The sequence below is a fragment of the Paenibacillus massiliensis 2301065 = DSM 16942 genome (genome assembly GCF_000377505.1).
GTDB lineage: Bacteria > Bacillota > Bacilli > Paenibacillales > Paenibacillaceae > Paenibacillus > Paenibacillus massiliensis.
The window spans coordinates 1-57,671 of the sequence record NZ_KB898206.1 but is presented as its reverse complement, the minus strand read 5'-3'; the positions used below and the strand labels follow the sequence as shown (position 1 = coordinate 57,671).

Here is a 57,671-nt window from a genome sequence, read left to right as displayed (position 1 = left end):
GAGCCGAGCAGGAGAAAGCAGGTTCATTATGAAAATTAATCCGGGCTATCGCCCATTACAAAGCGGTATCGCTCCAAGTGATACGAATACCAAGCCCGTTCAAAGCAAGAGCTTCTCAGATATGATGAAGCACAGTGGAGAGCGAGCTTCACAAGAAGAATTAAGTCGACAATTCAAGGAAATTCAGATGCAAGGAGATCGGCTCGCCCGCTCCATGACTGTGCGTGAATTGAAGGCCTACAAAGTATTGGTCAAGAGATTTCTGGAGGAGACTGTACGCCGAGGGGTATCCATGAAGGATACCAAGGGCTGGGATCGTCGCGGTCGCAGCAAGCGTTATAAGCTCATTGATGAAGTAGACTCTATTCTGCTACGGATGGCAGAGGAGCTGCTAGATACAGAGCAGGGGAAGATTGAGCTCCTTCATGGTGTTGGGGAAATTCGTGGTATGCTGATTAATCTGACTTTTTGAGTAAAGCAACAGACCTCAAGTGCATAATAACCTAAGCAAATAGCGACCCAAAATATAATCTGTCGACTTTACAGTCGGCAGATTGTTTTTTAAGATAATTGAGTTATAGGTCTTCACAGGTAAAATCATAACGACTCGTGGTTTGGAAAGTGAGGCAATATGTCTTTTCAGGATATAATAGGTCAGGAGTTGCCGAAGAGTATGCTGCAGCACGCGCTTCGCAAAGGAGCGGTTAGTCATGCTTATCTGTTCCATGGTCCAGCAGGCAGCGGACAGTTGCAGATGGCCATGGCCTTCGCCAAAGCGTTGTTCTGCGAGCGATTAAGCGATGATGCTTGTGGTGAGTGTCTGGAATGTAGAAAGGTCGAGCATGGCAATCACCCCGACCTGCACATCATTGCTCCAGATGGCAACAGCATCAAGATTGATCAGGTTCGGGAGCTGCAGCGTTCGTTTTCGTATCGCTCGGAAAGTAAGCACCCGAAGGTGTATATCATTCAGCAGGCGGATCTGTTAACGACACAGGCAGCAAACAGTCTGCTGAAATTTCTGGAGGAGCCACAGCTGCCTACGGTGGGGATTTTGCTGACCGATAATGGACAAGCCGTACTCCCTACGCTACATTCACGGACTCAGCATGTACCGTTCTCTGCTCTGAATCCGGAGCTTATGCAGCAAATACTTACAGGGGAGGGCTATTCAGCAAGTCTTGTCAGATGTGCGGTTCATATTGCTTCTGGATTGGAAACAAGTAGAGAAATTCTCCAGCAGAATTGGTTTGCAGAAATTAGAAATGTAATGTTACAATTAGTAAAGGAGTCGTTGAGTAGAGGGAGTTCCTCCGTCATTTTGGCTCAACAGAAGGTGTTTAAGGCCGGACTCGGCGAGCATCTTGATATCCTGTTTCATTTGTTTCACCTGCAGTTCAAGGATATGCTGCACTTCCAGTATGGAAGGCACGATAGCATTGTGTTCATAGATCAATTGGAGATGATCTCCAAATTGGCAATCACCCGCAGTACCGAACAATGGGTCTCTTATATGGATTTGGCCGCGGAGTGCAGAAGAAAGCTCCGTTTCAATGTAAACGGTCAGCTTTGTGTAGAGCAGCTGATGATCGGTCTGTCCCCATCATGAGACAGATCCAGCGCCGATGGTCCGAGACTGCGCTACGGACAGGTTACGCATGAGTAAGGCCTGTCCCTCGCATACCGAATATGGGAGATTGTGCCCGTGGCACGTTCAGCTAAGATGTCCCCAAGCAAGGTTCTAGTGGCACACAAGGGGGTTTATTTTTGTACAGTGTAGTGGGTGTTCGCTTCAAAAAAGCGGGCAAAACGTATTATTTCGATCCGCTCGAGCTTCCGCTGGAGAAAGATAACTGTGTAATTGTTGAGACGGCGCGCGGTATCGAATATGGTAAGGTTGTTGTAGGCAAGAAGGAAGTGAATGATTCCGATGTCGTGCTTCCCCTGAAGAAGGTCATTCGGCTAGCTGGCGAAGCGGATGCACGGATTGTAGAGGAGAATAGACAGGCTGCCAAGGAAGCCTTCGGAACTTGTCTTCATAAGATCAAGGATCATGGACTCAAAATGAAGCTCGTGGACGTGGAATTCACCTTTGACCGCAACAAGATTATTTTCTACTTTACGGCTGAGGGGCGTGTTGACTTTCGGGAGCTGGTCAAGGACTTGGCTAGCATTTTCCGGACACGGATCGAGCTGAGACAGATTGGTGTGCGGGATGAAGCTAAGATGCTGGGCGGGATTGGGCCTTGCGGACGTATTTTGTGCTGCTCCTCCTGGCTTGGCGACTTTGAGCCTGTGTCCATCAAGATGGCGAAGGATCAGAGCTTGTCCTTGAATCCAACCAAAATATCCGGTCTTTGTGGAAGGCTGATGTGTTGCCTCAAGTTTGAGCATGATAATTATGAGAGTGCGAAGGAAGAACTTCCTCAAGTCGGCAAGCTCGTCGTAACTTCCATGGGAGAAGGTAAAGTAGTAGGTATTAATGCAGGTCATCGAACTGTTCACGTACAGCTTTTTGAGATTAGTAAAGTCAAGGAACTTCCAATGGATGATGTAGTCATCAAGTAAACCATTAGGTGGCTTCGGGGTGGAATCTTGGAAAAAATAAATGTTTTCGAGCGTATTCTCGAGTTGGAGACGCAAATGGGGCAAATGTACAGTGATCTTGGTGAATTGAAGCTGGCTGTAAAAGAGCTGCTTGAAGAGAACCAGCGACTGACGATTGAAAACGAACAGCTGCGTAAGATGCTGAGAGACCATACACATGCAGAGGAACCAGAACGTATAACAACATCAGACCATCCGGCACATCTGATCAAAACAGAGGAAGTGCAAGGAGAAGTCGTTGGTGAGGGGTACGATAATCTGGCGAGACTGTATCATGAAGGCTTTCATATATGCAATGTTTATTACGGACATTTACGAACCGAGGGCGACTGCCTATTTTGTCTGTCATTTTTGAATAAATAACATCAAGCCGTAGGACACGTGCCTACGGTTTTTTTGTAAGGAAACAGAACAATTGCACTAGACATATCGCGTGAGGGCTGCAGAAAAGGAAGGGAACGTTCGATGATAAATGAACCGCTTAACGACTCTGAACGAATTGATGATTTGCTGACACACGATCTTCGAATCATACAGAGTGAGGAAGTATTCAGCTTCTCTATGGACGCTGTACTACTAGCGAGATTTGCAGGTATTCCGAAAAGAGGGAAGATTCTCGACCTGTGTACAGGCAACGGGGTTGTGCCGCTCTTATTAACGACTCGGACACAGGCACAGATTGAAGGCATCGAGATTCAACCACGACTTGCAGATATGGCTCGTCGGAGTGTAGCTCTGAACGGACTAGAGAATGTAATTACGATTCGTGAAGGAGATCTGCGTCAGCTAGTCGAGGTTACCGGACATGGTGTGTATGATGCGATTACGGTGAATCCGCCTTATATGCCTTTGAATGGTAGCGATCTCAAGGTTAATATCCATGAAGCCATCGCACGCCATGAGCTGCACTGCACCCTAGAGGAGGTTATTCAGGCCTGTACAAGGCTGATTCGTACGGGTGGAAAGGTAACGATGGTGCATCGGCCACAGCGGCTGGGGGAGATTATCTCCTTAATGCGTGAGTATCGTCTGGAGCCCAAACGAATTCGATTCGTCCATCCACGGCCTCAGGCAGAGGCGAATATCGTCTTGATCGAGGCACTACGGGATGGCAAGCCAGATGTGCGGCTGCTCCCACCGCTCATTGCGTATGAAGGTGAGGGCAGAAATCAGTACACACCAGAGATGCTGGAGATCTATACAGGGCAGAAGGAGGAATAAGCATGGCTGCTACGGTGCAAAAAAGCTTTTTGGATGGGAAGCAGGGACAGGGCATACTGTATCTTGTGGCCACTCCGATCGGCAATCTGGATGATATGACATTTCGAGCGGTGAAGGTGTTGAAAGAATGTCATATTATTGCGGCGGAGGACACGAGGCAGACGAGAAAGCTGCTTACACATTTTGACATATCACCAGAGATGCTATTCAGCTATCACGAGCATAATAAGGCAGCAAGTGGGCCTGAACTAATCAGATATATAATAGAAGGAAAAAATTTGGCCCTTGTGAGTGATGCCGGGCTACCAGCGATTTCTGATCCAGGAGCGGATCTGGTGAAGTTGGCCTTGGATGCTGGAATCTCGGTCGTACCGATCCCCGGAGCGAATGCGGCATTGTCTGCATTGATTGCCTCAGGGCTTGATACCGATCGGTTTACTTTTGCTGGATTCCCCCCTCGCGAACGCAAGGAGCTTCAGGAGCTGCTGCAATCCTTTGGAGCTTCCCATGGCACGGTCCTCTTTTACGAATCCCCGCATCGAATTGCCAAGACACTTGGAGTTATTCAGGAGACGCTTGGTGCAAGAAAAGTCGTATTAGCACGTGAACTTACGAAAAGACATGAGGAATGGCTGCGCGGAACAGCCGACGAATGTCTACAGTGGCTGGAAGAGCATCCACCACTGGGCGAATATTGCCTGGTGCTGGAGGGGAAGAGTGAGGAAGCCGAGGAGCAAGAGCGTCAGGCCTGGTGGCAGGAGCTGAGCTTGGCTGAACATGTGACGCAATATGAGCAGCAAGGGCTGAACCGGAAAGAGGCCATGAAGCGTACAGCTTCAGACCGATCGATCTCCAAGCGAGACGTATACAATGCACTACTGTAATCCTGTGATAGGAATGTGTGAAATGAAGAGTTCTACACTGAGGGCACTCTATCGTGAACGAGGGGAATTTGTACGATTGCTATGATTCAGGGCAGTTATCCAACCCCCAAATGCTCCTTAGACAAAAAAAAGGCCTTCCACGAGTGGGTTCTTACCCGTGGAAGGCAACAAGGAGATATGAAAAGGTTAGAATTAACAATAGGTATAATTTAATTATATACTATAAATCTTATTTTGTCACAGGTGTTGGAATTTCAGAAATACATTCATTACATACGATTTTACCCTTGAAATATGTAACGTTCTCGGCATTGCCGCAGAAGATACATGCAGGCTCGTATTTTTTGAGCATAATGCGCTCTCCATCTACATAGATTTCCAGAGCGTCCTTCTCCCCAATACCCAACGTACGACGCAACTCGATTGGAATTACAACGCGTCCAAGCTCATCAACTTTTCTCACAATACCCGTAGATTTCATCATAGATCATCAGGCTCCTCTCGCCGTATCAAAAGTATAAGTGTCAAGTTTCGACATTATTTTATCTTTTATGATATACACTATACCAACCATTCCCAAAACAGTCAACCTATAAAATAACGACAAAGGTTAAAATTTCTAATAAATCAACTGAAAATTCGCTGAATACGCAGAAAAAACAGTTAAAATCGCAGTTTGCTGAATTTGTCGATTTGGAAACTGGAAAAATCTATAATTCGACACTATTCGACATTCTATGTCGAAACCAACAAGAAAATAGTGATAAAACAGGTGAATGTTGTGTAATCAAGTTTTTGGAATAAAATAGAGTTAAAGGAGTGGATACCTCATGAGTGGATTCCAAAACCCTCTGACAGAAGAAAAAGTATTCAAGGACCCTGTACATAATTACATTTACGTTCAGGAAGTGGCCATATGGAGGCTTATTAACACACCTGAATTCCAAAGGCTTCGCCGTGTAAGACAGCTAGGAACCTCCTACCTGACCTTCCACGGTGCCGAGCATAGCCGATTCTCACACTCTTTAGGGGTATATGAGATTACACGGCGGATTATCTCCCAATTTGAACGCGGTGATTATCCGGACTGGCCCAAGGAAGAGAAGTTGGTAGCTCTGTGTGCCGCATTGCTCCATGATGTGGGACATGGTCCATTCTCGCATTCTATAGAAGAAGCTTTTCAGATGCATCATGAGGATTGGACATGTCGGATTGTACTCGGCGATACAGAGATCAATAAAGTTCTGAAGGATATAGCTCCTGATTTCCCCGAGAAGGTAGCAGCCGTCATTGCCAAGGATTACGATAAGCCCATCGTAGTCAACCTTGTTACGAGTCCGCTGGATGCGGATCGGATGGATTATCTGCTGCGAGACGCCCATATGACAGGTGTCAATTATGGAACGATCGATCTGGATCGTATCCTGAGGCTTCTTCGTCCTCATCAGGGCAGGATTGTTGTCAAGGAGTCAGGAATGCATGCGGTTGAGGATTATCTCATGTCCAGATACCAGATGTACTGGCAGATCTATTTTCATCCAGTGACCCGTAGCTCTGAAATACTATTGCGTCAAATCTTCAGAAGACTTAAGGAGCTACGCTATCAGGACTACCGCTTCAAGTTCATGCTGGAGCCGATTCCGCAGCTCATTGATGGTCATGTGACCGTGCAGCAATATTTAATGCTCGATGAGGCGTTGATCCAGACGACCTTTAACCAATGGAGATTCGAGGATGACCCGATTCTCAGTGATCTGTGCAGCCGGTTCCTGGATCGCAGACTGTATAAATATATACAGCTGGAATGTCTGGATATGGATAAGGTCGATCATATTCGTGAAGCATTACGCGATGTGGGGCTGAACCCCGATTATGACTTGGAAATTGATTTTCCGACCGATCTTCCTTATGATGTGTTCAGAAAGAATGGCTCGACCGAGAATCAAATTCTGCTGCTGGGCAGTAAAGACACCGTAAGAGAAATATCGGAGGTGTCTGATATTGTGCGCTCCATCAGCGGCATTCATCGCGGCAAGTACCATCTGTATTACCCGCATATGAAGCTGGAAGCCGTCAAAGATCGGTTACCGCATGATATTCAAAAGCTATTTGTTAAATGATCACCCATTTGTCTATAAATTGTAAACGGCCATGCCTAAAACTGATTATTGCAAATTATTGAAAAAAAGAAAAAATACGATGAGTCTTGTCTGAATATTTGAGCGCTTTGCTGTAAGTCTGTGCTGTAATATGGAAAGGAGTCAGTCATGCAATTATTCGACACACATACACATTTAGATGCATCCCAATTTAAAGAGGATCAAGAGCAAGTCATTGCACGGGCTGTCGAGGCTGGTGTCACCCGAATGGTTAATGTCGGTTTTAATCGTGAGACGATCCCAACGACTATGGAGCTTGTCGAAAAGTACGATTTCATTTACGCCGCTATTGGATGGCATCCTGTCGATGCTATTGATATGAAGGATGGCGATCTGGAATGGATTGCGGAGCTGTGCAAGCATGATAAAGTAGTGGCTATCGGGGAGATTGGGCTGGATTACTACTGGGATACATCTCCGAAGGACATCCAGCACCAGGTGCTTCGTCGGCAGATTGGACTGGCTCGTGAGCTCAGCATGCCGATTGTCATTCATAATCGGGATGCACATGAGGATATTGTCAAAATTCTTCGCGAAGAGAAGGCAGGAGATGTCGGCGGAATCATGCACTCCTTCTCTGGTAGCTGGGAGACCGCGAAATTGTGCCTCGACATGGGCTTTCATCTCTCCTTCGGGGGACCGATTACATTCAAGAATGCACGTCAACCAAAGGAAGTGTTAGAAAAGGTACCACTGGATCGCCTACTGATCGAGACGGATGCTCCATACCTGACTCCACATCCGTTCCGAGGAAAGCGAAACGAAAGTGCTTATGTAAAATATGTGGCTGAAGCAGCAGCTGACATTAAGGGGATTTCACTGGAGGAATTGGCCGAAATTACTACCAAAAACGGACTGGAACGATTTGGCATTGTGAGCAAGGAAGAGAAAATAAGCTGAAAAAAAGAGATAGACGAAGACAATCATGAATTTGTTGCAGTAAAATCGAGAATATTACAATATTTTAACCGATTATTTAGAAAAACACACTTGAAAGCCGCTTTACAACATGGTTACAAACAGGATATCATTTCAACAGTGAATTGTTGTTCGCGATTTAGGTCCTAAGTCGTGATCGAAGCAACTCACTTCGTGAACCAGTCTCGCTGAGTCTCCAACCTGGAGAACGGGGGAACCGAATCGCACGCTGTCTGTCAGCTGTGCATCGATTTCTTTTTTGGGTCTTCGGGGTGAATGTGAAGGTGTCCGCCATGAGCGGATAACTGGAACTAGGGCGATCTCTACGTCCGAACCCGACAGCTAACCCCGTAAGCGTAACAAGAGAGAAGCAACCTCGTGCATGAATTTCCGCATCAGTCATCAGTGGAAGCCACGAAAGAGCTCTCTTGCTCTTTTTTTGGCTTTTTTTGCTTGTGGCCTATGTTCGGGAGTGATGTCCAATCTACAGTCTTGAAGTTGATGTAGATGGCGCATGCTGCGAAGACGGGAACATGATGCAGGACATCGGGAAGTTCCGAGGTGGTCCTGTAGAAAATCTGGTATAGTCGCGTCTATTTCAAGTTTGCATCATTCCAGACGGCGAGGCTATGTAAGGAGGGACGGAGAAGTGGGCATTTTCCAAAAAGGGGAGACCCATGAGTCACGCTCATCCAGCATGTCTTACGCGTTGCGATGGAAGTATGGAAAAATCAATCGGACTACGCTGGTTGCACTTTTTCTAGTCGCATTAATTACCATGATCTCTATTCTGGTGTACATTCAAGACAAGAAGCAGGTGTCTCTCGTAATTGATGGTGAGGCTGTCACCTTGGAGACACGCGAAGCGCTGCTGCATGAATTGCTGCAGAAAGAAAATATTACTCTCGAACCGCATGACATGATCTCCATGCCACTGAATGGGGCAATTCAGGATGGGGACGAAGTGGTGATCAAGCGTGCTGCACCTGTGCAAATCACGGCTGATCATCAGAGCAAGACACTATACACCACTGAGAAGACAGTTGGGGACGCAGTGAAGTCTCTGGGGTATAAAGTGTCCTCCAAGGACATTGTCACTCCGGCACTCGATACCCAAGTTTCGTCTAACATGGATATAAAAATCGTTCGGGTAACGACGCAATCGCTTGAGCAGGAAGCCGAGATTCCGTTTCAGGTCATTAAGACAGCCGACCCAAGCTTGTTCAAGGGGGATAATCGCGTCCTTCGTAGCGGCAAGGCTGGAGTTATGATTCAGAATATTGAGAAGGAGTACCATGACGGTGTACTCATCTCCAAACGGATGGTCAGCAAAGAGGTAGCCACGAACCGGGTCGACAGAGTGGTTGCAGTCGGCACGAAGAAGCCAGTGGTGCTCGCAGCCTCCACGGGACCAGCTAATGCCAAGACGGTAAGTGCTAGCGTAGCAAGCACGGGCAATAATGTCGTAAGTAAAGCTGGAATTGATTTTAAATATAAAAAGGTACTCAACAATGTATCCATGACAGCATACTCCTCTCAGGAGCCTGGCATTGGTACACGTACGGCTTCCGGTACACGCGTAACCGAGGGCCGCACGATTGCAGTAGACCCGAATGTAGTACCGATCGGCTGGTGGGTCTATATTGAGGGATTAGGCTTCCGTCGTGCAGAGGATACAGGCGGAGCCATTAAAGGCAACAAAATTGACGTGTACTACGATAATCTGAATCATGCGCTTAACTTCGGGCGTAAGTCAGGGATTACCGTATATGTCATCGGACCCGTGAAGCCAGAGCTGAACTAGTGTCTTCTGGACATAGCTTGTATTACAGGTGTCCATTAGGATAGTATAAGATCAAGATTATGTATACTTAAGAAGAGGGTGAATACTCTCTTCTTATTTTTTGTTTGTTCATATGTACGTAGGAGCCCATACGAATACATGTCGTGTCGTGGCGCGGCGCCTATATAGGAAGGAAGACACGAGATGATTAAGGAAGTTATCGTGGTGGAGGGACGGGACGATACAGTAGCCATCAAACGCGCTGTAGAGGCGGATACGATCGAGACCGGAGGCTCTGCCATCAATGCGATGACCATACGAAAAATAGCCCTTGCCCAGCAACGCAGAGGCGTTATTGTGCTGACGGACCCGGATCATGCGGGAGAACGTATCCGCAAGATTATTACCTCCAAGGTGCCTGGCTGTAAGCAGGCGTTCATCCCCGAGTCCGAGGCGACGCACAAGGGAGATATCGGAGTGGAGAATGCCTCTCCCGAGGCCATTCGTCACGCGCTGGAGCGTGTGCGCACGACGGTGGACGAGGCGGAGCCGACGATCGCTTGGAGTGATCTGATTGAGGCAGGCTTGATCACCCATCCCCGGGCCTCAGCCAGACGGATGGCGCTGGGTAACGAATTAGGGATCGGATATTGTAACGGAAAGCAGCTCCATAAGCGGCTAACGGTATTTCAGATTAGCCGGGAGGAGTTTCTGGACGCATTAAATAAAATTGAAGGTGAAGGACTGTGATGGCATGAAAGGATTCGAAGATATCGCAACACCCCGGCGTACGAAGGAGATCATTCAGCGCCATGGCTTTTCCTTCAAGAAAAGTCTGGGGCAGAACTTTCTGATTGACCAGAATATTCTGAGAAATATTGTCGCGGCCGCCGAACTGGATGATACTAAGGGAGCCTTGGAGATTGGTCCAGGCATTGGGGCGCTCACCGAGAAGCTGGCACAGACCGCCAAGCGTGTCACGGCTGTTGAGATTGACCAGCGACTGCTACCGATTCTGTCTGAGGTATTGGAGCCTTATAGCCACGTGAAGGTTCGTCATGGAGATGTGCTACAGCTTGATCTGAAGATGGTGTTTGCTGAGGATTTTGCCGAGGTAGAGCGGGTTAGTGTTGTGGCTAATTTGCCTTATTACGTAACAACGCCAATCCTGATGAAGCTGCTGGAGGAGAAGCTCCCGCTGGAGAACATTGTAGTCATGATTCAGAAGGAAGTGGCACAGCGGATGGCCGCTTCACCAGGGACGAAGGACTATGGTAGCCTGAGCATAGCTGTACAATATTACAGCATCCCGGAAATGGTATGTATTGTGCCCCATACGGTGTTCATCCCGCAGCCTAATGTAGAGTCTGCCGTCATTCGTCTACGTGTGCGTGAGAAGCCGCCAGTTGAGGTTATGGATGAGCAGCATTTCTTCGAGGTTATTCATGCTTGCTTCGCCCAGCGTCGCAAGACGATTGCGAACAACCTGAAGAGCAAGTTCTTCACGAAGGAGAACAGGGACGAGCTTGAGCCGCTACTTGGGAAGGCGGATATTGACCCTACAAGACGTGGTGAGACGCTCAGCATAGCAGAATTTGCCCGTCTGAGCGATGTCTTGCTGGAAGCAGGCATTCGCTAATAATAATCCTCCGGATGGTAACCAATCGGGCAACTGCCCCATACCATGAAGGAGGGGTGATACAGTGTGATGACATTAGGAGACTTGGTCGTTCGGAGATCGTATGGCGGAGATGTGACATTTCGCGTAGAGGGTATCCGGCAAGATAAGGCCATTATCAAGGGGACAGAATTTCGATTGCTTGCCGATTCCCCCGTGAACGACCTGGTCAAGGTCCCGGCTGCATCTATGAGCGACAAAACGAGAAAGGCATACATCAAGGCGAATCAATCACTGTCCCATCTGCAGCAGGATCGACAGCACCAGATGGAGAGAAGTCGTTCGATATTGTCGGAGCAAAGTCAAGATTCGCATATATCCTACTTCGAGCTGCCGGGGAAGGTGCTGCATCTAGATGGCGATGCGAACTATCTGAATAAAAGCCTGAATCTGTATAAGCAGCTGCGTGTGCCCGCAGAGGGATATCATGTGCATGAGTCGGCCATGGCCGATACCCTGTATCGTCTGCTTCCACGCTCAAGGCCCAGCATCGTAGTCATAACCGGACACGACGGCGTGCTGAAGCAAAGAGTTCCTTATGATCTTAGCAGTCTGTCCAGCTATAAAAATTCGCAGAATTTCGTAGCTGCCATCCAGGTAGCGCGGCAGTATGAGAAGAATCTGGATGGGCTTACGATCGTAGCAGGGGCATGTCAGTCTCATTTTGAGGCGCTTATTCGCTCTGGAGCTAATTTTGCCAGTTCCCCCGGTCGGGTGCTCATTCATGCGCTAGACCCGGTCTATATTGCAGCTAAGGCGTCATTTACCTCGATTCGGGAGACGGTCAGCATGTCGGATATTTTCCATCATACGATTAGTGGTAGCCAGGGTGTCGGTGGAATCGAGACAAGAGGTAGTTATCGTGTCGGTCTGCCAAGGCTTGAGGATCTATCTACCTTGAAGGTTACGCCGTCAGCCATCTGAGCATTTTGCCATACATGCAAATGGAGTTCAACTAGAGAATCAGGACAGCACAGAACGAATGATTAAGCCTGTTATTTGCTCTGTACTCAAACGAAAGTCTAATCGAATAATAGGCAAAATGGTGACGATAAAAGCTCCATATGGGGGCTTTTATTTTTTGTGCAAAAAAAACAATTGACAATATATTTTTGTAGTTGTTATAATTATTGTTTTGATTTGACATCGGTTATCTTCTTTGTTATAATGGACAAGGAAAGAGGTGGTCGTTAGCAATGGCAAAAAACTCGCTATTGGATATCAAACGCAGTCTCGATGCACATGTTGGGCAAAAGATTTTGCTACGGGCTAACGGCGGACGCCGTAAGACCGTTGAACGAACTGGTGTCTTGGAAGAAACGTACCCTTCTGTATTTATTGTAAAGCTGGATCAGGAGCAGCAGACCTTCAAGCGTGTGTCCTACAGCTATGCCGATATCCTGACGGAATCGGTGGAAGTAAGCATTTATGATCCTGAAGGCGAGATCGCCATTGAATATTCTCAAGCATAACCTTTGTTGGTTGTGTATCGTATAGAGAGAACTGCATCCCTAAGGGGTGCAGTTTTTTCTTTCCTCGATTATGGATGAGCATGTATTTTGTATTTGTCACAGCTGCTCCTCTTAGGTATCCTACGCTGCACTTCATAATCAGCTTTGGTCTGTATAGCTCCGTTCATGAGCAGGCATACTAACGTCGGTAAGATCCCGTACTCTTGATTTTCATATTACTGAGGGAGGTGCCTTCATGAGCCGGAGAAGACGCAGCGTGATGTCTGAGGAGCTAAAGTATGAGTTAGCGAAGGATCTGGGCTTCTATGAGACAGTACAGCAAGAAGGTTGGGGTGGCATTAAGGCGAAGGATGCTGGCAATATGGTCAAGCGTGCGATTCAACTGGCAGAGCAGGCTGCTGCCCGTAAGCCTTAAAGTGTTGCTGGGAAGGCTCCGGTGAAGTGACCGGAGTCTTCTTCCGTTGTAATAAATGCATAAGTGAGGCTTAGATTGAGAACTTGAAGTGTGATAGAAGAAAAGGTATTTATTATAATGTAAGCGATTACTTAATGCCATGCTGCCTCTTCTATGCTTGACAGCTATGTTCTGATATAATATGTTAAGTTGTCTTGATGGAAAGGTGAGGACGGGTGAACGCCTTGAAAATATACGAAAAAGCTCCAGCTAAAATTAACTTGATGCTTGATGTACTGCGTAAAAGGGATGACGGATATCATGAAGTTGAGATGATCATGACAATGGTTGATCTGGCAGACCGATTGGAAATGCATGAGCTTCCACGAGATACGATCATGATCTCCAGCCAAGCTGGCTATATTCCGCTGGATGAGAAGAACCTGGCATTCCAAGCAGCAAGGTTAATCAAGGAACGTTATGATGTGAAAACTGGGGTATACATACATTTGGATAAAAAGATTCCGGTGGCAGCAGGCCTGGCAGGTGGCAGCAGTGATGCTGCAGCTACGTTGCGGGGTCTGAATCGGTTATGGAAGCTCGGCATACCGGATCAGGAGCTGAGAGAGCTGGGAGCACAGCTGGGCTCTGATGTACCGTTCTGCATTACGGGAGGCACGGCCCTTGCGACAGGTCGCGGGGAGCTATTGACGCCTCTGCCGAACCCTCCTCAGTGCTGGATTGTCCTCGCCAAGCCACCAATTAATGTGTCTACTGCGGAGGTATATGGACGCGTGCGTGCGGACCGGATACAGCATCATCCTTCTGCAGCACGGATGGAAGCTGCCCTGCGCACAGGCTCATTTCATGACATATGTAACGAGCTTGGCAATGTACTGGAGGATGTAACGCTGAACCTGCACCCGGAGGTAAGGCACCTGAAGGAAGCTATGGTTCGCCTGGGAGCAGATGGGGTGCTGATGTCGGGCAGCGGACCAACCGTATTTGGTCTCGTATCGAAGGAAGCGAAGATTCCGAGGATCTATAATGGGCTACGCGGCTTCTGTAAAGAGGTTCATGCGGTCAGATTGTTGACCTGATTAGAGTGAAGTGTGTATTGATCAGCAGAGGCTTGTACAAGATTTTGCAGATTAACTTGTGTATACACGTACGAAAATGTTATATTTTAATATAAATATTCGGATTTTAATGAAAACCAGCAACATTTATGCCTGTGAAGGGGTTCGTCATACGGGATATGTGACCCTGACCCAGCAAGGATGATAAGATAGCGAGGAATCTCACGTGAAAAAATTAAAAAGAAGCGCACGCTTAGTTGAGATGACCCAGTTCCTGCTTGCTAGACCGCACACACTTGTGCCCCTCACTTATTTCGCGGATCGTTATGGAGCTGCGAAGTCATCGATTAGCGAGGACTTGGCGATTATCAAGGAAGTATTTGAGGATGATGGCACGGGAGAGCTGCTGACATTGGCTGGAGCTGCGGGTGGAGTGAAGCTGATTCCAAGGCTGTCCACGGAGCATGCCCTGACCTTTGCAGAGGAGCTGTGTAAGCAATTGGAGCAGCCTGACCGGATTCTGCCTGGGGGCTATCTGTATATGTCCGACTTGTTGGGTCAGCCCGCGATGATGAATGAAGCTGGCAAGATCTTTGCCACAGCCTTCGCAGAGAAGAGTATTGATGTAGTCATGACTGTCGAGACGAAGGGGATCCCACTGGCATATGCTACAGGTGCGCAGCTGAATCTACCGGTAGTCCTTGTAAGAAGGGATCATCAGGTGACAGAAGGTTCAGCGGTAAGTATCAACTATGTATCCGGCTCTCAGAAGAGTCTACATACGATGTCTCTATCCCGTCGAGCCCTCCGCGAGAAATCGCGTGTACTGATCGTGGATGATTTCATGAAGGCAGGCGGCACGATCCAGGGTATGGTTGACCTGCTGCAAGAATTCAATGCTACGGTAGCAGGTGTTGGCGTGCTGGTCGAGTCTGGTGAGGTGCATAGTGAGGAACGGCTGTTGCACGATTATGTATCATTGGCCCGTCTGACGGCGGTGGATGCACGTAGCAAGCAAATTAACGTGCAGCTTGGTAATTACTTCAGCTGACATTAAATTGTCATATTCCATAAAAATGCCCTTGTAACAGGCAAAAATTGAGGGTATTGAAAAATTTTCCTGATTTCAGGATACAAATTGTACAAAAAAAGAAGGAATTTGCTCCGGCGTGTGGAATTATACACCAAGTCCTTATTGGAAAAAGGTGGTGAATACAACACATGCAAATTACGGATGTAAGACTTCGCCGCGTGAACTCGGAAGGGAGAATGAAGGCGATTGCTTCCATTACGATCGATGGAGAGTTTGTCGTGCATGACATTCGTGTCATTGATGGTAACAATGGAATGTTCGTGGCTATGCCAAGCAAGCGCACCCCGGACGGGGAGTTCCGCGATATTGCCCACCCAATCTCCTCTGGTACCCGTGAGAAAATCCAGGCTGCAGTCCTGGCAGAGTACGAGCGGGCAGCTGTGGAGGAAGAAGAAGTAATCGAAGAAGGCGCCTAAGATACAACTTGGACGCGATTGGGGTTTTGAAGAAAAGAGAGCCACGAACTGTGGCTCTCTTTTCTTTTTGGCTAATATAAAATATAATCTTTATGGTATTGACTATAGGCAACAGCATGAAGGGCTAATCTTGAGGCAGCATATCTTGAGCAAATTCGATGAAGCAACCATCAAGAATTGGATTCCTGTAATGTGAAATATAGCTGAATGCAGCAAAAGGTTGAGCTAAAGGATTGGAGGATAAGCACTTGAAAAGGATGGCTGTGATTCTTGCCGCAGGGCAAGGAAAGCGTATGAAGTCCAAGCTCTACAAAGTGCTGCATCCCGTATGCGGCAAGCCAATGGTCGGCCACGTTCATGATACAATTCGTGAAGCTGGCGTGACACGCACAGTCGTGATTGTAGGCCACGGTGCAGAAGCCGTACAGGGATATTTGGGAGACAAGGCGGAGTATGCTCTGCAGCAGGAGCAACTGGGTACTGGTCATGCAGTCAAGCAAGCTAAGGCCCTCTTGGGTGAAGAAAAGGGCACTACCATCATTATCTGCGGAGATACGCCACTCGTTACACCGGAGACGGTAGAGGGGCTTATTGCTCATCACGAGAGCAAGGGTGCTGCAGCTACTGTACTGACAGCTGAATTGCCAGATCCACATGGTTATGGGCGTGTCGTACGCGATAAGGCAGGTTCTGTCATCAAGATCGTAGAGCAGAAGGATTGCTCGGCAGAAGAAAATGCTATTAGCGAAATCAACACGGGTACGTACTGCTTTGATAATGCCAAGTTGTTCAAGGCGCTCGAACAGGTCACGAATCAAAATGCGCAGCAAGAGTACTACCTGACGGATGTAATCGGCATTTTGCGCGGTGAAGGTGAAGCCGTCGAGGGGTATTTGGCTCATGATCCGGCCGAGTCCATCGGTGTGAATGACCGGGTAGCCCTCTCAGAAGCTGAGCGTTACATGAAGGAGCGCATCGTTCGTCGCCATATGCTAGGCGGAGTAACAGTCATTGATCCGGCTTCCACGTATATTGGTAGTGAGGTGGAGATTGGAGCAGATACCGTACTTCATCCAGGGACGATTCTCACAGGCACCACTCGTATCGGTGAGTTCTGCGTCGTTGGACCGAATGCGAATCTGACAAATACGATTGTGCATGATCATGTGGAAATTCGCTATTCCGTTCTGGATGATGCAGAGGTGGGACAGCGTACATCTGTCGGTCCATTTGCATATTTGCGTCCTGGCTCTCGTTTGGGCGAGCACGTCAAGGTTGGCGATTTCGTAGAGGTCAAGAATGCAACAATTGATGACAACTCTAAAGTGTCGCATCTTAGCTATATAGGGGATGCGAAAGTGGGTAAGAATGTAAATATAGGGTGCGGTGCAATAACGGTGAATTACGATGGATATAATAAATCCATTACAGAGATTGAAGACGATGCATTCATTGGCAGCAACGTGAATCTGATCGCTCCAGTCCACATCGGTAAGGGCGCATATGTCGTGGCAGGCTCCACAATCACCTCGGACGTTCCTGACAACGACCTAGCGATTGCTCGCAGCCGTCAAGAGAACAAGTCTGGCTACGCGGACAGAATTCGCAATCAGGCGAAAGCCAAAAAGGAACGCGGCAATTCATCTAAATAGACAGTTATACACTAGTTGATTCAGTGATAGTAGGCATCATTTCCCGGTTGTTATTTGAAAATCAGCAGATGAATACAGTGTGTATCAGATTCCAATGAATGAACCAGCACGGAGGGTTTATATTAATGACTTATTGTGATTCCAAATTAAAGATTTTCACCTGTAACTCTAATCCTAAGCTAGCCCATCAGATCGCAGATTATATCGGGATTCCAATGGGCGAGTCCCACACCACCTCATTTAGTGATGGGGAGATTCAAGTCAAATTGTCCGAGAGTGTACGTGGATGTCACGTCTACATCGTGCAATCCACCTGTAATCCAGTCAACGATAACCTGATGGAATTGCTGGTTATGGTAGATGCGCTTAAGCGTGCCTCTGCCAAGAGCATCAACGTTGTTATTCCTTACTATGGTTATGCCCGACAAGACCGTAAGGCACGTTCACGTGATCCGATTACGGCCAAGCTGGTGGCCAACCTGATTGAGAAAGCCGGTGCACACCGTGTCATAACAATGGATTTGCATGCCATGCAGATTCAAGGCTTCTTCGATATTCCGGTTGACCATATGCTGGGGGTACCTATTCTGGCTCAATATTTCCGCTCTAAGCAGATTGAGAATCCCATTGTCGTATCTCCTGACCACGGTGGCGTAGTCCGGGCGCGCAAGCTGGCTGATTTCCTGAATGCCCCGCTCGCGATCATCGACAAACGTCGTCCAGAGCCCAATGTAAGTGAAGTGATGAATATCATCGGTAACATTGAGGGCAAGACAGCCATCCTGATCGATGACATTATTGATACGGCTGGTACAATTGTTCTTGGTGCGAATGCACTCAAGGAAGGCGGCGTGAAGGAAGTCTACGCGTGCTGTACCCATCCCGTGCTATCGGGTCCAGCTATGGAACGTCTTGAGAATGCTCCACTCAAAGAAGTGGTGGTAACCGATACGATTCCTATCATTCATCCGAATCCGACGAGTAAGTTAAAGGTCCTCTCCGTGGCGCCGTTAATGGGTGAAGCCATTATCCGTGTTCATGAAGAACTGTCCATTAGTAAGCTGTTTGAAATCGAATAAGAAGACCGGGGTATGACGTAGGGGTTACTTTTCCATTCAGGAAAAAGTAACCCCTATCGGCGTGTCTCATAGGATTGCAGGGAATACATGGATAGTGCGGCTGGCATGGTAAATATATGATGCTGGATTATCCGCTTGATCAAAAGCCAGGACGTGAGATAAAGGTGAATCGTTTGCGGTGATAGAGAGTACCACCAATCTCTACGAAATATTCATTGAACCGGGCTATGAGCCCAAGTTCAATGTGCTTACCTGTGTCATCATATACCTGGACAGGAACGGCGTTCTTCAGATGATACAGAAAATGGCTGTCATATGATAGTGTATCTGACGGGTCTCGAATGTGCTGTCACCTTCCTATTCAGAGCTGGAATATGCAATATATTCAATATACAGATTACAGACTATTGTATCAAAAAAATAAGAACTGCAAAGAGAGGCGAAGCCGCAATGAAATGGATTGTTGGATTAGGGAACCCAGGTCCACAATACGAGAAAACTAGACACAATGTCGGCTTCATGGCATTGGACAGGCTGGCTGCACGCCACGGCATTGCTGTTAATCAGAGTAAATGCAAGGCCTTGGTGGGTGAAGGAATGATTGGCGGGGTGAAGACGGTCATCATCAAGCCGATGACCTACATGAATCTGTCTGGAGAGTCCATTAGAGCCTATATGGATTATTATAAGGCTTCGCTTGAGGATTTAATCGTCGTATACGATGATCTGGACACCGAAATCGGCAAGATTCGTCTTCGCTACCAAGGCAGTGCAGGCGGACATAACGGAATCAAGTCGATTATTCAGCACACAGGTACTCAACAGTTCAACCGCATTCGGATGGGGATCTCGCGCCCAGAGCCTGGCTATGCCATTGTGGATTATGTGCTCTCCACCTTCCCCAAGAAGGAGAAGGAGCAGCTCGATTCCATGATTGAAGAGACCTGTGATGCACTGGAATTCAGTCTGAATGAGACGTTTGAAAGAACGATGGCCAAATTCAACAAGTAAATGCTCAACAAATAGGACGATTAACAGAGAGTAAGAATGAGAAGGATCATCACAACGATCGGGTAGGGCTAAATTGGCATTTTCCGGGCATACTGAGAGTATGGACATGGCTACATCATTCATGAATGTGGCATGTTCAGTATAAAAGACTTTCAGGAGGCATATAGATGTATGGCAGTTAATTATGTATGCAGACATTGCCGGACGTTCATTGGACGAATTGATGCTCCCGATATATCAGAGGAACGGCTCGGCTTCCATTTCTTGACCCCGTCCGAGCGGCGAGATATAATAGCCTATAATTCAAGCGGCGAGATTACGGTTCGTATCACTTGCGATTACTGTAGGGAGAATCTCGAAGATCATCCGGAGCTGAGTCTCCTGGCCAACCCGCTACAATAAGAACCAGATGGCACAATGATGGCCCCGTCTTCCTGACCATGGCAAGATGAGCTTGGCCTTGTGGAGCCTTGGCAGCGCTGCCGAGGCTTCTTTTGAGTTTTATATGTTCTGGCGTATACATATGCCTCCAAGTGATATTGATGAGTATGAATGAAATGAATGTAAAAAGGGGTGCCTTTTTTGTTACAAGCACTTATTCAGGATTTTTCCAATGATAGCGATTTTGGATCAGTTGCTGCCGGACTTTCATCCGGGATGAAGGAGCAGCTTATTTCTGGTCTATCCGGGTCTGCTCGTCAGCTGCTCATTGCAGCACTAGCTTATGAGACGAAGCGGCCAGTACTTATTATGACGCATAATATGTTCGCCGCACAAAAAATCATGGATGATTTGCAGGAAGCGCTTTCATCCGATCAAGTGCTGTTATACCCAGCCAATGAGCTGGTAGCTGCTGAAGCTGCCGTATCCAGTCCTGAGACGTTGTCCCAGCGGATCGATGTGCTGACCAAATGTGCTCAGGGCTTTCGCGGCGTAGTTGTCGCTCCTTATTCAGGCATTCGCCGTTATCTTGCTGTGCCAGAGGTTATGGCGGGGGCTAGAATTGAGCTGAAAGAGGGAGAGAGTGTACAACTGGATTCGTTCTTGCTACGTATGGTGGAGTTAGGCTATCAACGGGTAGAACGGGTGGAATCCCGAGGCGAGATGAGTGTGCGTGGAGGAATTATTGACTTCTATCCTATGACGACTTCGTTAGCCTATCGGGTCGAGCTGTTCGATGACGAGATTGATTCGATTCGTACCTTTGATCCAGGAGACCAACGATCCATAGAGCGTGTCCAGACCATTATAGTAACTCCATGCAGAGAGCTCATTGCCGATCCGGCCCGAATGAGCCGTGCAGCGGACCAGGCTGCGATGCTGCTGGGAGAACAGATCGAGAAGACGACAGATCGGCAGGCGAAGCAGCGTCTGAAGGAGGAAATCCAGAAGGAGATTGAGCTGCTGCGGGAACAGGTATACTTTGATGAAATATATAAATATGCCTCACTCCTCTATCCAGAGCACAAGACACTGCTGGATTACATGCCGGAGGATACGATTCTAATCATTGACGAGCCAGCACGGATGCTGGAGACAGCCAAGCAGCTGGAACGTGATGAGTCAGAATGGAATCTGCATCTATTGCAGAACGGCAAGACGTTACCCCAATTTGAATTAGGGGCATCTAGCGATACCATATTGTATCAACGACGCTTCCAGACGTTATTCATGTCTCTGTTCCTGCGCCAAGTACCACATACACAGCCGCAGAATATTCTGAACTTTATCAGCCGTGCCATGCAGGATTTTCATGGACAGATGAATGTTCTGAAATCGGAAATGGAGCGCTGGATCAAGGCGGGTACCAAGGTTATTATGCTGGCTAACGGAGAGGATCGACTTGATCGGATTCGCCGTGTGCTGCAGGATTATGATATTCCAGAGCCAACGATGCTGATTGGCAATCTGCAGAGCGGCTTTGAAATGCCGTCTATTCATCTAGCCGTCATAACCGAGGGCGAGATGTTCTCGCAGAAGCAACGCAAGGCACGTAAGCAAGGACGCCATGTAGACAATGCAGAGCGGATCAAGAGCTATAGCGAGCTGAAGATCGGCGACTATGTCGTTCACCAGAATCACGGGATTGGTAAATATCTTGGTATTGGCACCCTTGAGGTCGGAGGCATACACAAGGATTACATGCACATTCTGTATGCTGGCGGTGACAAGCTATCTGTACCAATTGAGCAGATTGATTTGATTCAGAAGTATGTGGGCTCGGAGGAGAAGGAGCCCAAGATCTATAAACTGGGTGGCAACGAGTGGACGAGAGTCAAGAATAAAGTGCGTAGCTCCGTTCAGGATATTGCTGATGATCTCATTAAGCTCTATGCCGATCGCCAGTCCTCACCTGGCTATGGCTTCGAGAAGGATACACCAGAGCAGCAAGAATTCGAGGCCATGTTCCCTTATGATGAGACTCGTGATCAGATTCGTGCAATTGAAGAGATCAAGAAGGATATGGAAATGAGTCGTCCCATGGATCGTCTGCTCTGCGGTGATGTTGGTTATGGCAAGACAGAGGTCGCCATTCGGGCAGCCTTCAAGTCGGCTATCGAGGGCAAGCAGGTCGCTGTGCTTGTACCGACTACTATTCTGGCTCAGCAGCATCATGAGACATTCGTAGAGCGGTTCGCTGGGTATCCATTCAATATCCAGGTGCTCAGCCGCTTCCGCTCACGCAAGGAGCAGAATGAGACGATCAAAGGTGTGAAGCAGGGTACCGTTGATATTGTTATCGGTACGCATCGCCTGCTGTCGCAGGACCTGATCTTCAAGGATCTAGGTCTGTTGATTGTGGATGAGGAGCAACGCTTCGGTGTAACTCATAAGGAGAAGCTGAAACGGCTCAAGACCAATGTGGACGTGCTGACGCTGACGGCTACACCGATTCCACGTACGCTTCATATGTCTATGCTGGGAGTCCGTGATTTGTCGGTCATTGAGACACCACCAGAGAATCGTTTCCCGGTTCAGACATATGTTGTCGAGCACAGCCAGGCGCTAGTACGTGAGGCTATTGAACGAGAGCTGGCTCGCGGCGGTCAGGTGTATTACCTGTACAACCGTGTTCAAGGCATTCAGGAGATGGCTGCCGAGATCAATGCTCTGGTTCCTGAGGCCCGCGTGGGAATCGGTCATGGACAGATGTCGGAGTCGGAGCTTGAGAAGACCATTCTGGACTTCCTGGATGGTGAATATGATGTGCTGGTGAGTACCAGCATTATTGAGACGGGTGTAGATATTCCTAATGTGAATACCCTTATCGTGCATGATGCTGACAAGATGGGCTTGTCTCAGCTGTATCAGCTTCGTGGCCGCGTGGGCAGATCGAATCGGATTGCATATGCGTATTTCACCTACCAGCGGGACAAGGTACTGACAGAGGTTGCAGAGAAGCGTCTGCAGTCGATCAAGGAGTTCACAGAGCTCGGTTCAGGCTTCAAGATTGCGATGCGGGACCTCTCTATACGTGGAGCGGGTAATCTGCTTGGAGCAGAGCAGCACGGATTTATTGCTTCTGTCGGCTTTGATCTATATTCACAGATGCTTGCTGAAGAGATTAATAAACGTAAGGTCACTATGTTCGGGGAAGAGCCTGAGCAGACACAGCATTGGAAGACCAGCATTGATCTGAGCATTGATGCGTATCTCCCTGGCGATTATATCTACGATAGTATTCAGAAGATTGAGATCTATAAGAAGGTGGCAGCAATCAGTAGCTTCCAGGAGGCGACAGAGCTGGAGGAGGAGCTGGTGGACCGTTTCGGGGACTTGCCGGAGGCGGTGGTGAATCTACTGGCAGTCGCAAGGATCAAGGTGTACGGAAGAGCTTATGGAATCGAGTCACTTACTCAGCGTGCTGATCAGATGGTCTTGCGCTTCTATGAAGGGCAGGAAAAGGCGATTCAGCCTTCCGGAATTGCCCAGATTGGCAATCGCTTTGAAAGACGTGTACAATTTGATCAAGGGGTTCCTATGACCGTTGCTATAAAAGGCGCGGGTCTAGGCGATCGTCAGCTTATGGAACTGCTTGAGGAATTCCTAAGCTCCATGAAGGAAGCTTTTAATTTAAAGGGGGAACTTTTGGATGTTGTCAAATAGACTGAAATCCTGGAGGACGTTGCTGCTGACGCTTGCAGTAGTAGCGGCGGTATCGCTGCTAGCTGCTTGTGGACAGAAGGGTGATCAGACGCAGGAGCAGCAGGATAACAGCAAGGTGGTTGCCACTTATGACGGTGGTCAAATTACCGAGAATGAATTCAATCTGGAGCTGGGCATGATGAAGATGCTGTATCCAGAGTATGAACAAATGCTGGCTATGGATGAGTTCCGCGAGACCATCGTGAAGCAAGAGATTGCGTATAAGTATCTTGCAGGTCAAGCAGATGAAAAAGCGCAGCAGGATGGAGCCAAGAGCGCGGAAGAGCAGTTCGCGAATTTCAAAAATTCGGTCGGCGAGGAGCAATTCCAGAAGATGCTGACGGATCAGAAGCTGAGCGAGCAAGATGTGAAGAATTATATGACACGGATCATGACTGTAATCAAGAGTGAGACGAACAAGGTGACGGACGAGCAGGTGAAAAAGGAATTCGAGACCAACATCGACCAGTTCACAACTGCATCTGTGCGCCATGTACTGATTAATTTCACAGATCCGAAGACCAATAAAGAGCGTCCGAAGGAAGAAGCGCTCAAGCTGGCAAAAGAAGTGAAGGACAAGCTCGATAATGGGGCAGACTTTGCGGAGATTGCCAAGAAATACTCTGAGGACCCAGGCTCTGCCGAGAACGGCGGATTGTATGAAAATTCGCCAGTGGGACAATGGGTAGAGGCCTTCAAGGAAGCAGCTAAGACACAAAAAGTGGGCGAGATCGGTGAGCCAGTAGAGACAGAGTACGGCTACCACATCATCAAGGTGGAATCCCGGAATGAGGCGAGCTTCGACAAGCTGACCGCAGAGCAGAAGGATGGTCTGAAGAACAAGCTGGCTTCTGACACGATCACGAACTTCATGAGCACCGAACTGGAAGGAAAAATCAAGAGCATCGATCTTCCTAAGGCTCCGGCAGCAGAAGGAACTGAGGGGCAGCCAGAGAACAGTGGTGCTACTACTCCTGAAGGCAGCACCGAGAATAAATCTGGTGATGCAGGTGCAGGCGGCAACGCGACGGATGGAAGCAATGCAGCCAATGATGGTGCTAAGGATGCAACAGAAGGTAAATAATACCCACTCGGTAGGTCTACGCAACACCTAGCAACCACACCTGGTGATCATTTGGACAAGAAAGGCGCGGAAAACCGCGCCTTTTCCTATTCGGGGCCAGTTCTTGAATCGCATGTATAATGAATTGGGAGCGGATGAATACTATGGTTAGACTTCAATAATTACCGTTTTGAGGCAGGGCCGTAGTAATTAATCTTCCTAGAAAGTGGGGCAACATGTACATGAAAGCTACTGGCATTGTTCGACGCATAGACGATTTGGGTCGGGTAGTCATTCCGAAGGAGATTCGCAGAACACTGCGTATCCGCGAAGGAGATCCGCTCGAGATTTTCGTGGATCGGGATGGAGAAGTAATTCTGAAGAAGTATTCGCCAATTGGAGAACTGGGTGATTTTGCGAAGGAGTATGCGGAATCATTGTACGAAAGTACAGGTCATATTACGATGATATCAGACCGTGACAGCTTCATTGCCGTTGCTGGTGGATCCAAGAAGGAATACCTGGACAAGTCCATAAGTACGCTAATTGAGGAATGCATGGAGAATCGCAAGACGCTGCTGGAGACCTCAGCTGGCGCCTATGAGATCGCGAAGGATAACACGGAGCAGATCTCGTCATTTGTGGCAGCGCCGATTATTTCCGGGGGTGACCCCATTGGAGCCGTAATCCTGCTTAATAAGGACGAAAATGTGACCATGGCACAGATGGAGACCAAAATGGCAGAGACAGCTGCTGCATTCCTTGGCAAGCAGATGGAACAATAACAAAATGAAGCAACTGTAGCGCTCCCGGAGGCCTCTAGTCTTTCGGGAGTTTTGTATGTCTACGGAAGCCGCTATAATAAGAGGGGTGTAGCCGCTAGTTAGGGACAGTAGCGATTGTGATTCTTACATAGTAGGACAAGCATAGAAGTGGATAGCTAAGAAAAGTGCAACAAGCGTAGGAAGCAAAATCCAGAGTATGAGCAGGGTATATTCATGCAAAGTCAGTTATAACCTTGCAAGTAGGAGGCCGTCATGGGCAAGAACGATAAGGCAGGGAAGCTGCTGCAAGGAGCGTTGATTTTGACGGTGGCTGCCATCGTCACCAAGCTCATCGGTGCACTGCAGAAGATTCCCTTGCAGAATATTGGCGGCGATGGTGTATTTGGCATTTACAATACGGTCTATCCGTTCTATACCGTGCTGATTACCATAGCCGCTGCTGGCTTCCCCGTAGCCATCTCCAAGTTCGTAGCAGAATACGAAGCAGCCGGGGACGAGCAAGGAGGGAAAAGGGTAGCCAGACTAGCTTACATGGTGTTGGGTACATTCGGGCTGGTCCTGGGAATGCTGACGTATGTGTCTGCTCCACTCCTGGGTAAATGGATTGATAATGCACACGTCATTCCTTCCATTCGGGCGGCTTCGGCAGCCTGCCTGTTTATCCCAATCATGGCCGCGATGCGTGGATATTTTCAGGGACTCCATAATATGATCCCTACTGCTGTGTCTCAGGTGACGGAGCAATTGATCCGCGTGACAGTGATGATTGTGCTGCTGCTGTATATGATCGGTCAAGGCTTCTCCCCGGACTGGATTGCAGCTGGAGCCATGCTGGGCTCTGCGGCTGGCGGCGCTGCAGGCCTCTGTATTATGCTGTTCTACTGGTTGCGGGCCAGTCATGGCCGTTCTCGTACGACGAGACCACCTTATTCGCCAGAGGTGGCGGCTACCTCAAAGGCGGGGTTGGCTGACAGGCATAGGTATAAGTCAGAGCGTACAGGCCACTCTGATAGGGATATAGATAAGACTGCATTACTGGATGGCATGCTGGGCGAACAACGGGGTCAAGAGGAGCCGTCAAGCCATGAAGGGCGCAGCTCGCTTCACCAGACCTCGGACTGGAAGACTGCTCAGGAGAACGTATCGGGAACCAGAGGGCATACAGGGCTCAGAGGGCGCGTATCGAGGTTCGAAGAGCGCGGTTATGCTCAGCCAGAGTATAAACAAATTGAGAAGCTGCCTGGATCGGAGTTGTCCCGGCCAGGGGCCTTCAAGCTTCTGCGGTCTCTAATGCGCTACGCGCTCCCTGTATGCCTAGGCAGCCTTGCGATTCCGCTCATCTTGATGGTTGATACGTTCACGGTCCCGCGTCTGCTCAAGCAGGAGGGATTAGGAGAGGCCGAGGTTATGGTCGCCTTCGGAATCTATAATCGGGGTCTGCCTCTGGTACAGCTGGTCATGATGTTAGCGACTAGCCTGACCGCGTTATTCATCCCGGCCTTGGCCGAGGCCAAATTCAGGGGCGATGATGGGCTGATCCGACGTCAGAGCGGTCTGGCGCTGCGCTGGTCCTGGCTGCTCGGCTTGGCTGCTGCGGCTGGTCTCGCCATCCTCGCAGAGCCCATTAACCAGATGCTGTACAAGGATGCCGCGGGCAGCGATGTCATGAGCTGGCTCGCGCTGACCGCAGCCGGCGGGACAGCCAGCATCATCTCGGCGGCGCTGCTGCAAGGGCTGGGTGCCGTCCGTGCGCCGGCGCTGCACCTGCTGGCCGCCGCCGCGGTGAAGGCGGCGCTGAATGTGCTGCTCGTGCCCATCTGGGGCACGACAGGCGCCGCCATTGCAGGCGCAGCCGCCTATACGCTGGCGGCTGCGCTCAACACTGCGCAGCTGGCCCGCCTGGCTGGGCTGCGCACGTCTTGGTCCGCCGGCGTGCTGAAGCCGGCGATCATGCTGGCCGCCATGGTGCTCGCGGCGGCCTCGGTCTCCTGGGGCACCGGCGCAGCGCTGGGTGCCCTGGGCTATGCGGCCGACAGTCGAACGGCCGCGATGGCGAAGAGCCTGCTGGGCGTAGCCGCAGGCACCGCTGTGTTCATGCTAGCCGCTGTTCGATTGCGGCTACTGACCGAGGCTGAGCTTCTGCAGCTGCCGAAGCTCGGCTCTCCGCTGGTGAAGCTGCTGCGCGGCCTGCGGATGCTGAGCTGAGGCTGGTCACCCGCCTCAGCTAATGAAAGGCTTGAAGGCAATGCAAGGCAAGCTTGAAGCCACATGTGGTAAGATAATAGTCACACGAGTTCTGTTTCAGACGTGATACTTGAGATGATATGCAAAGCTTTTATACAACTGAAATATTTAGCTTAGCCTTTTGATTCATTCGATTTCAGTCAATTTTCAATACAAAATATGCATGAATAAAATCGTTTCGATTAATATCCTGCTGACTACGTTCTTTGGATTTATGTAACATGCTCAGCTAAGAATCGCTTAGACGAATAGGAGGATGGCCATGAGCAGTACCCTGACAATAGTCGGTCTTGGGTCAGGTGGCCCTGACCAGCTTACGATCGGCATTCTGAATCGACTGAAACAAGCGGATACCTTGTATCTCCGAACCAAGGAGCACCCGGTGACCGCCGTTCTGGAAGACTACAACATCAAGTCTGAATCCTTTGACGACGTCTATGAGGCCAAGGACTCTTTCCCCGAGGTATATGAGGAGATCGCACAGCGCTTACTTACACAAGCCTCACAAGGGGCTGAGGGCACTAGCATCGTCTATGCCGTTCCTGGTCATCCGATGGTGGCTGAGGCAGCTGTACAGCTATTGAGAGAGCGTTGCCCGGCTCAAGGGATTGAGCTGCATATTCTGGGTGGGGAGAGCTTCCTGGACGAAGCCTTCGTGCGACTCGGCTTTGACCCGATTGAAGGATTCCAGCTTCTGGACGCAGGCAGTATGGATGCCAGCTGGCTTCAGCCGCGTCTACATACGCTGATTGGACAGGTCTATGACAGCTTCACCGCCTCTGACGTCAAACTATGCCTTATGGAGCGTTATCCAGATGATTATCCAATCATCGTGGGACATGCCCTTGGTGTAAGCGGTGAGGAGCAGATCCATAGAATACCGCTGTACGAGCTGGATCGGGTGCAGGGCTATGGCAATCTGTCGGTTGTCTTCATTCCACGGAGTGAGGATACTTTCCTGCGGAGGCATTCCTTTGAGCGTTTGCACGAGATCGTGGACATCCTGCGAAGCCCTGAGGGGTGCCCTTGGGATCGTGAGCAGACACACTCTTCCATTCGCAAGAACCTGATCGAAGAGACCTATGAGGTACTGGAGACGATTGATGAGGATGATCCAGAGCACATGAAGGAGGAGCTTGGCGATCTATTGCTGCAGATTCTTCTTCATGCCCAGATGGAGGAGGAAGTGGGGACCTTCAGTGTATATGACGTAATTGCAGGTCTACACGACAAGCTAATCTTCCGCCATCCGCATGTTTTTGGCGAGCAGACCGCAGACAATGCTGAAGAGGCCTTGCAGAGCTGGGAGCAAATGAAGGCGGAGGAGAAGCGGCTGAAGGGAACAGATGTACAGGAGGCCTCGCTGTTGGATGGCATTCCCAAGGACCTTCCTGCCTTGATGAAGTCCTATAAGCTGCAGAAGAAAGCAGCAAAGGTCGGCTTTGATTGGGAGCAGATTGAGGATGTTTTTTCCAAAATACGCGAGGAGCTAGAAGAACTGCAGGAGGCCGTGCAGGAAGGGCAGACTGCTGAAGAACAGATGCTGGAGCTTGGCGACCTGCTGTTCGCTGCAGTAAATGCTTCAAGATTCATAGACGCCGATCCGGAGGAGGCACTGGCGCGTACGAACCTCAAATTCACCCAACGATTCCGCTATATTGAGCGCCGTCTGCAGGAGCAGGGAAAGACGCCTCAGCAAAGCACACTGGAGGAAATGGACCGTTATTGGGAGGAAGCAAAGCGGGCTCTGTCATCTGACAATTAGCGGTGTGAGCTCTCAATGTATGTAAAAGATGGGAACGGATATACTGAAAAATACCTAAAAAAATACGCTATTGTTGACCCGTCTCGTAAAAAAAAGTAATATCGTGTTGCAGGAATTCGGTAAGACATCAAGAATACTTGATCTTAGTAATTCTAAACATTCAGTGCTCCTGGACGTATCCCAGGCTGCCGATTGTTCAGTTTACAAGGTTCCAAGCAGGCTTGGTTTGGAAATCGTCCCGACAGGGAAGACGTACAACCTGCTACCAGGCTGAATCTATTTCTTTTTAATTCTAGGAGGCTCTTAATCTATGAACAAGACAGATCTGATCAACAACATTTCCAGCAAAAGCGGACTGACTAAACGTGATGTTGAAACCGTACTGAACGGTTTTCTTGGAGAAATTACAGACGCGCTCGCAAGCGGTGACAAAGTTCAATTGATTGGCTTTGGCACATTCGAGACTCGCAAACGTGCTGGTCGTACAGGCCGTAACCCACAAACAGGTAACACCATCGAAATTCCTGAATCCACGGTTCCTGCATTCAAAGCTGGTAACAAGCTTAAAGAAGCAGTGAATTAATGCGTCTTGATAAATTCCTGAAAGTATCCCGGCTCATCAAGCGCCGTACCGTTGCCAAGGACGTCTCTGAACAGGGACGAGTGATGGTGAATGGTCGCGAAGCCAAGCCCAGCAGCTCCGTCAAGGTAGGTGATGAGCTTACGGTCCAATTTGGACAGAAGCTGGTCACGGTGCGAGTGGAACGACTTGCGGATACGACACGCAAGGATGAGGCGGCAGGGATGTACACGCTAATTAAAGAAGAACCGATTGCCAAGGATAACGGAATCGATTGGTAAGGAGAAGCATTCCTTCGTTGCAAGTTCATTGCACAAAGAGGAATGCTTCTTTTTCGCATTGACGCAAAAGCTGTTCGCTGAATTAGGTTCTACCAGTCCCTTTAAAACATCAAGATTATAACCGACATATAATATTGGTTCTATTTGCAGTTCCCCTTCCATAAGCTATCAACAGAAGGAGGGGTACATGCCATGGTGGAACACAGCAAGCCGAAAAAGCATGATCTGCACATGCAGAACCGCAAGCTACTGGACCTGACGGGAGTCAGCAACGTAGAGAGCTTTGACAGCGAGGAATTTTTGCTCCAGACCGAGCTTGGCCACTTAACTATTCGCGGGCAAAATTTACATATCAAAAACCTCAGCCTGGAGGAAGGGCTTTTGTCGATCGAGGGCACGATTAACTCCATTGTCTATCTGGATCCCGGTTCTCGACCCAAAAGCAACAAAAGCCTGATCGGCAAGCTATTTAAATGAGTCCTTACACACAGTGGATTACCTTGATCTGGATGACCCTATCTGGAGCAGCTATGGGAGCGGTGTTCGACAGCTACCGGGTGCTGTCTGGTCGCTTCCGCTTCGCCAGGTGGACGGTGCATATCCTGGATCTGCTGTATTGGATACTGTCTGCGCTGTTTATTTTCTACATGCTGTATGAGAGTAACAGGGGACAATTGAGGTTTTATGTATTTTTAGGACTAGTTTTAGGAGTTTGCTTCTATTTTTGGCTGTTAAGTGTTACGACTCAACGATTTGTGGTAATGTTAATAGAGATCATCAACAGGTTTATTTATATACTGTGCAGAATATTTAATGTATTGATTATACAACCACTGTTGGGGATATACCGCCTGATGCGAGCGCTAGTTATCGGACTGTGGCGACTGGTTATCCTGATCGGTCGAGCTATGATTGTGCTGCTTCGGCCTTTCATTAAGCTAGGGTGGTGGATCATTCGTCCGCTGGTCGTACTGATTCAGAACAGATTCCCCAAGCCACGTTGGCTGTTTCGGGTATGGAACTGGCTACAGCGATGGTGGACAAGAACATGATTATATTATTATTGCGCAGAAGGAGGTACAATCCATGAGACATTCGTCTGTCGGCACAACTTCATCTTCATCAACATCCAAGTCGCACACTGGTGCACGCAGACGAATCATGATCTGGTTGACGGCGGTAGTATTGTTTGCTGGTTGGACGATATTCACCTTTTTCTCTCAGTCGTTCAGTATGCAGGAGCAGAATAGTGCACTGCAGCAGAAGCTTGCTGCACAACAGGCTGCACAGGCTGCTGAGAATCAACTGAAATATGAGGTGAATCGACTTCAGGACCCTGAATTCATCGGCGAGCTTGCAAGAAGCAGATATGGACTGTACAAGCCTGAGGAAACACCCATTCTAAATGAACAGAAATAGGCGCCATTATAGGCATTGCTTAGTTGACCTAAGTTAAGCCATTTTGTATAATCAAATCACCACAGCGTGATTTTGAAAAAATCGGTTGCATATATTTAAGGGAGGATCATTTTATTCTATGGCAATTGAAGTGGGCACCAAGTTAGAGGGCAAAGTGACAGGCATCACGCATTTTGGAGCATTTGTGGATTTGTCTGGAGGTGTCACGGGTCTCGTTCACATCTCGGAAATCGCCGATAACTATGTTAAGGATGTCAACGACCACCTGAAGATTAATGATGTCGTGACGGTGAAGGTCATTAATGTTGACAAGGACGGGAAAATCGGACTTTCCATCAAGCAGGCTGTAGATAAACCGGCTTCCGAATCTCCACCACCACGAGCCCCAAGACCGGACCGCGGTCCAGGAGAACGTTTTGGCGGTGGTGGTCAAGGGCAAGGACGTAGCGGTGGCGGTGGCGGATTTAACCGTGATCGTGGGGGACGGTCGTTCAAGCCTGCAGCGGGTAAACCTTCATTTGAGGATAAAATGTCACGCTTCCTGAAGGATAGTGAAGAACGTATTTCCTCGCTCAAAAAGAACACCGAAGGAAAACGTGGAGGACGCGGAGCGAAGCGCGTATAACCGCGTTAAGTATGGCGTTCATCACAGCACACAAACCGATCAATATAGAAGAACCGCAGAGCCCATCGGCTACTGCGGTTTTTTTGTCGTGTCTATAGAAATGTCCGACATCATACAACGGTAATCCAGATAAGTCTGGGCAAAATCCAGTCGACTCGCCTGTGCCGACGCCGCAGAAAGCGCCATTCACTTGCTTTATCATGATCGGCAGGGGAAGGAAGAGAACGCAAGCGTAGGGGATCAGCGGGCTTTTCTCCTTGTTTCGCATGCGTCTTTTTTTTGTCGGAAATTTCTTTGGCATCATGGAGAGTTTCTGACAAACTTTCACAGCTTGTCCCGGTTAAGATAGGAACCATCAAATTGTTGAATGGGGTGCCTGAAAATGATGAACAAGTGGAATGTGCTTCAATTTCCAGGATTGAGAACAAGCAAAGCCAAAAATAAAAAAAGCGGAACTGAACTAACCAGCCGCTTGGTAGATTGGCTCTACTCCTTCAAGATCATACAGGCACTGGATGCGCAGAAATGGACACTCTTACTCTCGGCTATGGGCTTCTTGCTCGGAAGGGCTACAATTCTGGATGAGCTATCCCCTTTTGCAGCAGCTTACTTCGGGGTTATTCTCTTTATGCGGCGTGACTTGATGATACCAGTGGGCATGTCTCTGCTACTTGGTAGTCTGTTCGCTCCTTATCCAGCCGTGTGGGTAGTGGCGCTCCAGCTGCTTATCTTCTTCCTCCTCAATAAAGGGATCAGCGCTTACGGCAAGCCGGATCTGTCCTATATTCCGATCATGGTCTTCGTATCTGTCTTCATGGTGAATCTGTTCCACGTCGTTATCGGTCCGTCCATGTCATGGTATGCCTTCATGATGATGACGACGGACGCCATCCTCAGCTTCATGCTGACATTGGTGTTCATTCAGGCGATTCCACTCTTCACCTATCGCAAGAAGGTTGCACAGCTGAAGAATGAAGAGATTCTATGCCTGATTATTCTGCTAGCTTCCGTCATGACGGGAGCCGTCGGCTGGAGCGTATACTCCGTATCCCTGGACCATGTGCTGTCCAGATATCTTATATTAGTATTTGCCTTGGTTGGTGGAGCGCCCTTGGGAGCGTCTGTCGGGGTCATAATGGGTCTGATCCTGAGTCTGGCCAACATATCAGCGATCGTCCAGATGAGTCTACTGGCATTATCGGGGCTGCTTGCAGGGATGCTCCGTGAAGGTCGCAAGATTGGGGTGGCGGTCGGACTCTTACTTGGCTCCTCTATATTGACTGTCTACCTGGACGGCACTAGTGATGTCATTACATCAACATGGGAGAGTGGTATTGCCATCCTATGCTTCCTCCTGACGCCAAAGAGTCTATTCTCTGCCATCGCTAAATATGTCCCCGGTACCCAGGATCACGCCCGCTCGCAGCATGAATATGCCAAGCGAATCCGCGATCTGACGGCGGAGCGCGTCAGTCGCTTCTCCGAGGTGTTCCGCCAGCTGGCACGGAGCTTCCATCAGATTACCGCGGCAGATCAAACCCAGCGAGAGGATGAGATGGAGCACTTCATGAGCGCTGTAGCCGACAGCACCTGTGCCTCCTGCTTCAAGCGGGAGCAGTGCTGGGACCGAAAGTTCATGCAGACCTATCAATTCATGACAGAGATGATGGGTACCATTGAGGATCAACCGGATATACAACCTGCAGATATGCCTGCCAAGTGGAGCCGAAGCTGCGCCAAGACAGAAGCTGTGCTGCAGGTGATGAAGCAGCAATACGGTCTATATCAGCATAATATGCAGTGGAAGCGCCAGGTATTCGATAGTCGTCAGCTCGTGGCGGAGCAACTGTCAGGCGTATCGCAGGTGATGGATGATCTGGCACGCGAGATTCAGCGGGAGACACAGGCCATGTACCGCCAGGAGGAGCAAATACGGGATGCGCTGGACAAGCTGGGACTCTCCATTTGCAGTATTGAGATTATTAATCTGGATGCGGGGCAGGTTGAGATTGAGATTGTTCATGCCTATACACAGGGCTTTGATGAATGTAGGAAGATGATCGCACCGTTGCTGTCCGATATTCTGGATGAGCATATAGCTGTGCTGGGGGAATCCATGACCGACGCCAGGCAGGGGCTGGCTACGGTAACCTTTGGCTCGGCCAAGACGTTCGAGATTACTACGGGCATTGCTTCTGCGGCCAAGGGAGGGGATATTCTGTCCGGGGACAGCTTCAATGCTTCTGAGCTAGGGAATGGCACGTATGCGGTGTCACTTAGTGATGGAATGGGGAATGGTGAGCGAGCCAGACAGGAGAGCAGCGCAGCCTTAAATATACTGGAGCAATTGCTGCAATCAGGAATGGACGAGCGTCTTGCGATCAAGTCGGTCAATTCCGTCCTGCTGCTGCGATCTCCTGAGGAAATGTATGCAACCGTCGATATGGCATTGATCGATCAGTATACCGCCAAGACCACCTTTATGAAGATTGGCTCTACGCCGAGCTTTATCAAGAGGGGCAATGAGGTCATCCCTATTTCGGCTAGCAATCTGCCGATCGGGATTATTCAGGATATTGAGGTCGATCTCATCTCGGTTCAACTCCAGGCAGGAGATACTCTGATTATGATGACCGATGGGATCTACGATGCTCCAGGCTATGCGGTCAATAAAGAGCTGTGGATGAAACGGCTCATTATGGAGCTGGAGGACGATGATCCGCAGCGTATGGCAGACCTGCTATTAGAGAGGGTTATTCGCTATCAACAAAATCAGATCATAGATGATATGACGGTCGTCGTCAGTCAAGTAGATCATTACCGACCGGAATGGGCAACCCTGCATATGCCTGGTCTGAGCCGAATGGAGCGACCACGCACGGTGAGCTAGAGTGGCACTAGAAGAGCTTGCGCGTTCTGTACTACCTTTGCGTCCTCATGCCAGTCCTTGGCTTCGTCATGAAGCCTACACGAAACTTCACTAAGCTACCAAGTTTGAACTATCGATCATTCGGGAATGCTAGATGATAGATAGATTCATGCTAGATCATAGCGGAGGTGAAGCGTATGAGACAAATTTTGTTGATTACAGACGGATGCTCCAACGTAGGAGCAAGTCCAGTTATGGCAGCGGCTCATGCACTACAGCAAGGAATTACGGTCAACGTTGCAGGAGTCATTGACTATGGAACTATTGGTGAGCTGGGAAGTGTAGAGATTGAGGAGATTGCCAAGGCAGGAGGTGGGTTCAGTCGAATTGTGGGCACCAGGCAGCTTGCGCAGACAATCCAGATGATGACTCGCAAGACGGTGGTTCAGACCATTCAGCATGCTGTGAATAAAGAGCTTAGACATATTCTCGGTGAAAATGGACCTGGCAGTATAGAAGAGCTGCCACCACCAGAGCGTGCCAAAGTAGTAGAGGTGGTGGATCAGCTGACCGAGACGAGCAATCTGGAGGTGGCTTTGCTGATTGATGCCAGCGCGAGTATGAAGCCGAAGCTGGCAGCGGTGGAGGAGGCGATTCGTGATCTGAATTTGAGCCTGCAGGCTAGAATGGGAAGTAGCCGAATTTCCGTATTTCATTTTCCTGGACAGCGATCGGGGCAGGATGTAGTCCGAACCGTGGATTGGACCTCAGACCCCGCCGCTCTCAAGACGATATTTGGCAAGCTGCAGATGAAGGGGGCGACACCGACCGGACCGGCCATTTTAGAAGTGATTGATTATTTCCGATATGATACACTAGAGGGACAACAGCATTTGGAAGAAACTTACGGCAAAGGAGAAGGGATGCTTGGTGACTACGTCGTCTGATCCCGGTCTTGCGCCGGGGACTACCATCACAGGCAGGTGGAAGCGAAGCAGCTATGTCGTCCAGCGCATGCTGGGACGTGGAGCCAATGGAACTGTGTATTTGGTGAAGGAAGCCGGGGGGAATCGGTACTATGCTCTGAAGCTCGGGAGGGATCCCCTGGATATCCAGTCCGAGATCAATGTGCTAACCACGCTCCAGTCGGAGGGCGGAGCACTGCATTCGAACGGCGTTCCTTCCTATTTATTTGAAGTAGATGATTATCCAAGGATGAACGGTGATGTTCCCTTTTATGTGATGAAATATGTAAAGGGCGAGCCGCTTCATCGTTTTGTGGCCCAGCGAGGGGTTACATGGTATGGGGTGGCAGCGGCTGGTGTCTTGAAGCAATTGGCCGAACTTCATAATGAGGGATGGATCTTTGGTGATCTGAAGCCTCAGAATATTCTGGTGAGTCCATATGGACAAGCAGAGCTCATTGATTATGGAGGCGTTACTCGTGCAGGCCGCAGTGTGAAACAATTTACCGAGTGGTATGATCGAGGCTTCTGGAACGCAGGAGGGCGCAATGCTGACCCGCAATATGATTTGTTCTCATTCGCTCTGCTGGGCATTCATATTATGGAGGCGGATGCTCTTAAGGTAGCGGCAGGCAAGCTGCCACAGTTAAGGAGCATATCTGATCTCACCTCCATTGTTGCGCATAGCCAGGTGCTGAGACCCTATGCAGCGTGGCTCATATCTGCAGTACGTGGTGAGCACCAGGACACTCGACAGGCGGCGAGAACCTGGTCGCAGCTGGCGGCTGCTCACGCCAAGAGCCCCGGGACCAGGAAGAGATATAAGGCACGGTGGCTGGGCTATGCATTTACGGTATCACTTTCCCTGCTGGCAGGAGCGATCTGGCTGGCGTTGCGCTAGTAAGAGTGGACAATCGGAAATTGACAGCATAGCGTAACGTCTGTTGTCATGTCAGAAATGAAGGCAGCCAGCGGGAGTATACATAACGAATTCCAACGTATTTCTGGTTGATGTTAGATCAGGTATAGAAAAGAGTGACGATCTATGGAAGGACGAATGTGGGATAGCATTGTGGCGCATGTGCTTAGGTCCTCGGCTGAGCATGCTATGTGGGCACCTGGAGACAGTATAGTAGTCGCAGTGTCCGGGGGACCGGATTCTGTGGCTCTTTTGCATGCATTGGAAGAGGTCTCAAGGCTGCATACGCCACTGCGTCTCATCTGTGCACATGCTCATCATGGCTTCCGGCCAGAGGAGTCAGATGAAGAGGCTGAAGTTGTGCGCAAGCTTGCGAATCAGCTGAATATCCCTTTCGTCATGTCTAGGCTGGAGGTGCCGGCTTACATGAAGAGCTCAGGCAAGGGACCACAGGAGGCAGCGCGTGTGCTACGATATCGTTTCCTCCATGAGACTGCCATGCAGTACGGGGCCAAAAGCATTGCGCTGGCTCATCACGGCGACGATCAGGCTGAGACCGTGATGCTGCATCTACTACGAGGGAGTGGTACGACAGGGCTTGCTGGAATGCGTCCTGTGCGCATGGAGAAGAATGTGCAACTGATTCGTCCACTGCTTCGTATGTACAAGACGGAATTGGTCAGTGCCTGTGAGCAGAAGCATATCCCGTATGTAGTGGACAGCAGCAATGAGCATAACAAATACAGACGAAATGCAATCCGTATGGATGTACTTCCTTATTTGGGGCAATATAATATTCAACTGACAGAGTCTCTGAATCGGCTTGCAGAGGTACTGCGTGCTGAGGACGACCATATGGGGGAAGAGGCTGAACGTGTATTCTCGGACCTGGTGAGGCGGGAGCCAGACAAAATGACCATTGATCTTCCGGCCTTTCGGCGCTTAACCCTCGCTTTACAACGGAGAGTGATTAAATTAATATTAAACTACCTGCCTTCAGATCATGAAAATGCAGATTTTCACAAAGTTGAAGCCGTGCGGCGGGGCTTTATTCAAGATAAGCCTACGACATGGAGTCTGGATTTGGGAGGTATGGCAGTATGTATCCGGGAATACGATACAGCCAGCTTTTACAGCGAACCATTAAGCTCCTGTACCGAATATAATTACAAGATTCAGCTCAATCAAGCTGAGGGAACCCTGGAATTACCGCAGAAGAGCAGTTTATCATGGTTTTTGCGCGAGCAGGAGAAGGGTATACAAGTACCTTTTAATGCCGATGATGCTGTGTTTGATGCGGAGCAGCTCATATTTCCGTTGACGATTCGTACACGAAGACCGGGAGATTCCATACAGGTTATGGGGTTAAAAGGAAGAAAAAAGGTTAAAGATATTTTTATAGATGCCAAAATTCCTCCTTCCGTAAGGTCCTCCATTCCTGTGGTATGCGACGGTTCGGGTACAATTGTGTGGCTTCCAGGTATCCGGCGCTCGATTCATGCCCCGGTGCAAGAAAGCACATCTTCGGTTATATATATGTCATGGCGTACAGGGAGCGCCCGCAAGAGCGGAAAGTGAATCGGTAATCGCCCGGTTGCTGCGTTCATAGTATATATTTAGGAGGTTCACTCAGTTGTATAACGATATTCAGGAAGTGTTGATCAGCGAGGAAGAAATTCAGGCAAAAATCAAGGAACTAGGCGGCATTCTTAGCGAACGCTATGAGGGAAAGAATCCGCTGGTGATCTGTGTGCTGAAAGGTGCTTTTATCTTCATGGCTGATTTGGTTAAGAATATTACAGTCCCTCTTGAGCTTGATTTCATGGCTGTATCCAGCTATGGAGCTTCGACAAAGTCGTCGGGTGTAGTCAAAATCATTAAGGATCTGGATCAATCCGTCGAAGGACGTGAGGTGCTGATTGTCGAAGATATTATTGACAGTGGCCTGACGCTCAGTCATCTAATCGAACTCCTGAAGAGCCGGAATGCAAGCTCGGTTACGGTTGTAACCCTTTTTGACAAGCCTGCTCGCCGCACGGTCAATCTGGAGGCTGATTTCACAGGATTTACACTGCCTGATGCCTTTGTGGTCGGATATGGTCTGGACTACGGTGAGCACTACCGCAACCTTCCATACATAGGGGTATTGAAGCCAGAGATTTACACCACCTAACATCCCGTACTACAGTCCTAGGACTGTACTAGTATGTGTGTTGAGAACATCTTACAGGCTATGGTAAAATAACTTGAGTGTTTTGAGAGGAGGTAGGGGATGAATCGGTTCATCCGGAATTCTGGTTTTTATTTGATACTTTTCTTAGTCGTGGTGGGCATTTCTCAATTTGTAATTCGAGGTAATGAAACTGCCGATCTCCCTAGTTATAACGAAATTCGCAGCGAACTGAAGGCTAACAACATCAAGAGTGTTACCGTTCAGTACGAAGGTTTCTCATTTCTAGTAACAGGTACTTACAAGCAGAAGCCGAGTGAGGCAAAATCGGAAGACTTCTCACTGTACATTCCACCAACGGATGCAGCGATTAATGAATTTGTCGCATACAGCGAGAATAATGGATTTGATTATCAGCAGAAGAAGATGGAAGGGCAGAGCATTTGGCTCACGTTCCTGACCTCCATTGTTCCGTTGATTATTATGTTTATCTTGTTCTTCTTCTTGTTCAATCAGGCCCAGGGTGGCGGCGGCAAAGTGATGAACTTTGGCAAGAGCAAAGCCCGTCTGTATAACGAAGAGAAGAAACGCATTACCTTTGAGGATGTAGCAGGAGCTGACGAAGAGAAGCAGGAGCTTGTCGAAGTCGTGGAATTCCTCAAGGACCCTCGTAAGTTCGCAGCTGTGGGCGCTCGCATTCCTAAAGGGGTACTCCTTGTGGGCCCTCCGGGAACAGGTAAGACTTTGCTGGCGAGAGCAGTAGCTGGTGAAGCTGGAGTACCGTTCTTCAGTATCTCTGGTTCCGACTTCGTTGAAATGTTCGTCGGTGTCGGTGCATCCCGTGTTCGGGACCTGTTCGAAAATGCGAAGAAAAACTCCTCCTGCATCATCTTCATTGATGAGATTGACGCGGTTGGTCGTCAGCGTGGCGCGGGTCTTGGCGGTGGCCATGACGAGCGTGAGCAGACGCTGAACCAGTTGCTCGTCGAAATGGATGGATTCGGTCCGAATGAAGGCATTATCATCATTGCGGCGACGAACCGTCCAGATATTCTGGACCCAGCCTTACTTCGTCCAGGACGTTTTGACCGTCAGATTACTGTAGACCGTCCAGACGTCAAAGGCCGTGAAGCGGTACTGAAGGTACATGCCCGCAACAAGCCGCTGACCAAGGACGTCAAGCTGAATGTAATTGCGAAGCGTACGACAGGATTTACAGGAGCGGACCTTGAGAACCTCCTGAACGAAGCTGCGTTGCTCGCTGCTCGCCGTAACCGCAAGGACATTTCCATGCTGGAAGTGGACGAAGCCATTGACCGTGTCATTGTCGGTACCGAGAAGCGCAGTCGTGTCATTAGTGATCGTGAGAAACGCATTGTGGCCTACCATGAAGCGGGTCATACGATTCTGGGATACTTCCTGGAGCATGCCGATATGGTGCATAAGGTAACAATTATTCCTCGTGGGCGTGCTGGCGGATATGTCATCATGCTGCCGAAGGAAGACCGCATGCTGACTACGAAGCAAGAGCTCCTCGATAAAGTAACGGGACTCCTAGGCGGACGTGTTGCGGAGGAGCTGTTCATCGGTGAGATCGGAACAGGCGCTTATAGCGACTTCCAGCAAGCAACAGGTATTGTAAGAAGCATGATCGTGGAATACGGTATGAGTGAGAGACTTGGACCAATGCAGTTCGGAAGCTCACAGGGTCAGGTATTCCTGGGCCGTGACATCGGTCATGAGCAGAACTACAGTGATCAGATCGCTTATGAGATTGATCAGGAGATGAACCGCTTCATCACTGAGTCTTATGAGCGGGCGAAGAACCTCTTGACCGAGCGTTCCAAGGAAGTCCATCTCATTGCACAGACGCTGCTTGAGCAGGAGACATTGGAGCTCGATCAGATCAAGCAACTGATCGAGACAGGTTCCCTTGATCCGTCCTCCAGTAGCGATCCAGGCTCAGAGCAAGGAGAGCCTACGATTGATAACATCGGAGATGTTCGTGTCCGTATTCAGGGCAAGGACGAAGAGAATCAAGGAACGCAAAGTTCTGGAGATCTGCTGAAGAAGTCTGATGACGAAGATGGCAACTCCAACAACTCAGGCGGAACACCACCAACGAATGCTTAAGTTGAAATAAATAGTACAAGGCAGTCTCAGTAATGAGGCTGCCTTGTTTTTTATTATTGGTCCCTATGCACGGAGTGAGAGCATCAGGGGCTATATTCATTTATTCAGCACCATGCAATCATCGTCATGCGACATCAGGAATTAGCTTCATCCAAGCGCTGAAGTATCAAACGCTTCTTATAGAGCATCTGTCCAGCCTCTGCAACATCACGGATCGTATTTCGATTGCTGACCGAGCCGAACCACATACCTGCAATGGGGACAAGCTGGAACAGCTTTTTCCAACCAAAGGATTCTTGATAGGACAGCACAACCTCTCTCCACCCTTGAATCTGCGAGATAATTTGTACCTGTCGCTCAGGGTTGTCATAGTCCACTAGTTCTTCAAGAATGGCCTGCTTGCCAACGATGTCTGCAGAAGAGTACTGGAGGCACTTCACGATAAAGACACGCTCCTGTGGTTCATCAGGGTCAAAGCCGTAGCACAGGGCCATTTCTTGCAGAACCTTCAGAGACAATCCCAAGACAAGTGGAATATCCGCGATCATGGTCACGGCCCCGCCAATCCCTGTAGTGGCCCCTTGAGCTGCGGCGAACTTTACTCTGCGTTCCGTGATATGCTGAGCTGCTTGGTCGAGCACATCAAGTGGGAGCTGCTGTACTATTTCCTGAGAGCTGTTGACCTTCTTCCCTCTCTGTTCGGTTGCGAAAGAGTAGTCTGCTGAAAGAACTGCTGAAGAATCCACTGGATGCTCTGTTGAATGCTCTGTCGAATGCCCCGCTGGTTGATCTTCTGAAGAATCGGTTGAAGAATCCAGGTAGCCTGCCTTGGCAGCCTCTTCCTGCAGCAGCTTGACGATTTGCGAGGGCTGTACGAGATATTTCCCACCATCCTGTACGAACTTTCCAACCTCATTCAAGGCTGTGGCAAGCTTGTCCTTCAAGCCCTTCGGCAGAACCCGGTCAAGCAGGGCAAAAGGCAGTCTCCCCAGCTTGTCCCACCACGCAGTATCCTTTTGCTCCTGTTCCCATCTCTTGATGATATCCAGCTCTTGATTCAGTCTCTCTCGTGAATCCATAATATCCTCCCTTGCTTATGCCTCCATAATATAAATCACGCAATTTCATCATTCTATCTTAGTGGCTTTTACGTACGACTTCGTCGAGAGGTTGCTCGTATACGCAAAATCCTTTGTGATTTAAAAATTGACACGCACGGTTACGTTGTGTACATTGGAAAGGATGTACCAAATATGAGTTGTGGTATCATATTGACATCATGGCATGATAGGCTTAAGCTGATTCAGCATGGTTGCAATTGGATATTAACATGAAAGAAAGAAGGTACCCCATTGATTCTTGTAGTAGATATAGGCAATACAAATATCGTGCTGGGTATTTATCATAATCGTGAGCTTCTACATCACTATCGAATTCTGACATCCAGACAGTCTACCGAGGATGAATACGGAGTCCTGATCCATAATTTATTTGGTATGAAGAGCATATCCTTTCAGGATATTGAAGGTGTAATTATCTCATCTGTCGTTCCTCCATTGGTCAAGGTCCTAGAGCAGATGTGTACCAAATATATTGGTAAAACCCCACTTATCGTAGGGCCTGGCATTCGTACCGGACTTAACCTCCGCTATGAGAACCCGCGTGAGATTGGTGCGGATCGGATTGTAAATGCTGTAGCGGCTGTAGAGCAGTATGGTGGACCGCTGGTTGTCGTGGATTTCGGTACAGCGACTACCTTCGATTGCATTGATGATCAGCGCAATTATCTGGGCGGTGTCATTGTGCCTGGCATTGGAATTTCGACGGAGGCGTTGTATCAGCGTGCCTCGAAGCTGCCGCGTATTGAGCTGGAGAAGCCCAAGAAGGTGATTGGGCGCAATACTGTCAGTGCGATGCAGTCCGGTATTATCTACGGCTATGCAGGTCAGGTCGATGGTATCGTAGCTCGTATCCGTCAAGAGATGCAAGCTGAGCCAACCGTGATTGCCACGGGTGGCCTTGCCGAGCTGATTGCAGGGGAAACGACCAGCATTCAGGAGATTGCTCCGTTGCTGACGCTGGATGGGCTGCGTATTATATTTGAACGCAATCGGGACTAAGAACTGCTTGAGATGCTAACAGCATCTCAAGCACCGAGCCGCCACGCCTGACTAGTGTTGCCTGGTTTGGCCTTGGTGGTGTTTTTCGTCTATAATGAGTACAAACTAGAGACATATACAATGAATTTCATTTGTGCATAGAGAAGGAGCTGTACAGGTATGGAGAAGAAGCAAGATCGGTTGATCCGGGGCACGGCGATGGAAGGACGGGTGCGTGCTTTTGCCATCCGGACTACTGAGCTGGTAGAGGAGTTGCGGAGAAGACACGATACCTTTCCTACAGCTACTGCTGCATTAGGGCGTACGGTCACGGCCGCTGCCATGATGGGCGCTATGCTCAAGGGTGAGGAGAAGCTAACTGTTCAGGTGAAGGGAGACGGACCCATTGGTCAGGTCGTGGCGGATGCCAATGCCAAGGGTGAGGTCCGGGGCTATGTCAATGAACCACATGTGCATCTTCCTAGCAATCGGCTGGGTAAGCTTGATGTTGCAGGTGCAGTCGGTACTACTGGATTCATTAACATTACCAAGGATCTGGGGCTGAAGGAGCCTTACCGTGGAAGCATTCCGATTGTTTCGGGAGAGCTGGGGGAGGACTTTACGTATTACTTTGCCAAATCTGAGCAGACGCCATCGGCAGTGGGGCTGGGTGTGCTGGTGAACGAGGATAATTCGGTGATTGTCGCTGGTGGTTTTATCATTCAATTGCTCCCTGGGTTGAACGATGCTGAGATTACGGCCATTGAACATGCTGTAGGAGCACTCCCGCCAGTCACTTCCCTGCTGGACGAGGGATTGGAGCTGGAAGAAATGTTACATCGGATGCTGCCAGATGTTCAGGTGCTGGACGAGATGGACATTCATTTCCGATGCCAATGTACGCGAGAACGTGTAGAGGCTACGCTGATCAGTCTGGGACAAAGTGAACTGGAGCAAATGATCGAGGACGATGAGCAGGTAGAGGTCGTGTGCCATTTTTGTAATGAAGCCTTCCAGTTCGATAAAGACGAGCTGCAACAGCTATTGATTCAAGCCAAGGCATAAATTACGGGAAGAGAGATCAAATGGGATGACAAGACAGGAAAAAGGGTTGTTAGCGGCTGTCGTTGTCTTAACCATCAGTGTTGTGGTGCTGGGTAGTATGGTCTATAGAGGGTTCCAGCCTGCCCGGAATGATGCAGATACGACCGGAATGGACAATACGGACGATATGTCTCGCATAGCCGCTATAATCGGTGGGGAATCCATTTCGGAACAGGAATGGGTTAAAGAGCTCAAGAAGCGGTACGGTACCAATACGCTGCTGGAAATGCTGAACCGAAAAGCCATCACCTTGGAAGCCAAGCAGCGGGGTATCCAGGTTACGCAGGATGAAATAGATGACAAGCTGAGTCGGCAGATGCAAGGGTACGAGTCCCCAGAGGCTTATTATGGTGAGATGCAGAACCAGTTCGGTCTTTCGCGTGATGATCTCAGGATTGAGGCTGTTTACCGGCTTAGCCTGGAGAAGATTGCTACGCTGGACATTCGGGTGGATGACCGGGAGATTGATCGGTATCTAGAGGAACATGCAGCTGATTTTCAACCGCACAAGCAGATGAACCTGTCGTGGATCAAGCTGTCCAAGGCTTCCGATGCCGAGCAAGTGATGACGAAGTTAGAGCAAGGGCAGTCCTTCGAGGAGCTGGCAGGGACGTATTCCGTTGATGAATTCAGCAAGGATGTCGGCGGGGAGCTGGGTTGGCTAGATGAAGGCGATCCCTTCATATCGGAACAGGTCATGTCTGCTGTCAAGTCACTAAGTCCTGGTGATATTGCAGGACCCATCACATTGGATGAAGGATTCGCCATTGTGTACGTTAAGGGTATCCGAACCGATGGTGAGACGAACCCGAACAAGATTCGTGAAGCTGTCCGTGAAGAGCTAGCACTCCAGCAGGCTGGGCCACTCGATCAATTGGAGGAGAGTCTGCGTGCCAAATACGGGGCTCGTCTGATTGAAGATCAGCCTTCGTTGTAGTATCGTACTGAGCATGAGTTTATGAGTTTGTTTGCCTCAAGCCTGGCTAAATACAGATGAAGATGATGGGTACAAAGCGCACTGAAGAGGTCGATGATCGATTTGGTGTGCTTTTTCTCATTTTGAAAATAATATCGTACTTTCTTCTTCCTCTCAGTTGACAACAAAACGATAACTTTGTTATGATTATCTCAAAACCAACCTGATTACTCGGGAATTGATCCTTTACACACAGAAGCGTTGGAGCATTCATTCAAGCTTAATATCACAGCTATATATTTATTGCCAAGGAGGCCATGATTATGCCGAAAGTCGTTAATAACGTAACTGAACTGATTGGTGGAACACCGCTTGTTCGCTTGAATCGTATCGTGCCGGAGGATAGTGCAGAGATCTACGTGAAGCTGGAGTTCCAGAATCCGGGTGCGAGCGTTAAGGATCGGATCGCTGTCAGCATGGTAGAGGAAGCGGAGAAAGATGGTCTTCTGAAACCAGGCGGAACGATCGTAGAAGCAACAAGCGGTAACACGGGAATCGGCTTGGCGATGGTGGCCTCTGCTAAAGGCTATAAAGCAATTATTGTAATGCCAGAGACGATGAGCTTGGAGCGTCGTAACCTGCTTCGCGCCTATGGTGCAGAGCTGGTACTTACTCCGGGGTCTGAGGGGATGAACGGCGCTGTCAAGAAGGCCGAGGAGATTCTGAAGGAGAATCCAGAATACTTTGCAGCAGAGCAATTCAAGAACAAGGCTAATGTGAAAATCCACCGTGAGACTACAGGTCCTGAGATTGTAGAAGCTATACAGTCTATCGGGGGTAGCCTTGACGCTTTCGTAGCAGGGATCGGTACTGGTGGTACAATTACAGGTGCAGGAGAGGTGCTCAAGAAGGAATTCCCAGGGGTGAAGGTAGTGGCTGTCGAGCCAGCTGCTTCTCCAATCCTGGCAGGCGGTAAGCCTGGCCCTCACAAAATTCAAGGGATTGGCGCGAACTTCATTCCAGAAATCCTGAATCAGGAAGTCTACGATGTAATTACTCATGTCGAGAATGATGAAGCGTTCGAGACAGCGCGTCAACTAGCCAAGGAAGAAGGCATCCTGTCCGGTATTTCCTCCGGTGCGGCGGTCTTCGCTGCGCTCAAGGTAGCCAAGGAGCTGGGTAAGGGCAAGCGCGTAGTTGCCATTGTCCCTAGTAACGGAGAACGCTACCTGAGTACGCCACTATACAACTTCGAGGCTTAATTGCATAGTGATCTGTAGCCATACCCTCATCTCTGTCCGCTGTAGTGACAGGGGTGGGGGTTTTTCTTATGATAGATTTCCACCAGTTGCTCATGATATAAAGAGATAAGCAGATGAGCCGGAATGGCGGAATTGAGGAATGACTCATGAGTATACAGGATGTAATTACACTGGAGCAGTGGAGGACATGGTGGCAGGAAGGAACTAATGTACTTCCCTTCCTGCTGAAGACAGAGGCTGCGGCCCTCCCCTCTACCTGGAGTCGGGCCTGGGAGCAGGCTTCTGATTATGCATTTGTGCTGGAGAGCGGCAAGGACGGACGGTATACGTATTTGGGATTGCAGCCTGTCGAGATCCTGTCAGGCAAAGGATTACATGCACAGCTGAAGAATCTGGTGCACCACGGGGAGAGTGTCAATGAGGGACAACCACTTGAAGTGCTGAAGCAGTGGATGACTCCGTATCGTGCTCCTCGGCTTAAGGACGAGCCCTATTATCATGGAGGCTGTGTCGGATTCCTGAGCTACGATGTCGTACGTTCCTTGGAGCGACTTCCAGAGCAGGCCACTGACGATCTAGGACTGCCTGATTATCTATGGATGCGTCTGAATGAGGTATGGATTTACGATCACCATCAGCAGGTCATCACCTGTGCGGTTAGCGTATGTCTATCGGATTCAGAGGGCGAGGTGTCTGACAGTCAGCTTGAGGCCATGTATGCCAACGCGCAGCAACAGGCCTTGAGAATGCAGAAGCTATGGCAAGACATTACCACATTGCCAGTCGAACAGCAGACCCAGCGTTCCAGACGAGAGACGTGGCTAGCTCAGCAGACACAACAGACACATCAGACGGATAACGTAGCAACAGAAGAATGGGCTACTCCCTTTCCGCAGCAGGATTTCGAGCAGGCGGTAACCCGTATTCAAGAATATATTGCACAAGGCGATGTCTTTCAGGTAAACCTCTCGTTACGGCAACATCGCAAGCTGGATTCCGCGCCAGAGGAAGTGTATGAATGGTTGCGCTTGATGAATCCATCCCCTTATATGGGTCTGCTACGCACGCCAGACTTCCAGCTGATAAGCGGGTCGCCAGAGCTATTGGTGAAGCTGAGCGGTGAGAAGATCAGTACCCGACCGATTGCAGGTACTCGCAGGCGTGGAGCGACCGCTGAATTGGACAAGGCGATGGCTGAAGAGTTATGGACCAATGAGAAGGAACGTGCCGAGCATATCATGTTGGTGGATCTGGAGCGTAATGACATCGGGAGAGTGGCGGCGTATGGCTCGGTACAAGTCCCGGAGCTAATGACCATCGAATATTATTCGCATGTGATGCATTTGGTATCTCAAGTAGAAGGGCGTCTTGCAGCTGGATATAGCGCCTATGAGCTGATTGCGGCAACATTTCCAGGTGGAACAATTACAGGTGCGCCTAAGGTCAGGACGATGGAGATTATCGAAGAGCTGGAGCCCGTTCGTCGTGGTCCCTACACAGGCTCCATGGGATGGATTGACTATAACGGGGATATGGAATTAAATATAATTATAAGAACGTTAGTGGCCAAGGACGGAATGGGTTATGTACAAGCTGGTGCTGGCATTGTCATTGATTCTGATCCTTACCGAGAATACCGCGAGTCCCGTAGTAAAGCTAGAGCAGTGATGAAGGCAGTTGAGAACAGTGAAGTCGAGCATGCCAATATTCAAAAGGCATAAATTAGGAGGGAATTGCTGATGATTCTGGTAATTGATAATTATGATTCATTCACTTACAATCTGGTGCAGTATTTGGGTGAGCTGGGGCAAGAGGTCGTTGTGAAGCGTAACGATGAGATCAGCCTGGAGCAAATTTCTGAGCTGGGACCGGATCATATTCTGTTATCGCCTGGACCTTGTACACCCAATGAAGCGGGGATAACCCTTGATGTGATTGAGCATTTTAAAGGGAAAATACCGATTTTCGGTGTATGTCTCGGACATCAGGCCATCGGCCAGGCTTTTGGGGGCAACGTCATTCGTGCAGAGCGTCTTATGCACGGCAAGACGTCACCAATTCATCATCAGAACCAGTCGGTATTTGAAGGGTTGCCTGCGCCGTTCACAGCAACAAGATACCATTCGTTATTGGTGGAGCGGAGCAGCTTGCCTGATTGTCTGGAGATAACCGCAGAGACCGCTGAAGGTGAAATTATGGGATTACGCCATAAGGAGTATGATGTGGAAGGGGTACAATTCCACCCCGAATCCATTATTACCGATTATGGACACCAGATTTTGCGCAATTTCCTCCAGCGTAGTATTCGGGTTTAAGCGATGCAGATGATTGGATTGAACGGTGTCCTGACAAAGGCCGCTGATGCCGTGATTCACGTAAGTGATCACGGCTTTTTGTACGGCATGGGACTATTTGAGACGTTTAGAACCTACAGAGGGCGCCCCTTCCTGCTGGATCGACATTTGCGACGCTTGGAAGAAGGCTGTCAGCTGTTGGGTATTCCTTATACTAGTGACGAAGCATCCCTATCGAGGCTCATTGCACAGCTCATGGCCGCAAATGACCTGCAGGATGCTTATGTAAGATACACTGTATCGGCAGGAGAGTACGCCCTAGGCTTGCCAGGAACGGATTATCTGCAGCCGAATGAGGTGTTGTTCGCAAAATCATTACCACCTGTGCCTACTGAAACAAGTGCTCGCGCTAAGTCGCTATGCCTGCTGCATACCCGGCGCAATACACCAGAAAGCGGCGTGCGATTGAAATCGTTGCATTATATGAATAATATTCTCGCGAAGCGTGAGCTCAATCGGTACCCTGTAGCAGTGAATGGTCTACAGACGGAAGGTCTGATGCTTACGGATGCGGGCATTGTTGCCGAGGGGATCGTGAGCAATGTCTTTTTTGTGAAGCAGGGCAGATTGTGTACACCATCTCTCGATACGGGGGCACTGGGAGGGATTACACGGGGCTTTGTCATGGAACTGGCAGGTGCCAAAGGAATTCAAGTGGACGAGGGACTGTACACCTGGGAGGAGCTTATGGAGGCAGAGGAGGTCTTTCTTACGACTTCAGTTCAGGAGATTAGCCCTGTGACCTCACTCTCTGACCCGGAGGGGAGAACTTATGTGATCGGCAACGGGCGTCCAGGGCTGATGACAGAAGAACTGCTAGAAGACTATCAGAAGAAAGCGTGGGGGTAAAATGACACCCGTCATATATGAACGAAGCTACACATGCGGTCCAACCGAGCTAAGGCTAGGGAAGAGCACACTGATCATGGGCATACTGAATGTAACCCCAGACTCCTTCTCCGATGGTGGGAGCCATCAGACCCCGGAGCTTGCTCTGCGTCATGCACTACAACTGGTCGAGGAAGGGGCAGATATCATTGATATTGGCGGTGAATCTACGCGTCCAGGCCATGATCCTGTCGGACTGGACGAAGAGCTGTCACGCGTTATACCTGTCATTGAGCTATTACAGCAGGAGGCGCCGCATATTCCGTTATCCGTGGATACATATAAAGCTGAGGTAGCCAAGCAGGCATTGCATGCAGGGGCCCATATCATCAACGATGTGTGGGGGTTGAAGGCTGATTCTGGTATGGCTGGCGTAGCAGCTGAGGCCGGGTGTCCCGTAATTATCATGCACAATCGCCATGATCGGGAGTATACCCATTTGATACACGATATGGAAGCAGATCTTCTGGAAAGCATCAAGCTTGCTGAAGCCGCTGGTGTGCAGCGTGAACAGATTATTTTGGACCCTGGTATCGGCTTCGCCAAAAATCATGATGAGAACCTGCAGGTCATGGCCTCCCTATATAAACTGGGCGAGCTGGGATACCCGCTGTTGTTGGGCACATCACGCAAGCGATTTATCCGTACGGTGCTTGATCTGCCTGCTGATGATGTGGTGGAGGGGACAGCTGCTACGGTGGCCTTCGGTATTGCGCAGGGGTGCCAGATTGTACGCGTGCATGATGTGGGCAAGATCGCGAGAACAGTCCGTATGAGTGATGCGATGCTGTATGCCTCGCAAGACTTGAGAAGGATCTGAGTGTGTAGTGTAGCTGAAGCTGCAGTGAGGTACTGGACATACGTCGTTAACTAGTTAAGGGGGCATTAAGATGGATAAAATCATAATCCGCGGCATGGAGTATTACGGGTATCATGGTGTATTCGCAGAGGAGCGTAAGCTTGGTCAGCGCTTCTATATTGACCTGGAGCTGGAGCTTGATCTGCGGGCAGCTGGTGAGAGGGATGATCTGAATCAGACCGTCAATTATGCCGAGGTGCATGAACAAGTGAAGCCGATTGTAGAGAAAGAATCGTTCCAATTAATTGAAGCCTTGGGGGAACGTATTGCATCTTCCCTACTGGACAATTATACTAGTGTCAATGCACTGACCGTCAGGGTCACGAAGCCGCATCCGCCTTTTGATATCCATTTCCAAGGTGTGACGGTGGAGCTGTATCGTACAAGAAAGTGAGACATGTACATGACTGCTTATCCGACCTCTGAATCATCAGAGGCTTATATTGCTTTGGGGGCTAATCTTGGAGATCGGGAACAGACGCTGCGCTCTGCGATTGCATTGTTGGATGCGCACGATGAGGTTCAACTACTGCGCTGTTCTGGAATCTACGAGACAGATCCTGTGGGGTATCTGGATCAGCCCGCTTTTCTAAATATGGTCATTGCAGTAACTACCACGTTGTCTCCACAGGCACTGCTTGCCTGTATGCTGCAAGTAGAGCAGCAGCTGGGACGCGAGCGTAGCATTCGTTGGGGCCCTCGCACAGTGGATTTGGATTTGCTGTGGATGGAGGATCAGAGTATTCAGACGGAAGAACTAGAGCTTCCCCATCCTCGAATGGAGGAACGGGCTTTTGTCCTCGTTCCATTAGCGGATGTTGTTGCGGCTGACACGCCTGTGCTCCATCATCTAGTACAGACTGCCCTAGAGATAGTGGAAGGTAAGGGAGGCGTCCGGCTGTGGAAAACATGCGTCTCGCATATCGAATCCGAGCCTTCAGGAAGCTGAAGGGATACACGCAGCAGCAATTAGCTGAAAAGACAGGTCTATCCTTAGTATTAATTGGGTCCATTGAGAGAGGTAACCGCAAGGCAACTTCTCAGATCGTTGATAAAATTGCGGCAGCTCTAGGCGTTAGTAGCCAGGAGCTGAATCCGGAAGATGAGCTAAAGGGGTGAAAGAGGACAACATGCTGAAGATTGGATCAATCGAAATGAAGAATCAGGTTGTGCTGGCTCCGATGGCCGGCGTCTGCAACCCGGCTTTTCGCTTGATTGCAAAGGAATTCGGTACAGGGCTGGTCTGTGCTGAGATGGTTAGCGACAAAGCGATCATGCATGGTAACAAGCGCACGCGTGAGATGCTGTTCGTCGACGAGCGTGAGAAGCCGCTCAGCCTGCAGATTTTTGGCGGTGATCGGGAGACACTGGTTGAAGCAGCCAAGGTTGTGGATCAGGAGACAAATGCCGATATTATAGATATCAATATGGGTTGCCCTGTACCAAAGGTAACGAAGTGTGATGCTGGCGCACGCTGGCTGCTGGACCCTAACAAAATTTATGAAATGGTGTCGGCGGTAGTGGATGCTGTCCAGAAGCCCGTAACAGTCAAGATGCGTATCGGCTGGGATCACGAGCATATCTACGTGGTAGAGAATGCCCGCGCGGTTGAGCGCGCCGGTGGACAGGCTATAAGTGTGCATGGACGGACGCGTGAGCAGCTCTATACAGGAACGGCTGACTGGAGCTACATCAAACAGGCCAAAGAGGCGGTATCCATTCCGGTTATTGGCAACGGTGATGTCGCTACGCCAGAGGATGCACGCCGGATGCTGGATGAGACGAACTGTGATGGTGTCATGATCGGACGTGGAGCGCTTGGTAATCCGTGGATGCTCTACCGTACCATTCAATATCTTGAGACTGGGGAGCTGCTACCTGATCCAGCGGCAGAAGAGAAGATTCGTGTAGCCATTCTGCATATGGACAGACTCGTGGCGCTCAAGGGTGAGGCTGTTGCTGTACGGGAGATGCGCAAGCACATGGCCTGGTATCTAAAGGGACTCAAGGGAGCTGCACGCGTCAAGGACATCATCATGGAGGAAACAAAGCGTGATGAGATGGTTCAGATTTTGGAACAATATGTAGCAGGACTGGAGACGGCAGAGGAAGAAGAAGCGAAAGTATCCTGATAGGCTTCATTGACTTTTTGAAAACCTTGCCATATAATCTTTCAGTATAAAATTCTGATGTGGTGAGCCCACAAGAGGAATTCAAGTAAGACATCTGCAGAGAATGTTCTCATTTTCTCAGAACGGCATATAGTGTTACGAAACGTGCATGAGCTGCACATTTAACTTTTTCCATGACAGGAGAATCGGTTGATGAGCGATAAAGAAGTCATTCTTACACAGGAAGGTCTCAAGAAGCTGGAAGAAGAGCTTGAGAATCTGAAATCGGTTAAGCGCCGCGAAGTAGCGGAGCGGATCAAAGTAGCCATCGGATACGGTGACATCAGTGAGAACTCCGAGTACGAGGATGCGAAGAATGAACAGGCTTTTATCGAAGGCCGCGTTATTACACTGGAGAAAATGCTGCGCAACGCACGCATTATCAATAGTGATGAGATTGATACTGACTCGGTAGGGATCGGTGCCACAGTTATTGTGGAAGACCTTGAATTTGGCGATGTAATGGAATATACGATTGTGGGAACGGCAGAATCCAACCCACTTCAGAACAAGATTTCCAACGAAAGTCCGGTAGGTAAAGCCATTCTGGGCAAGAAAAAGGGGACTGTCGTTGATGTGACTGTTCCTGCAGGCGTCATCCAATATAAGATTGTGGATATTAAGAAGTAACACCATAACTTCGGAATTACGAAAAGCTTCCTGAGGGAAGCTTTTTTTCTCATGATATCAGGGAAGTACATACTTTGATGATATTAGACGAAGCTCCGCGGACGATGGGATCTGGCATACGATCTGGCATACAGCATATCGAATAACAAGCGGTCTGAACCGCTAGTAAATAAAGGAGTTGACCTAGCGATGCAAGAGGACAACAACATGAACCAGGAGAATCAGGACAATCAGCAGACCGGGGAAGAGCTCAGTGAGCTCTTGCAGGTTCGCCGTGCCAAATTGGACGAGCTACGAGCACTTGGTATTGACCCATTCGGGCGCAAGTATGTCCGTACAGAGGAAGCGGGGCAGATTCTTGCCAAGTATAATGACCTGACACAAGAAGAGCTGGAAGAGAAGCATATTGAAGTGAGCCTTGCCGGACGGATTATGGCCAAGCGTGGAATGGGTAAGGCTAGCTTCGCCCATATCCAGGACCTGAGCGGACGCATCCAGATCTACGTGCGTCTCGATACGGTGCCTGAGCATAAGTACAAGGCGTTCACCATGCTGGATCTCGGGGATATCATCGGGGTGACGGGAACTGTCTTCAAGACGAAGACAGGCGAGACTTCCGTGAAGGTGCAGGATCTGGAGGTCCTCTCCAAGTCCCTCTATCCACTGCCTGAGAAGTATCACGGTCTGAAGGACGTTGAGTTGCGGTATCGCCAGCGCTATGTAGACCTGATTATGAATCCTGAGGTTCAGAAGACCTTTATTACACGTTCCCGCATCATTCAGTCCATGCGTCGTTATCTGGATTCACTGGGGTATCTGGAGGTGGAGACACCGACTCTGCATTCGATTGCTGGTGGGGCTGCTGCGAAGCCTTTCATTACGCATCACAATGCGCTGGATATGCAGCTGTACATGCGGATCGCCATTGAGCTTCATTTGAAGCGTCTGATCGTCGGCGGATTGGAGAAGGTATACGAGATCGGTCGCGTATATCGTAACGAGGGAATCTCCACACGTCACAATCCTGAGTTCACGATGATTGAGCTGTATGAAGCCTATGCGGACTATAAAGACATTATGCAGCTGACTGAGAATATGATCGCTCACATCGCACAAGAGGTTTTGGGCTCCCAGCACATTAGCTACCAGGGGCGTGAGATTGATCTGACTCCGCAATGGCGTCGTGTCTCTATGGTAGATGCAGTCAAAGAAGTCACGGGTGTGGACTTCGGAGTGCACATGACGAATGAAGAGGCGCATCGACTGGCTAAGGAGCACAAGGTGGCTGTAGAGCCTCATATGACTTTTGGTCATATCCTGAATGCCTTCTTCGAGCAATTCGTAGAGGAGACTCTTATTCAGCCGACGTTCATTACAGGACATCCTGTTGAAATCTCGCCGCTTGCAAAGAAGAACGAGGAAGACCCTCGCTTCACGGATCGTTTCGAGTTGTTCATTGTAGCGCGTGAGCATGCTAATGCGTTCACAGAGCTGAACGATCCAATCGATCAGCGTCAGCGCTTTGAGGCGCAACTGGTGGAGCGTGAGCAAGGCAATGATGAGGCTCATGAGATGGATGATGACTTCATCCGTGCGCTTGAGTACGGTATGCCGCCAACAGGTGGCCTCGGCATCGGTGTTGACCGACTCGTCATGCTGCTGACGGATGCAGCTTCCATTCGCGATGTGCTGTTGTTCCCGCATATGCGTAATCGTTCTGTAGAATAATTAGCTCTGAGTAGAGTAGCATAATTAAAGATGCTTACTGTAACTCGTATGATATGTAAAAGAAGAGGATCAGGCAGGTCGTGTCCATGCCCTGTTCCTCTTTTTTCTTAAATAACGTATGTAATGAAGTGTAGATTTGAAAAAATGGATGGAGAGAAGGCAGCTATGAAGCTCACCGTCAAAATTACCCGCTGGGCCTCGCCGCCTATTATTCTGGTGCTTGGGCTCCTCATAACTATCGCTATTGGCACATTGCTGTTGAAGCTGCCTGTCTCGACCCAGGATGGAGTAACCCTCCAATGGGTGGATGCCTTCTTTACTGCGACCTCAGCAGCTTGTGTGACTGGACTGGTTGTCGTTGATGTTGAGACTACCTTCACCGTCTTCGGAGAGACCGTAATCGTCGTGTTGATGCAAATTGGCGGTCTGGGGTTCATGACCATGGCTACGCTGTTTGCATTAGTACTAGGGCGGCGTTTGTCACTCAGGGACAGGTTACTGCTGAAAGAGGCCATTAATGCGGAGAGCATGGAAGGGATCGTCCGGATCGTCCGTAAGGTTATGATTTTCTCATTTACCATTGAAGGTATTGCTGCTGTCATACTTGCGCTGCGTTGGGCGACAGAGATGCCATTGGGTCAGGCGATATATTATGGGCTGTTCCATTCAGTATCCTTATTCAATAATGGTGGCTTTGATTTATTCGGGAATAGCTTTCAGTTCTATACGGGAGACTGGCTGTTCAATCTGGTAGCCTCGGTGCTGGTTATCTCGGGTGGGTTAGGCTTTGTAGTGTTGAATGATCTATTCGAGTATCGCAAGACCCGGCGTCTGTCACTCCATTCCAAGCTCGTGCTTTCCGTATCCGGTGCGTTGATCGGGATTGGAGCCCTAGTTCTGTTCGTGTTCGAATTCACCAATCCTCACACCTTGGGCTCGTTGAACTGGAGCGAGAAGATCTATGCTTCGATCTTTCAGTCCGTGTCCACACGTTCATCGGGTACGAGTACCATTGATATTACGGAGATTAGGCAGGCAACTCAGTTCTTCTTCATTCTGCTGATGTTCATTGGGGCTTCACCCGGTTCTACCGGCGGCGGAATCAAGACCACAACCTTCCTGCTCATGATCGGGGCGGTATATGCCATGATTCGGGGCAACCGAGATATTGTATTCTTCCGTCATCGTGTGCCAAGGGAGCTATTGATGAGAGCTCTGACTATTATTATGGTAACGCTCATGATCTTCATGGTGGTCGTTATGTTGCTCCTTGTAATCGAGGATGAGCCTTTCCTGTCAATTATGTTCGAGGCAGCCTCAGCCGTAGGTACGGTTGGTTTATCGGTAGGGGTAACTGCGGAGCTGAGTGATATAGGGAAGATCCTAATCGCGTTTACAATGTTCGTCGGCCGGATTGGGCCGTTAACGATTGCTTATGCACTCCGTCCGCGTAAAGAGAAGCAGCTGTATCGTCATCCTGAGGGCCGAATTATTATTGGGTAATGATCAGTCGGACCTGACCAGCAACATGCAAGGAATGAAGCGGTGGGTAATTCTGCTGAATAGTAGAAGTTATAGAGGTATAGATAAAGGATGTAATGGGAAGGCTCGCTATGAGCGAGTTCTTCTATATCAAAGCCGTAAGCACTGCAATAGCCCGTGGTAACAACGGGAAGCTGCATTGTTGCTTGCGGTTTTTTGTTATTTGAAGAGGGAGGCTGCATCGGAGCTAAACATGATAATTAAAAGGGTTGCAGTTTTTTGAAAAAAAGTGTTGCGTTAAATTAATACACATGGTATATTCTAATTCCGGCCAAGAAAGCACTGAGAAATCAGAGTGGCAAAGCAGTATTTAGTTTCCAAGGTTAACATCCAAAAGAAATTAAAATAAATGCTTGCAAACTTGGTAGGGATATGATAAGATATAAAAGTTGCTGAGCGAGAATTACTCAGTAAAGAAAACGAAGTTGATCTTTGAAAACTGAACAACGAGTGAGCGAATTTCACGCAAGTGAGATTCAAACAATGAGATATTAAATCTCGTCAGATTCAAAATGAGCTATCGCTCTTTTCAATAACTTTATTGGAGAGTTTGATCCTGGCTCAGGACGAACGCTGGCGGCGTGCCTAATACATGCAAGTCGAGCGGACTTGATGGAGAGCTTGCTCTCCTGATGGTTAGCGGCGGACGGGTGAGTAACACGTAGGCAACCTGCCCTTTGGACTGGGATAACTACCGGAAACGGTAGC

Annotated in this window: 55 protein-coding genes, 1 rRNA gene and 1 riboswitch; of the genes, 54 read left to right on the top strand and 2 right to left on the bottom strand. The window is 49.2% G+C overall.

What is annotated here, in order from left to right; translation table 11 throughout:
• Positions 1–28: 28 nt before the first annotated feature.
• From D328_RS0126455 to rsmI, 6 genes are all read left to right on the top strand, one after another.
• Positions 29–472 (top strand): YaaR family protein, encoded by a 444-nt coding sequence (locus D328_RS0126455; protein ID WP_018888066.1) that lies wholly within the window; start codon positions 29–31, stop codon positions 470–472.
• A 159-nt stretch (positions 473–631) separates the two neighbouring features.
• Positions 632–1,609 (top strand): DNA polymerase III subunit delta', encoded by a 978-nt coding sequence (gene holB / locus D328_RS0126450; RefSeq protein ID WP_025680819.1) that lies wholly within the window; start codon positions 632–634, stop codon positions 1,607–1,609.
• 158 nt (positions 1,610–1,767) lie between these two features.
• Positions 1,768–2,568: a PSP1 domain-containing protein gene (locus D328_RS0126445; RefSeq protein ID WP_018888064.1), complete on the top strand. Its 801-nt coding sequence runs from the start codon at positions 1,768–1,770 to the stop codon at positions 2,566–2,568.
• A 27-nt stretch (positions 2,569–2,595) separates the two neighbouring features.
• Positions 2,596–2,970 carry a DNA replication initiation control protein YabA gene (gene yabA, locus D328_RS0126440; RefSeq protein WP_025680818.1) on the top strand — a complete coding sequence of 125 codons (375 nt, stop codon included), beginning with the start codon at positions 2,596–2,598 and terminating at the stop codon, positions 2,968–2,970.
• Between the two features lie 102 nt (positions 2,971–3,072).
• Entirely contained in the window at positions 3,073–3,828 is a 756-nt protein-coding gene (locus D328_RS0126435) for a tRNA1(Val) (adenine(37)-N6)-methyltransferase (RefSeq protein WP_018888062.1), read from the top strand.
• 2 nt (positions 3,829–3,830) lie between these two features.
• Positions 3,831–4,712 carry a 16S rRNA (cytidine(1402)-2'-O)-methyltransferase gene (gene rsmI, locus D328_RS0126430; RefSeq protein WP_018888061.1) on the top strand — a complete coding sequence of 294 codons (882 nt, stop codon included), beginning with the start codon at positions 3,831–3,833 and terminating at the stop codon, positions 4,710–4,712.
• Between the two features lie 229 nt (positions 4,713–4,941).
• Here rsmI and D328_RS0126425 read toward each other — a convergent pair whose 3' ends face one another.
• Positions 4,942–5,196: an AbrB/MazE/SpoVT family DNA-binding domain-containing protein gene (locus D328_RS0126425; protein WP_018888060.1), complete on the bottom strand. Its 255-nt coding sequence runs from the start codon at positions 5,194–5,196 to the stop codon at positions 4,942–4,944.
• A gap of 346 nt (positions 5,197–5,542) precedes the next feature.
• Between D328_RS0126425 and D328_RS0126420 the strand changes: the two genes are divergently transcribed.
• The 32 genes from D328_RS0126420 to ftsH all read left to right on the top strand — a co-directional run bounded on the left by D328_RS0126420 (position 5,543) and on the right by ftsH (position 41,410).
• Positions 5,543–6,832, top strand: coding sequence for an HD domain-containing protein (locus D328_RS0126420; protein ID WP_018888059.1), 1,290 nt, complete (start codon positions 5,543–5,545; stop codon positions 6,830–6,832).
• A 147-nt stretch (positions 6,833–6,979) separates the two neighbouring features.
• Positions 6,980–7,771, top strand: a complete 792-nt coding sequence (locus D328_RS0126415; protein ID WP_018888058.1) for a TatD family hydrolase — start codon at positions 6,980–6,982, stop codon at positions 7,769–7,771.
• 194 nt (positions 7,772–7,965) lie between these two features.
• Positions 7,966–8,162, top strand: a riboswitch (cyclic di-AMP (ydaO/yuaA leader).
• 276 nt (positions 8,163–8,438) lie between these two features.
• Positions 8,439–9,593, top strand: a complete 1,155-nt coding sequence (locus D328_RS0126410) for a 3D domain-containing protein (protein WP_018888057.1) — start codon at positions 8,439–8,441, stop codon at positions 9,591–9,593.
• A gap of 183 nt (positions 9,594–9,776) precedes the next feature.
• The gene (gene rnmV / locus D328_RS0126405; protein WP_018888056.1) at positions 9,777–10,322 is read left to right on the top strand and encodes a ribonuclease M5; all 546 of its coding nucleotides are present in this window, start codon (positions 9,777–9,779) and stop codon (positions 10,320–10,322) included.
• A 4-nt stretch (positions 10,323–10,326) separates the two neighbouring features.
• A complete protein-coding gene (gene rsmA, locus D328_RS0126400) occupies positions 10,327–11,211 on the top strand; it encodes a 16S rRNA (adenine(1518)-N(6)/adenine(1519)-N(6))-dimethyltransferase RsmA (protein ID WP_026281394.1) in 885 nt (294 codons plus the stop codon).
• 69 nt (positions 11,212–11,280) lie between these two features.
• Complete coding sequence (gene yabG / locus D328_RS0126395; RefSeq protein WP_026281393.1) at positions 11,281–12,174, top strand: sporulation peptidase YabG; 894 nt, start codon at positions 11,281–11,283, stop codon at positions 12,172–12,174.
• Positions 12,175–12,446: 272 nt separating this feature from the next.
• Positions 12,447–12,722 carry a biofilm formation stimulator Veg gene (gene veg, locus D328_RS0126390; RefSeq protein WP_018888053.1) on the top strand — a complete coding sequence of 92 codons (276 nt, stop codon included), beginning with the start codon at positions 12,447–12,449 and terminating at the stop codon, positions 12,720–12,722.
• A gap of 235 nt (positions 12,723–12,957) precedes the next feature.
• Positions 12,958–13,137 carry a small, acid-soluble spore protein, alpha/beta type gene (locus tag D328_RS0126385; protein ID WP_018888052.1) on the top strand — a complete coding sequence of 60 codons (180 nt, stop codon included), beginning with the start codon at positions 12,958–12,960 and terminating at the stop codon, positions 13,135–13,137.
• A gap of 224 nt (positions 13,138–13,361) precedes the next feature.
• A complete protein-coding gene (ispE, locus tag D328_RS0126380) occupies positions 13,362–14,216 on the top strand; it encodes a 4-(cytidine 5'-diphospho)-2-C-methyl-D-erythritol kinase (RefSeq protein ID WP_025680810.1) in 855 nt (284 codons plus the stop codon).
• Positions 14,217–14,421: 205 nt separating this feature from the next.
• Positions 14,422–15,246, top strand: a complete 825-nt coding sequence (purR, locus tag D328_RS0126375; protein WP_025680809.1) for a pur operon repressor — start codon at positions 14,422–14,424, stop codon at positions 15,244–15,246.
• A gap of 170 nt (positions 15,247–15,416) precedes the next feature.
• Positions 15,417–15,704, top strand: coding sequence for a septation regulator SpoVG (gene spoVG, locus D328_RS0126370; protein WP_018888049.1), 288 nt, complete (start codon positions 15,417–15,419; stop codon positions 15,702–15,704).
• 248 nt (positions 15,705–15,952) lie between these two features.
• Positions 15,953–17,356: a bifunctional UDP-N-acetylglucosamine diphosphorylase/glucosamine-1-phosphate N-acetyltransferase GlmU gene (gene glmU / locus D328_RS0126365; protein WP_018888048.1), complete on the top strand. Its 1,404-nt coding sequence runs from the start codon at positions 15,953–15,955 to the stop codon at positions 17,354–17,356.
• Between the two features lie 125 nt (positions 17,357–17,481).
• Positions 17,482–18,435 carry a ribose-phosphate diphosphokinase gene (locus D328_RS0126360; RefSeq protein ID WP_018888047.1) on the top strand — a complete coding sequence of 318 codons (954 nt, stop codon included), beginning with the start codon at positions 17,482–17,484 and terminating at the stop codon, positions 18,433–18,435.
• 450 nt (positions 18,436–18,885) lie between these two features.
• Entirely contained in the window at positions 18,886–19,446 is a 561-nt protein-coding gene (pth, locus tag D328_RS0126350) for an aminoacyl-tRNA hydrolase (protein ID WP_018888045.1), read from the top strand.
• A 171-nt stretch (positions 19,447–19,617) separates the two neighbouring features.
• Positions 19,618–19,848 carry an anti-sigma-F factor Fin family protein gene (locus D328_RS0126345; protein ID WP_018888044.1) on the top strand — a complete coding sequence of 77 codons (231 nt, stop codon included), beginning with the start codon at positions 19,618–19,620 and terminating at the stop codon, positions 19,846–19,848.
• A 180-nt stretch (positions 19,849–20,028) separates the two neighbouring features.
• Positions 20,029–23,553 carry a transcription-repair coupling factor gene (gene mfd, locus D328_RS0126340; RefSeq protein WP_018888043.1) on the top strand — a complete coding sequence of 1,175 codons (3,525 nt, stop codon included), beginning with the start codon at positions 20,029–20,031 and terminating at the stop codon, positions 23,551–23,553.
• A complete protein-coding gene (locus D328_RS0126335; protein WP_018888042.1) occupies positions 23,540–24,676 on the top strand; it encodes a peptidylprolyl isomerase in 1,137 nt (378 codons plus the stop codon). The genes mfd and D328_RS0126335 overlap by 14 nt, the downstream gene beginning before the upstream one ends.
• A 221-nt stretch (positions 24,677–24,897) precedes the next feature.
• A complete protein-coding gene (gene spoVT, locus D328_RS0126330; protein ID WP_025680805.1) occupies positions 24,898–25,440 on the top strand; it encodes a stage V sporulation protein T in 543 nt (180 codons plus the stop codon).
• A gap of 252 nt (positions 25,441–25,692) precedes the next feature.
• A complete protein-coding gene (locus D328_RS0126325; protein ID WP_018888040.1) occupies positions 25,693–27,645 on the top strand; it encodes a putative polysaccharide biosynthesis protein in 1,953 nt (650 codons plus the stop codon).
• A 301-nt stretch (positions 27,646–27,946) separates the two neighbouring features.
• Entirely contained in the window at positions 27,947–29,449 is a 1,503-nt protein-coding gene (yabN, locus tag D328_RS0126320; RefSeq protein ID WP_018888039.1) for a bifunctional methyltransferase/pyrophosphohydrolase YabN, read from the top strand.
• A 310-nt stretch (positions 29,450–29,759) separates the two neighbouring features.
• Positions 29,760–30,032 carry an HU family DNA-binding protein gene (locus tag D328_RS0126315; protein WP_018888038.1) on the top strand — a complete coding sequence of 91 codons (273 nt, stop codon included), beginning with the start codon at positions 29,760–29,762 and terminating at the stop codon, positions 30,030–30,032.
• A complete protein-coding gene (locus D328_RS0126310) occupies positions 30,032–30,310 on the top strand; it encodes an RNA-binding S4 domain-containing protein (RefSeq protein WP_018888037.1) in 279 nt (92 codons plus the stop codon). Before D328_RS0126315 ends, D328_RS0126310 begins: the two co-directional genes overlap by 1 nt.
• A 192-nt stretch (positions 30,311–30,502) precedes the next feature.
• Positions 30,503–30,787 carry a sporulation protein YabP gene (gene yabP / locus D328_RS0126305; RefSeq protein ID WP_018888036.1) on the top strand — a complete coding sequence of 95 codons (285 nt, stop codon included), beginning with the start codon at positions 30,503–30,505 and terminating at the stop codon, positions 30,785–30,787.
• Positions 30,784–31,362 (top strand): spore cortex biosynthesis protein YabQ, encoded by a 579-nt coding sequence (gene yabQ / locus D328_RS0126300; RefSeq protein WP_026281392.1) that lies wholly within the window; start codon positions 30,784–30,786, stop codon positions 31,360–31,362. Before yabP ends, yabQ begins: the two co-directional genes overlap by 4 nt.
• 34 nt (positions 31,363–31,396) lie before the next feature.
• Positions 31,397–31,729: an FtsB family cell division protein gene (locus tag D328_RS0126295; protein WP_018888034.1), complete on the top strand. Its 333-nt coding sequence runs from the start codon at positions 31,397–31,399 to the stop codon at positions 31,727–31,729.
• A 118-nt stretch (positions 31,730–31,847) separates the two neighbouring features.
• Positions 31,848–32,354: a S1 domain-containing RNA-binding protein gene (locus D328_RS0126290; protein WP_018888033.1), complete on the top strand. Its 507-nt coding sequence runs from the start codon at positions 31,848–31,850 to the stop codon at positions 32,352–32,354.
• Between the two features lie 382 nt (positions 32,355–32,736).
• Positions 32,737–35,244 (top strand): stage II sporulation protein E, encoded by a 2,508-nt coding sequence (spoIIE, locus tag D328_RS0126285; RefSeq protein WP_018888032.1) that lies wholly within the window; start codon positions 32,737–32,739, stop codon positions 35,242–35,244.
• A 176-nt stretch (positions 35,245–35,420) separates the two neighbouring features.
• Positions 35,421–36,170: a vWA domain-containing protein gene (locus D328_RS0126280; protein WP_018888031.1), complete on the top strand. Its 750-nt coding sequence runs from the start codon at positions 35,421–35,423 to the stop codon at positions 36,168–36,170.
• Positions 36,154–37,089, top strand: a complete 936-nt coding sequence (locus D328_RS0126275) for a protein kinase domain-containing protein (RefSeq protein ID WP_026281391.1) — start codon at positions 36,154–36,156, stop codon at positions 37,087–37,089. Before D328_RS0126280 ends, D328_RS0126275 begins: the two co-directional genes overlap by 17 nt.
• A 144-nt stretch (positions 37,090–37,233) precedes the next feature.
• Entirely contained in the window at positions 37,234–38,685 is a 1,452-nt protein-coding gene (gene tilS / locus D328_RS0126270; protein ID WP_018888029.1) for a tRNA lysidine(34) synthetase TilS, read from the top strand.
• A 55-nt stretch (positions 38,686–38,740) separates the two neighbouring features.
• Positions 38,741–39,280 (top strand): hypoxanthine phosphoribosyltransferase, encoded by a 540-nt coding sequence (hpt, locus tag D328_RS0126265; protein WP_018888028.1) that lies wholly within the window; start codon positions 38,741–38,743, stop codon positions 39,278–39,280.
• 99 nt (positions 39,281–39,379) lie between these two features.
• Positions 39,380–41,410 carry an ATP-dependent zinc metalloprotease FtsH gene (ftsH, locus tag D328_RS0126260; protein ID WP_018888027.1) on the top strand — a complete coding sequence of 677 codons (2,031 nt, stop codon included), beginning with the start codon at positions 39,380–39,382 and terminating at the stop codon, positions 41,408–41,410.
• Between the two features lie 134 nt (positions 41,411–41,544).
• On the opposite strand, the gene D328_RS0126255 is transcribed toward ftsH, so the two are convergent.
• On the bottom strand, positions 41,545–42,489 hold the full coding sequence (locus D328_RS0126255) for an EcsC family protein (protein WP_018888026.1): 945 nt from the start codon (positions 42,487–42,489) through the stop codon (positions 41,545–41,547).
• Positions 42,490–42,762: 273 nt separating this feature from the next.
• Between D328_RS0126255 and D328_RS0126250 the strand changes: the two genes are divergently transcribed.
• The 16 genes from D328_RS0126250 to D328_RS0126175 form a co-directional block, all read left to right on the top strand.
• Positions 42,763–43,530 carry a type III pantothenate kinase gene (locus D328_RS0126250; RefSeq protein WP_018888025.1) on the top strand — a complete coding sequence of 256 codons (768 nt, stop codon included), beginning with the start codon at positions 42,763–42,765 and terminating at the stop codon, positions 43,528–43,530.
• Positions 43,531–43,689: 159 nt separating this feature from the next.
• A complete protein-coding gene (gene hslO, locus D328_RS0126245) occupies positions 43,690–44,574 on the top strand; it encodes an Hsp33 family molecular chaperone HslO (protein WP_018888024.1) in 885 nt (294 codons plus the stop codon).
• Between the two features lie 25 nt (positions 44,575–44,599).
• Positions 44,600–45,550 carry a peptidylprolyl isomerase gene (locus D328_RS0126240; RefSeq protein ID WP_018888023.1) on the top strand — a complete coding sequence of 317 codons (951 nt, stop codon included), beginning with the start codon at positions 44,600–44,602 and terminating at the stop codon, positions 45,548–45,550.
• Positions 45,551–45,852: 302 nt separating this feature from the next.
• Positions 45,853–46,791, top strand: coding sequence for a cysteine synthase A (gene cysK, locus D328_RS0126235; protein WP_018888022.1), 939 nt, complete (start codon positions 45,853–45,855; stop codon positions 46,789–46,791).
• Between the two features lie 146 nt (positions 46,792–46,937).
• Complete coding sequence (locus D328_RS0126230) at positions 46,938–48,512, top strand: anthranilate synthase component I family protein (protein WP_018888021.1); 1,575 nt, start codon at positions 46,938–46,940, stop codon at positions 48,510–48,512.
• Positions 48,513–48,530: 18 nt separating this feature from the next.
• Positions 48,531–49,106, top strand: a complete 576-nt coding sequence (gene pabA / locus D328_RS0126225; RefSeq protein ID WP_018888020.1) for an aminodeoxychorismate/anthranilate synthase component II — start codon at positions 48,531–48,533, stop codon at positions 49,104–49,106.
• A gap of 3 nt (positions 49,107–49,109) precedes the next feature.
• The gene (locus D328_RS0126220) at positions 49,110–49,994 is read left to right on the top strand and encodes an aminotransferase class IV (protein WP_018888019.1); all 885 of its coding nucleotides are present in this window, start codon (positions 49,110–49,112) and stop codon (positions 49,992–49,994) included.
• A gap of 1 nt (position 49,995) precedes the next feature.
• Complete coding sequence (folP, locus tag D328_RS0126215) at positions 49,996–50,853, top strand: dihydropteroate synthase (protein ID WP_026281390.1); 858 nt, start codon at positions 49,996–49,998, stop codon at positions 50,851–50,853.
• Positions 50,854–50,923: 70 nt separating this feature from the next.
• Positions 50,924–51,286 (top strand): dihydroneopterin aldolase, encoded by a 363-nt coding sequence (folB, locus tag D328_RS0126210; protein WP_018888017.1) that lies wholly within the window; start codon positions 50,924–50,926, stop codon positions 51,284–51,286.
• 9 nt (positions 51,287–51,295) lie between these two features.
• A complete protein-coding gene (gene folK / locus D328_RS0126205; protein WP_025678977.1) occupies positions 51,296–51,841 on the top strand; it encodes a 2-amino-4-hydroxy-6-hydroxymethyldihydropteridine diphosphokinase in 546 nt (181 codons plus the stop codon).
• The gene (locus D328_RS0126200; RefSeq protein WP_026281389.1) at positions 51,793–52,011 is read left to right on the top strand and encodes a helix-turn-helix domain-containing protein; all 219 of its coding nucleotides are present in this window, start codon (positions 51,793–51,795) and stop codon (positions 52,009–52,011) included. Before folK ends, D328_RS0126200 begins: the two co-directional genes overlap by 49 nt.
• 11 nt (positions 52,012–52,022) lie before the next feature.
• Positions 52,023–53,024, top strand: coding sequence for a tRNA dihydrouridine synthase DusB (gene dusB / locus D328_RS0126195; RefSeq protein ID WP_018888014.1), 1,002 nt, complete (start codon positions 52,023–52,025; stop codon positions 53,022–53,024).
• A gap of 192 nt (positions 53,025–53,216) precedes the next feature.
• Entirely contained in the window at positions 53,217–53,693 is a 477-nt protein-coding gene (gene greA, locus D328_RS0126190) for a transcription elongation factor GreA (RefSeq protein WP_018888013.1), read from the top strand.
• Positions 53,694–53,882: 189 nt separating this feature from the next.
• Positions 53,883–55,421: a lysine--tRNA ligase gene (gene lysS, locus D328_RS0126185; protein ID WP_018888012.1), complete on the top strand. Its 1,539-nt coding sequence runs from the start codon at positions 53,883–53,885 to the stop codon at positions 55,419–55,421.
• 165 nt (positions 55,422–55,586) lie between these two features.
• Complete coding sequence (locus tag D328_RS0126180) at positions 55,587–56,924, top strand: TrkH family potassium uptake protein (protein WP_018888011.1); 1,338 nt, start codon at positions 55,587–55,589, stop codon at positions 56,922–56,924.
• A gap of 577 nt (positions 56,925–57,501) precedes the next feature.
• Positions 57,502–57,671: ribosomal RNA gene (locus D328_RS0126175) — 16S ribosomal RNA — on the top strand; the annotation flags it as partial.

Bases quoted from the DNA above. Each gene is read 5' to 3' on its own strand.
- D328_RS0126455 (WP_018888066.1), top strand. From the start codon at position 29: ATGAAAATTAATCCGGGCTATCGCCCATTACAAAGCGGTATCGCTCCA.
- holB (WP_025680819.1), top strand. From the start codon at position 632: ATGTCTTTTCAGGATATAATAGGTCAGGAGTTGCCGAAGAGTATGCTG.
- D328_RS0126435 (WP_018888062.1), top strand. From the start codon at position 3,073: ATGATAAATGAACCGCTTAACGACTCTGAACGAATTGATGATTTGCTG.
- rsmI (WP_018888061.1), top strand. From the start codon at position 3,831: ATGGCTGCTACGGTGCAAAAAAGCTTTTTGGATGGGAAGCAGGGACAG.
- D328_RS0126425 (WP_018888060.1), bottom strand. From the start codon at position 5,196: ATGATGAAATCTACGGGTATTGTGAGAAAAGTTGATGAGCTTGGACGC.
- D328_RS0126420 (WP_018888059.1), top strand. From the start codon at position 5,543: ATGAGTGGATTCCAAAACCCTCTGACAGAAGAAAAAGTATTCAAGGAC.
- D328_RS0126415 (WP_018888058.1), top strand. From the start codon at position 6,980: ATGCAATTATTCGACACACATACACATTTAGATGCATCCCAATTTAAA.
- rnmV (WP_018888056.1), top strand. From the start codon at position 9,777: ATGATTAAGGAAGTTATCGTGGTGGAGGGACGGGACGATACAGTAGCC.
- rsmA (WP_026281394.1), top strand. From the start codon at position 10,327: ATGAAAGGATTCGAAGATATCGCAACACCCCGGCGTACGAAGGAGATC.
- yabG (WP_026281393.1), top strand. From the start codon at position 11,281: ATGACATTAGGAGACTTGGTCGTTCGGAGATCGTATGGCGGAGATGTG.
- veg (WP_018888053.1), top strand. From the start codon at position 12,447: ATGGCAAAAAACTCGCTATTGGATATCAAACGCAGTCTCGATGCACAT.
- D328_RS0126385 (WP_018888052.1), top strand. From the start codon at position 12,958: ATGAGCCGGAGAAGACGCAGCGTGATGTCTGAGGAGCTAAAGTATGAG.
- spoVG (WP_018888049.1), top strand. From the start codon at position 15,417: ATGCAAATTACGGATGTAAGACTTCGCCGCGTGAACTCGGAAGGGAGA.
- D328_RS0126360 (WP_018888047.1), top strand. From the start codon at position 17,482: ATGACTTATTGTGATTCCAAATTAAAGATTTTCACCTGTAACTCTAAT.
- pth (WP_018888045.1), top strand. From the start codon at position 18,886: ATGAAATGGATTGTTGGATTAGGGAACCCAGGTCCACAATACGAGAAA.
- D328_RS0126345 (WP_018888044.1), top strand. From the start codon at position 19,618: ATGGCAGTTAATTATGTATGCAGACATTGCCGGACGTTCATTGGACGA.
- D328_RS0126335 (WP_018888042.1), top strand. From the start codon at position 23,540: ATGTTGTCAAATAGACTGAAATCCTGGAGGACGTTGCTGCTGACGCTT.
- spoVT (WP_025680805.1), top strand. From the start codon at position 24,898: ATGAAAGCTACTGGCATTGTTCGACGCATAGACGATTTGGGTCGGGTA.
- D328_RS0126325 (WP_018888040.1), top strand. From the start codon at position 25,693: ATGGGCAAGAACGATAAGGCAGGGAAGCTGCTGCAAGGAGCGTTGATT.
- yabN (WP_018888039.1), top strand. From the start codon at position 27,947: ATGAGCAGTACCCTGACAATAGTCGGTCTTGGGTCAGGTGGCCCTGAC.
- D328_RS0126315 (WP_018888038.1), top strand. From the start codon at position 29,760: ATGAACAAGACAGATCTGATCAACAACATTTCCAGCAAAAGCGGACTG.
- D328_RS0126310 (WP_018888037.1), top strand. From the start codon at position 30,032: ATGCGTCTTGATAAATTCCTGAAAGTATCCCGGCTCATCAAGCGCCGT.
- yabP (WP_018888036.1), top strand. From the start codon at position 30,503: ATGGTGGAACACAGCAAGCCGAAAAAGCATGATCTGCACATGCAGAAC.
- yabQ (WP_026281392.1), top strand. From the start codon at position 30,784: ATGAGTCCTTACACACAGTGGATTACCTTGATCTGGATGACCCTATCT.
- D328_RS0126295 (WP_018888034.1), top strand. From the start codon at position 31,397: ATGAGACATTCGTCTGTCGGCACAACTTCATCTTCATCAACATCCAAG.
- D328_RS0126290 (WP_018888033.1), top strand. From the start codon at position 31,848: ATGGCAATTGAAGTGGGCACCAAGTTAGAGGGCAAAGTGACAGGCATC.
- spoIIE (WP_018888032.1), top strand. From the start codon at position 32,737: ATGATGAACAAGTGGAATGTGCTTCAATTTCCAGGATTGAGAACAAGC.
- D328_RS0126280 (WP_018888031.1), top strand. From the start codon at position 35,421: ATGAGACAAATTTTGTTGATTACAGACGGATGCTCCAACGTAGGAGCA.
- tilS (WP_018888029.1), top strand. From the start codon at position 37,234: ATGGAAGGACGAATGTGGGATAGCATTGTGGCGCATGTGCTTAGGTCC.
- ftsH (WP_018888027.1), top strand. From the start codon at position 39,380: ATGAATCGGTTCATCCGGAATTCTGGTTTTTATTTGATACTTTTCTTA.
- D328_RS0126255 (WP_018888026.1), bottom strand. From the start codon at position 42,489: ATGGATTCACGAGAGAGACTGAATCAAGAGCTGGATATCATCAAGAGA.
- hslO (WP_018888024.1), top strand. From the start codon at position 43,690: ATGGAGAAGAAGCAAGATCGGTTGATCCGGGGCACGGCGATGGAAGGA.
- D328_RS0126240 (WP_018888023.1), top strand. From the start codon at position 44,600: ATGACAAGACAGGAAAAAGGGTTGTTAGCGGCTGTCGTTGTCTTAACC.
- cysK (WP_018888022.1), top strand. From the start codon at position 45,853: ATGCCGAAAGTCGTTAATAACGTAACTGAACTGATTGGTGGAACACCG.
- D328_RS0126230 (WP_018888021.1), top strand. From the start codon at position 46,938: ATGAGTATACAGGATGTAATTACACTGGAGCAGTGGAGGACATGGTGG.
- pabA (WP_018888020.1), top strand. From the start codon at position 48,531: ATGATTCTGGTAATTGATAATTATGATTCATTCACTTACAATCTGGTG.
- D328_RS0126220 (WP_018888019.1), top strand. From the start codon at position 49,110: ATGCAGATGATTGGATTGAACGGTGTCCTGACAAAGGCCGCTGATGCC.
- folP (WP_026281390.1), top strand. From the start codon at position 49,996: ATGACACCCGTCATATATGAACGAAGCTACACATGCGGTCCAACCGAG.
- folB (WP_018888017.1), top strand. From the start codon at position 50,924: ATGGATAAAATCATAATCCGCGGCATGGAGTATTACGGGTATCATGGT.
- folK (WP_025678977.1), top strand. From the start codon at position 51,296: ATGACTGCTTATCCGACCTCTGAATCATCAGAGGCTTATATTGCTTTG.
- dusB (WP_018888014.1), top strand. From the start codon at position 52,023: ATGCTGAAGATTGGATCAATCGAAATGAAGAATCAGGTTGTGCTGGCT.
- greA (WP_018888013.1), top strand. From the start codon at position 53,217: ATGAGCGATAAAGAAGTCATTCTTACACAGGAAGGTCTCAAGAAGCTG.
- lysS (WP_018888012.1), top strand. From the start codon at position 53,883: ATGCAAGAGGACAACAACATGAACCAGGAGAATCAGGACAATCAGCAG.
- D328_RS0126180 (WP_018888011.1), top strand. From the start codon at position 55,587: ATGAAGCTCACCGTCAAAATTACCCGCTGGGCCTCGCCGCCTATTATT.